At 65.4% G+C, this 56,710-nt stretch carries 53 protein-coding genes (2 of these 53 only partly in view); 26 read left to right on the top strand and 27 right to left on the bottom strand.

Annotated elements, in window-relative coordinates:
- The 6 genes from gshA to rsd form a co-directional block, all read left to right on the top strand.
- Positions 1-63: the 3' portion of a glutamate--cysteine ligase gene (gshA, locus tag ACLD0W_RS06695; RefSeq protein WP_410306700.1), read on the top strand. 1,506 nt of this gene lie to the left of the window's left edge; 63 of the gene's 1,569 nt are visible here — the last part of the coding sequence; its start codon lies beyond the left edge, outside the window; its stop codon occupies positions 61-63.
- 115 nt (positions 64-178) lie between these two features.
- Complete coding sequence (gene rmf / locus ACLD0W_RS06690) at positions 179-382, top strand: ribosome modulation factor (protein WP_410306699.1); 204 nt, start codon at positions 179-181, stop codon at positions 380-382.
- Between the two features lie 36 nt (positions 383-418).
- On the top strand, positions 419-922 hold the full coding sequence (locus ACLD0W_RS06685) for a disulfide bond formation protein B (RefSeq protein ID WP_410306698.1): 504 nt from the start codon (positions 419-421) through the stop codon (positions 920-922).
- A 124-nt stretch (positions 923-1,046) separates the two neighbouring features.
- Positions 1,047-1,403, top strand: a complete 357-nt coding sequence (locus tag ACLD0W_RS06680; protein WP_410306697.1) for a CidA/LrgA family protein — start codon at positions 1,047-1,049, stop codon at positions 1,401-1,403.
- On the top strand, positions 1,396-2,103 hold the full coding sequence (locus ACLD0W_RS06675; protein ID WP_410306696.1) for an LrgB family protein: 708 nt from the start codon (positions 1,396-1,398) through the stop codon (positions 2,101-2,103). The genes ACLD0W_RS06680 and ACLD0W_RS06675 overlap by 8 nt, the downstream gene beginning before the upstream one ends.
- A 214-nt stretch (positions 2,104-2,317) precedes the next feature.
- On the top strand, positions 2,318-2,806 hold the full coding sequence (gene rsd, locus ACLD0W_RS06670; RefSeq protein ID WP_410306695.1) for a sigma D regulator: 489 nt from the start codon (positions 2,318-2,320) through the stop codon (positions 2,804-2,806).
- 61 nt (positions 2,807-2,867) lie between these two features.
- Here the strand turns inward: rsd and ACLD0W_RS06665 are convergent, their stop codons facing one another.
- Entirely contained in the window at positions 2,868-3,635 is a 768-nt protein-coding gene (locus ACLD0W_RS06665) for an FKBP-type peptidyl-prolyl cis-trans isomerase (protein WP_410306694.1), read from the bottom strand.
- A 325-nt stretch (positions 3,636-3,960) separates the two neighbouring features.
- Between ACLD0W_RS06665 and ACLD0W_RS06660 the strand changes: the two genes are divergently transcribed.
- Entirely contained in the window at positions 3,961-4,710 is a 750-nt protein-coding gene (locus ACLD0W_RS06660) for an AAA family ATPase (RefSeq protein ID WP_410306693.1), read from the top strand.
- Here ACLD0W_RS06660 and ACLD0W_RS06655 read toward each other — a convergent pair.
- A complete protein-coding gene (locus ACLD0W_RS06655; RefSeq protein WP_410306692.1) occupies positions 4,682-5,161 on the bottom strand; it encodes a TIGR02444 family protein in 480 nt (159 codons plus the stop codon). The two genes, ACLD0W_RS06660 and ACLD0W_RS06655, sit on opposite strands and share 29 nt — an antisense overlap.
- Before the next feature lie 72 nt (positions 5,162-5,233).
- On the opposite strand from ACLD0W_RS06655, the gene ACLD0W_RS06650 reads away from it, so the two are divergent.
- Positions 5,234-7,135: an ATP-binding cassette domain-containing protein gene (locus ACLD0W_RS06650; RefSeq protein WP_410306691.1), complete on the top strand. Its 1,902-nt coding sequence runs from the start codon at positions 5,234-5,236 to the stop codon at positions 7,133-7,135.
- A 1-nt stretch (position 7,136) separates the two neighbouring features.
- Here ACLD0W_RS06650 and ACLD0W_RS06645 read toward each other — a convergent pair whose 3' ends face one another.
- From ACLD0W_RS06645 to ACLD0W_RS06630, 4 genes are read right to left on the bottom strand one after another with little or no spacing between them, the layout of a single operon-like run.
- Positions 7,137-7,769: a DUF502 domain-containing protein gene (locus tag ACLD0W_RS06645; RefSeq protein WP_410306690.1), complete on the bottom strand. Its 633-nt coding sequence runs from the start codon at positions 7,767-7,769 to the stop codon at positions 7,137-7,139.
- Positions 7,766-8,269 (bottom strand): transcription elongation factor GreB, encoded by a 504-nt coding sequence (gene greB / locus ACLD0W_RS06640; RefSeq protein WP_410306689.1) that lies wholly within the window; start codon positions 8,267-8,269, stop codon positions 7,766-7,768. The genes ACLD0W_RS06645 and greB overlap by 4 nt, the downstream gene beginning before the upstream one ends.
- A gap of 3 nt (positions 8,270-8,272) precedes the next feature.
- Positions 8,273-8,563 (bottom strand): helix-turn-helix domain-containing protein, encoded by a 291-nt coding sequence (locus ACLD0W_RS06635; RefSeq protein ID WP_204427509.1) that lies wholly within the window; start codon positions 8,561-8,563, stop codon positions 8,273-8,275.
- Positions 8,556-9,851 (bottom strand): type II toxin-antitoxin system HipA family toxin, encoded by a 1,296-nt coding sequence (locus tag ACLD0W_RS06630; protein ID WP_410306688.1) that lies wholly within the window; start codon positions 9,849-9,851, stop codon positions 8,556-8,558. The genes ACLD0W_RS06635 and ACLD0W_RS06630 overlap by 8 nt, the downstream gene beginning before the upstream one ends.
- 156 nt (positions 9,852-10,007) lie before the next feature.
- Here ACLD0W_RS06630 and hemB point away from each other — a divergent pair, with 156 nt between their 5' ends.
- Entirely contained in the window at positions 10,008-11,018 is a 1,011-nt protein-coding gene (hemB, locus tag ACLD0W_RS06625; protein WP_410306687.1) for a porphobilinogen synthase, read from the top strand.
- Between the two features lie 48 nt (positions 11,019-11,066).
- On the opposite strand, the gene ACLD0W_RS06620 is transcribed toward hemB, so the two are convergent.
- Positions 11,067-13,172, bottom strand: coding sequence for a TonB-dependent siderophore receptor (locus tag ACLD0W_RS06620; RefSeq protein ID WP_410306686.1), 2,106 nt, complete (start codon positions 13,170-13,172; stop codon positions 11,067-11,069).
- 184 nt (positions 13,173-13,356) lie between these two features.
- Between ACLD0W_RS06620 and ppk1 the strand changes: the two genes are divergently transcribed.
- A complete protein-coding gene (ppk1, locus tag ACLD0W_RS06615; protein WP_410306685.1) occupies positions 13,357-15,444 on the top strand; it encodes a polyphosphate kinase 1 in 2,088 nt (695 codons plus the stop codon).
- Between the two features lie 25 nt (positions 15,445-15,469).
- Here ppk1 and ppx read toward each other — a convergent pair whose 3' ends face one another.
- Complete coding sequence (gene ppx, locus ACLD0W_RS06610) at positions 15,470-16,960, bottom strand: exopolyphosphatase (protein ID WP_410306684.1); 1,491 nt, start codon at positions 16,958-16,960, stop codon at positions 15,470-15,472.
- Between the two features lie 170 nt (positions 16,961-17,130).
- Here ppx and trxA point away from each other — a divergent pair, with 170 nt between their 5' ends.
- Together trxA and rho are read left to right on the top strand one after the other, a co-directional pair.
- Complete coding sequence (gene trxA / locus ACLD0W_RS06605) at positions 17,131-17,457, top strand: thioredoxin TrxA (protein WP_410306683.1); 327 nt, start codon at positions 17,131-17,133, stop codon at positions 17,455-17,457.
- 479 nt (positions 17,458-17,936) lie between these two features.
- Positions 17,937-19,196, top strand: coding sequence for a transcription termination factor Rho (gene rho, locus ACLD0W_RS06600; RefSeq protein WP_138773321.1), 1,260 nt, complete (start codon positions 17,937-17,939; stop codon positions 19,194-19,196).
- Between the two features lie 122 nt (positions 19,197-19,318).
- Here rho and ACLD0W_RS06595 read toward each other — a convergent pair whose 3' ends face one another.
- The 5 genes from ACLD0W_RS06595 to ACLD0W_RS06575 all read right to left on the bottom strand — a co-directional run bounded on the left by ACLD0W_RS06595 (position 19,319) and on the right by ACLD0W_RS06575 (position 23,493).
- Positions 19,319-20,260, bottom strand: coding sequence for a hypothetical protein (locus tag ACLD0W_RS06595; RefSeq protein ID WP_410306682.1), 942 nt, complete (start codon positions 20,258-20,260; stop codon positions 19,319-19,321).
- A gap of 476 nt (positions 20,261-20,736) precedes the next feature.
- Entirely contained in the window at positions 20,737-21,129 is a 393-nt protein-coding gene (locus ACLD0W_RS06590) for a hypothetical protein (RefSeq protein WP_410306681.1), read from the bottom strand.
- A gap of 16 nt (positions 21,130-21,145) precedes the next feature.
- The gene (locus ACLD0W_RS06585) at positions 21,146-21,772 is read right to left on the bottom strand and encodes an FMN-binding negative transcriptional regulator (protein ID WP_410306680.1); all 627 of its coding nucleotides are present in this window, start codon (positions 21,770-21,772) and stop codon (positions 21,146-21,148) included.
- Positions 21,773-22,292: 520 nt separating this feature from the next.
- Complete coding sequence (locus tag ACLD0W_RS06580) at positions 22,293-22,532, bottom strand: hypothetical protein (protein WP_410306679.1); 240 nt, start codon at positions 22,530-22,532, stop codon at positions 22,293-22,295.
- A gap of 406 nt (positions 22,533-22,938) precedes the next feature.
- Positions 22,939-23,493 carry a hypothetical protein gene (locus ACLD0W_RS06575; RefSeq protein WP_410306678.1) on the bottom strand — a complete coding sequence of 185 codons (555 nt, stop codon included), beginning with the start codon at positions 23,491-23,493 and terminating at the stop codon, positions 22,939-22,941.
- A gap of 1,053 nt (positions 23,494-24,546) precedes the next feature.
- Here ACLD0W_RS06575 and ubiD point away from each other — a divergent pair.
- From ubiD to ACLD0W_RS06545, 6 genes are all read left to right on the top strand, one after another.
- Positions 24,547-26,013 carry a 4-hydroxy-3-polyprenylbenzoate decarboxylase gene (gene ubiD / locus ACLD0W_RS06570; RefSeq protein ID WP_410306677.1) on the top strand — a complete coding sequence of 489 codons (1,467 nt, stop codon included), beginning with the start codon at positions 24,547-24,549 and terminating at the stop codon, positions 26,011-26,013.
- 48 nt (positions 26,014-26,061) lie between these two features.
- Positions 26,062-26,967 (top strand): oxidoreductase, encoded by a 906-nt coding sequence (locus ACLD0W_RS06565; RefSeq protein WP_410306676.1) that lies wholly within the window; start codon positions 26,062-26,064, stop codon positions 26,965-26,967.
- Positions 26,968-27,033: 66 nt separating this feature from the next.
- Positions 27,034-27,474 carry a thioredoxin TrxC gene (gene trxC, locus ACLD0W_RS06560; protein WP_410306675.1) on the top strand — a complete coding sequence of 147 codons (441 nt, stop codon included), beginning with the start codon at positions 27,034-27,036 and terminating at the stop codon, positions 27,472-27,474.
- Between the two features lie 112 nt (positions 27,475-27,586).
- The gene (locus ACLD0W_RS06555) at positions 27,587-28,960 is read left to right on the top strand and encodes a D-arabinono-1,4-lactone oxidase (protein WP_410306674.1); all 1,374 of its coding nucleotides are present in this window, start codon (positions 27,587-27,589) and stop codon (positions 28,958-28,960) included.
- The gene (locus ACLD0W_RS06550) at positions 28,957-30,237 is read left to right on the top strand and encodes an alanine racemase (protein ID WP_410306673.1); all 1,281 of its coding nucleotides are present in this window, start codon (positions 28,957-28,959) and stop codon (positions 30,235-30,237) included. The genes ACLD0W_RS06555 and ACLD0W_RS06550 overlap by 4 nt, the downstream gene beginning before the upstream one ends.
- Before the next feature lie 142 nt (positions 30,238-30,379).
- Positions 30,380-30,733 (top strand): NirD/YgiW/YdeI family stress tolerance protein, encoded by a 354-nt coding sequence (locus tag ACLD0W_RS06545; protein WP_410306672.1) that lies wholly within the window; start codon positions 30,380-30,382, stop codon positions 30,731-30,733.
- 68 nt (positions 30,734-30,801) lie between these two features.
- Here the strand turns inward: ACLD0W_RS06545 and creD are convergent, their stop codons facing one another.
- From creD to creB, 3 genes are all read right to left on the bottom strand, one after another.
- Positions 30,802-32,121, bottom strand: a complete 1,320-nt coding sequence (gene creD / locus ACLD0W_RS06540) for a cell envelope integrity protein CreD (protein WP_410306671.1) — start codon at positions 32,119-32,121, stop codon at positions 30,802-30,804.
- 78 nt (positions 32,122-32,199) lie between these two features.
- Positions 32,200-33,615, bottom strand: coding sequence for a two-component system sensor histidine kinase CreC (gene creC / locus ACLD0W_RS06535; RefSeq protein ID WP_410306670.1), 1,416 nt, complete (start codon positions 33,613-33,615; stop codon positions 32,200-32,202).
- Complete coding sequence (gene creB / locus ACLD0W_RS06530; RefSeq protein WP_410306669.1) at positions 33,612-34,280, bottom strand: two-component system response regulator CreB; 669 nt, start codon at positions 34,278-34,280, stop codon at positions 33,612-33,614. The genes creC and creB overlap by 4 nt, the downstream gene beginning before the upstream one ends.
- Positions 34,281-34,426: 146 nt before the next feature.
- Here creB and glcD point away from each other — a divergent pair, with 146 nt between their 5' ends.
- Genes glcD through glcF form a run of 3 tightly spaced genes read left to right on the top strand, consistent with a single transcriptional unit; the run spans position 34,427 to position 38,236 of the window.
- A complete protein-coding gene (gene glcD, locus ACLD0W_RS06525; protein ID WP_410306668.1) occupies positions 34,427-35,920 on the top strand; it encodes a glycolate oxidase subunit GlcD in 1,494 nt (497 codons plus the stop codon).
- Positions 35,920-36,975: a glycolate oxidase subunit GlcE gene (glcE, locus tag ACLD0W_RS06520; protein WP_410306667.1), complete on the top strand. Its 1,056-nt coding sequence runs from the start codon at positions 35,920-35,922 to the stop codon at positions 36,973-36,975. Before glcD ends, glcE begins: the two co-directional genes overlap by 1 nt.
- Positions 36,976-36,988: 13 nt before the next feature.
- Positions 36,989-38,236 carry a glycolate oxidase subunit GlcF gene (gene glcF, locus ACLD0W_RS06515; RefSeq protein WP_410306666.1) on the top strand — a complete coding sequence of 416 codons (1,248 nt, stop codon included), beginning with the start codon at positions 36,989-36,991 and terminating at the stop codon, positions 38,234-38,236.
- A 30-nt stretch (positions 38,237-38,266) separates the two neighbouring features.
- Here the strand turns inward: glcF and ACLD0W_RS06510 are convergent, their stop codons facing one another.
- Positions 38,267-39,751: an amidase gene (locus tag ACLD0W_RS06510; RefSeq protein WP_410306665.1), complete on the bottom strand. Its 1,485-nt coding sequence runs from the start codon at positions 39,749-39,751 to the stop codon at positions 38,267-38,269.
- 96 nt (positions 39,752-39,847) lie between these two features.
- On the opposite strand from ACLD0W_RS06510, the gene ACLD0W_RS06505 reads away from it, so the two are divergent.
- Positions 39,848-40,858, top strand: a complete 1,011-nt coding sequence (locus ACLD0W_RS06505) for a zinc-binding alcohol dehydrogenase family protein (RefSeq protein ID WP_410306664.1) — start codon at positions 39,848-39,850, stop codon at positions 40,856-40,858.
- Between the two features lie 13 nt (positions 40,859-40,871).
- Here ACLD0W_RS06505 and ACLD0W_RS06500 read toward each other — a convergent pair whose 3' ends face one another.
- Complete coding sequence (locus tag ACLD0W_RS06500) at positions 40,872-41,909, bottom strand: metal-dependent hydrolase (RefSeq protein WP_410306663.1); 1,038 nt, start codon at positions 41,907-41,909, stop codon at positions 40,872-40,874.
- Positions 41,910-42,160: 251 nt separating this feature from the next.
- Here ACLD0W_RS06500 and cfa point away from each other — a divergent pair, with 251 nt between their 5' ends.
- From cfa to ACLD0W_RS06480, 4 genes are all read left to right on the top strand, one after another.
- On the top strand, positions 42,161-43,321 hold the full coding sequence (gene cfa, locus ACLD0W_RS06495) for a cyclopropane fatty acyl phospholipid synthase (protein ID WP_410306662.1): 1,161 nt from the start codon (positions 42,161-42,163) through the stop codon (positions 43,319-43,321).
- 113 nt (positions 43,322-43,434) lie between these two features.
- Positions 43,435-44,592, top strand: a complete 1,158-nt coding sequence (locus tag ACLD0W_RS06490; RefSeq protein ID WP_410306661.1) for a sigma-70 family RNA polymerase sigma factor — start codon at positions 43,435-43,437, stop codon at positions 44,590-44,592.
- A gap of 106 nt (positions 44,593-44,698) precedes the next feature.
- On the top strand, positions 44,699-47,005 hold the full coding sequence (locus tag ACLD0W_RS06485) for a TonB-dependent siderophore receptor (RefSeq protein ID WP_410306660.1): 2,307 nt from the start codon (positions 44,699-44,701) through the stop codon (positions 47,003-47,005).
- A 327-nt stretch (positions 47,006-47,332) separates the two neighbouring features.
- On the top strand, positions 47,333-48,514 hold the full coding sequence (locus ACLD0W_RS06480; protein ID WP_410306659.1) for a lipid A deacylase LpxR family protein: 1,182 nt from the start codon (positions 47,333-47,335) through the stop codon (positions 48,512-48,514).
- An 11-nt stretch (positions 48,515-48,525) separates the two neighbouring features.
- On the opposite strand, the gene ACLD0W_RS06475 is transcribed toward ACLD0W_RS06480, so the two are convergent.
- The 9 genes from ACLD0W_RS06475 to ACLD0W_RS06435 all read right to left on the bottom strand — a co-directional run.
- Positions 48,526-48,897: a sirohydrochlorin chelatase gene (locus tag ACLD0W_RS06475; protein WP_410306658.1), complete on the bottom strand. Its 372-nt coding sequence runs from the start codon at positions 48,895-48,897 to the stop codon at positions 48,526-48,528.
- 11 nt (positions 48,898-48,908) lie between these two features.
- Positions 48,909-49,817, bottom strand: a complete 909-nt coding sequence (locus ACLD0W_RS06470; protein ID WP_410306657.1) for a histone deacetylase — start codon at positions 49,815-49,817, stop codon at positions 48,909-48,911.
- A 27-nt stretch (positions 49,818-49,844) separates the two neighbouring features.
- The gene (locus tag ACLD0W_RS06465) at positions 49,845-51,206 is read right to left on the bottom strand and encodes an efflux transporter outer membrane subunit (protein ID WP_410306656.1); all 1,362 of its coding nucleotides are present in this window, start codon (positions 51,204-51,206) and stop codon (positions 49,845-49,847) included.
- A gap of 46 nt (positions 51,207-51,252) precedes the next feature.
- Positions 51,253-53,196 carry a MacB family efflux pump subunit gene (locus ACLD0W_RS06460; RefSeq protein WP_410306655.1) on the bottom strand — a complete coding sequence of 648 codons (1,944 nt, stop codon included), beginning with the start codon at positions 53,194-53,196 and terminating at the stop codon, positions 51,253-51,255.
- Positions 53,196-54,332 (bottom strand): efflux RND transporter periplasmic adaptor subunit, encoded by a 1,137-nt coding sequence (locus ACLD0W_RS06455; protein WP_410306654.1) that lies wholly within the window; start codon positions 54,330-54,332, stop codon positions 53,196-53,198. The genes ACLD0W_RS06460 and ACLD0W_RS06455 overlap by 1 nt, the downstream gene beginning before the upstream one ends.
- An 82-nt stretch (positions 54,333-54,414) precedes the next feature.
- On the bottom strand, positions 54,415-54,636 hold the full coding sequence (locus ACLD0W_RS06450; protein WP_204427540.1) for a DUF3820 family protein: 222 nt from the start codon (positions 54,634-54,636) through the stop codon (positions 54,415-54,417).
- 34 nt (positions 54,637-54,670) lie between these two features.
- On the bottom strand, positions 54,671-55,336 hold the full coding sequence (locus ACLD0W_RS06445) for a cation transporter (RefSeq protein WP_410306653.1): 666 nt from the start codon (positions 55,334-55,336) through the stop codon (positions 54,671-54,673).
- 24 nt (positions 55,337-55,360) lie between these two features.
- Positions 55,361-56,296 carry a cation diffusion facilitator family transporter gene (locus ACLD0W_RS06440; RefSeq protein WP_410306652.1) on the bottom strand — a complete coding sequence of 312 codons (936 nt, stop codon included), beginning with the start codon at positions 56,294-56,296 and terminating at the stop codon, positions 55,361-55,363.
- Positions 56,297-56,370: 74 nt separating this feature from the next.
- A protein-coding gene (locus ACLD0W_RS06435; protein ID WP_410306651.1) for a type II toxin-antitoxin system VapC family toxin crosses the window boundary here: on the bottom strand, positions 56,371-56,710 show its 3' portion. It continues 68 nt past the right edge of the window; only the last 340 of its 408 coding nucleotides appear in the window; its start codon lies beyond the right edge, outside the window; it ends in the stop codon at positions 56,371-56,373.

Raw genomic sequence — 56,710 nt, 5'->3', positions numbered from 1 at the left:
GCCGGCGAGGCCCAGCCGGAAGCGCCGTTCGAGGAGTACCTGCGCGGCTATTTCCAGGACTGACCGGCACCGGACGAAGGGTCGAAAAATGTTAACGAGTGGCCATGGCGGCGCCCCCCGCCGGTGCTACTCTGGCGGAACATCCCGTGCACCCGGCGCTTCCGGGCAAGGAGAGGGAATGTTCGAGCCAACATTCGAACCCACGAAGGACCCGTTCGAAAAGGCCTACAACCGTGGCTGCATGTGGGGCATGGCCGGCGGCGGCGTGGATCAGTGCCCGTACCGGGACGAGGCCCTGGCGGAATGGTGGGTGCAGGGCTGGGAAGCCGGCGCCGCCGCCTGGCGTGATCGCCGGGAACCCGCCACGTCCCGCGGCGTCTGACACAGCGAACGACTAAAAAAACAGGGATACCACCTCATGCAATCGCTGATTCCGGCGCCCCGCGCGCTCAATGGACTGACTTTGCTCGCCTGCGCGGCCGCCTTCGCCGGCGCGCTCTACATGCAGCACGTGGAAGGGCTGGAGCCCTGCCCGCTGTGCATCTTCCAACGTATCGCCCTGATCGTGGTGATGGTGATCCTGCTGATCGCCACCCTGCACGGCCCCAAGGGCGTGGGCGTGCGCGTCTACGCGGCGCTCACCGGCCTGGCCACGCTGGGCGGCGCGGGCATCGCCCTGCGTCATCTGTGGCTGCAGAGCCTGCCCGCCGATGAGGTGCCCGCCTGCGGTCCGACCCTGGACTACATGATCGACGCCTTCCCCCTGCACGAGATGCTCGCCACGGTGCTGTCCGGCTCCGGCGAATGCGCCGAGATCAGCTGGCGGTTTCTGGGCCTGACCATCCCGGGCTGGTCCCTGGTGGTGTTCGGCGGCGTTCTGGTGGTGGCTCTGATACAATTGCTGCGCCCGCGCCGGGGCTGAATCCAAAAGCATAATAATCGCGGCTGAAGCCGCTCCTACCGAGCAGGAAGAGTAGGAGCGGCTTCAGCCGCGATTTGGTTTCGGTCCCGCGCCACCGTGTGTATCCGGTCGCGGAGACCCAACCGTGCTCGATGGTCTGCTGATTCTGTTGCTGTTCCAGTTTCTTGGTGAGGTGGTGATCCACCTCACCGGCCTGCCGTTGCCCGCCCCGGTGGTGGGCATGGTGCTGCTGTTGCTCGCCCTGATGTTCAATCTGCCCGGCGGTGAGCGTATTTCCCAGGCGGCGGGCGCCCTGATCCGCCATATCAGCCTGCTGATCTTTCCGCTGGGGGTCGGCATCGTGCTGCAGTGGAGCCGCTATCAGGATTACGCCCTGGCGCTCACCGTGGCGGTGGTGCTCGGCACCGTGATCGCCCTGGTGCTGGTTACCCTGCTGCTGAAATGGCTGATGCCGGCCCCGCCGGAGCGGCCCCATGACTGAGCTGGTGCATACCCCCCTGTTCGGCCTGATCCTGACCCTGGCGAGCTACCGGATGGCGGTCTGGGTCTACGGCAAGGCCCACAGCCTGCCGGTGCTGCATCCGTTTATCGTCGCTTCCATTCCGGTGATCGTGGTGCTGCCTCTGGTGGGCCTGTCCTATGAAGAGTACCGCCAGCAGACCGAAATTCTCTCCTTCCTGCTGGGCCCGGCCACGGTGGCGCTGGCCTGGCCGCTGTACCGGCAGCTGCGCACGGTGCGCCAGGTGTGGCGGCCGGTGCTGATCACCACCCTGGTGGGCGCCGCCCTGGCGGCGGGCATTTCCATCGGCCTGGCCTGGTGGCTGGGCGCGCCGGAACCGGTGGTGGGCTCCCTGGCGCCCAAATCGATCACCACCCCGATCGCCGTGGAGGTGGTCAAGAGCACCGGCGGTTTCGTCTCCCTGGCCGCCGGCGCGGTGGCCATTACCGGCATTGTCGGCGCCCTGCTGGCCGGGCCGGTGTTCCGCCTGCTGCGGGTGCGTGACGACCGGGTGCGCGGCTTCGCCCTGGGCCTGGTGGCCCATGCCATCGGCACCGCCCGGGCCTTCGAATTCGGCGAGAAAGCCGGCGCCTTCGCCGGTCTGGCCCTGGGCCTCACCGGGCTGGTCACCGCCCTGGCGCTGCCCTGGCTGTGGCCCTGGATTGCCGGTTGGTTGTTTTAACGCCGGTTCTTATGACAAATCCGTCTTTACCGGCAACTGCCTGAGCGCCAAGCGTTTTTGTCGCCGGCGTGTAAAACCTGCCCCTTCCCCCCGTTGCCGCCGGCGCCGCCCCGGGGCTAGCCTCGAAAGCCCCCCCACCCGATGTCCGGCGGAATCCGCCGGGGTGGCTCGAACGCCGGCGCCGCCTGCCGGCAAGGAACAAGGAGCGACCGTCATGGCACCCCCCGCTTTGTCTCCCCTGATGCAATGGCGCCGTATCGAGGCCCTGGTCGGCGCCTGGCTGGAACAGCGCCAGCAACTGATCGTGCTGCTGTGCGCCCTGCAGGGCCTGAAAGGTTTCGACGACGCCCGCCCGCGCCCGGTCCAGAGCCAGGTGCGCGAGTTCTGCCAACTGCTGATGGATTACATCAGCGCCGGCTACTTCGAGGTCTACCGGGAACTGGTGCGTGAAGCGCGCCGGTATCGGGACGCCCCCTCCCCGGAGGTGGCCACCCATATCCTTCGTCAACTGGACCTGTCCACGGAGGAGGCGCTCGCCTTCAACGAGGATTTCGACAGCGACGATCACTGCCTGGTGCAACTGCAACAGTTGCCGGAGCGGCTCACCCGGCTGACGGAAGTGCTGGAGGAACGGTTCGCGCTGGAGGATCAGCTGATCCTGAGCGTGCATCAGGCGCCGCGCCGCCACGCCCTGCGGCATTGAGTCCGCGGAGCAAAAAAAAGGCCACCCGGAGGTGGCCTCTTTTCGGCGTCGTGACGCGCGCTTACTCGGTGTCGCCTTCCTCGGCGTCACCTTGAGCGGCGGCGTTGTTCTCGCCCTTCTTCTTCACATCCAACAGCTCGACTTCGAAGATCAGCACCTGGTTGGGGCCGATGTCGCCGCCGGCGCCCTGTTCGCCGTAGCCCAGCTCCGGCGGCAGGTACAGCTTCCACTTGTCACCGACTTTCATCATCGGCAGCGCTTCCTGCCAGCCCGGGATGATGTGCTTGAGGCCGAATACGGCGGGCTTGTCACGCTCGATGGAGCTGTCGAACACGGTGCCGTCCACCAGGGAGCCCTTGTAGTGCACTTCCACGGTGTCTTCCAGGGTCGGCGATGCCGCGCCTTCCTCACCGGATTCCAGCACTTCGTACTGCAGACCGCTGTCGGTGGTCGTCACACCGTCTTTCTCGGCGTTTTCCTCGAGGAACTTCTTGGACTCCTCCAGGTTGGTCTTGGCCTGCTCTTCCTGTTCCTTCTGACGCGCTTCCATCATGCGGGTCTGGTAGTCACGGATCAGCTGGTCCAGGTCTTCGTCCTCGCCAAGGCGGGATTCCGGATTGTCGCCGAAGCCGTCACGCAGACCGGCGATCATGGCGTCCAGATCCAGGTTGTTCATGGCGCTCATCTGTTCGGCGCTGCGGAAGCCCAGAGCATAGGACGCTTTCTGATCGGCGCTTTCCAGTTTGACGTCATTGCTCTTGTCTTCGTTGTCTCCGCCACAGGCCGCCAGCAGGATACTGCCGGCCAGCACGATTGCGATCTTCTTCATTCTGCCTCCATTGGCTTACGTTTATTTTCCCTGCGCCGGTGGTCCTCTCCGCGCAAGTCCTCCGCGGTGATCCTGGTCGACGCTACCGGTTAACGCATGACCGCGTTTTCCCCCGATTGGTTCCCTCTCCGTCGACTGCGGGCGGACGAAGAGGGTTCATTGTGCCTGTCCCCGGGCCACTGTCAAAACCGGTATTCACGAAATCTCTCCGGATCACGTGCTTTAACGGTCACCGTGCCAAGAGCGATGCCGGCCCGGGGCGCAACGTCTGTACTAATTCTGAGCACCCAAACCGGTTATAGTGCGCTCAGAGGGGAAGCAGACTATGCCCAATAACACCAAGAGCGACCCGACCCTGGCGCCGCCGTCCGCGCGCCGCGTGGTGCGCCAGGACGAGCGGCGGCTGGTGATTCTGATCGCCAACAGCAAAGGGGGCTGCGGCAAGACCACGCTGGCCACCAATCTGACCGCCTACTTCAGCCTCGCCGGCCAGGCGGTCACCCTGCTGGATCTGGACCCGCAGCAGTCCGCCACTCAGTGGGTGCGGTTGCGCCAGGACCCGATGGTCGAGGCGCTGGGCTGGCCGGCGGACGAGCCGGTGTCCCTGGGGCGCTTGCAGGATCAGTTGCAGCGGGCCCGCGACGTGGTGGTGATCGACTCACCGGCAGGCATGGACCGCCATACCCTGGACCATGTGCTGCGGGTGGCGCAGGTGGTGCTGATTCCGGTGCTGCCCAGCCCCATCGACATCCGCGCCACCACCCGCTTCGTGCAGAACGTGATGCTGGCGCCCAGCTATCAGCGCCGCCCGCGCCGGCTGGCGGTGATCGCCAACCGGGCGCGCACTCGCACCCGCATGTACGAGGCGCTGCGGCAGTTTCTGGCCAGCCTGAAGATTCCCTATCTGGTGACGCTGCGCGATACCCAGCAATACGTGCAGGCGATGGCCGACGGCGGCAGCATGCTCGACCCCAGCGGCCCTCGCCACCAGGCCGACCAGCGCCATTGGCGCCTGATCGGCGAATGGCTGGAGGTGCAGCGCCACCTTATCCGCTCGCTGCCCGGCTTTCGCTGAGCGCCGCCAGCTGTTCCAGCAGGGCCTGCAGGCCCTCGCATTGCCCCATCTCCGGCACCACCAGCAACAACCAGCCCAGCGCCGAGCCACTGCCTTCGCCGGGCACGGTACGGGCCAGCCCGGCCAGTTGCTCAAGCAGCAGCCGCTCGCCCTCCAGTTCCGCCTCCTGAATCTGCCGCTTCAGCTCGCTGGCCCCGGCATCGTCGGCCGCCCGCCGGCGCACCGCCCTCAGCGGCCGCAGGTAGCGCTCCTCGAAGCCTTCGGCGTGGGCACTGAGGCGCCGCCCCAGGGCCGCGTCCGGCCGCCGCCCGCCGTCGGCGAGCCACAGCGCCACCAGCAGCGTGGCCACCGGTACGCCGTACTCATCCTGCAGGCGCAGACACACCCGCTCCACGTTCTTGTCGCGCCATAGGCGTAGCGCGAATCGCCACAGGGTGGGCGGGTTGTCCATGCTGGTTCCCCTTCTGTTGGACCGGCGCTTGGCCTACACTGCGCCGGTCTTTGTCCGTCGTAAAACCCGATTATGCTCTCCCTGGAACACATCAATCTGCGCCGTGGCTCCGACCTGTTGCTGGAGGACGCCGGCTTCGTGCTGCACAAAGGCACCCGGGTGGGCCTGGTGGGCAAGAACGGCAGCGGCAAGAGTTCGCTGTTTCGCCTGATTCTGGGAGAACTGGAACCGGACGGCGGCCAGCTGCAACGGCCGTCCGACTGGCGCCTGGCCATGATGGCCCAGGAAGTGCCGGCACTGGAACAGGCGGCGCTGGAGTATGTGCTCGACGGCCACCGCCCCCTGCGCCGCGCGGAAGCCGCCCTGGCGCGGGCCCAGGCCGGCGGTGACGACACCGGCATCGCCGCCGCCCACGCGGAGCTGGACGCCCTGCGCGCCTGGGAACAGCCGGCCCGGGCGGCCACCCTGCTGGCCGGGCTGGGCTTTTCCGAGACCCAGCAGCGGCAGCCGGTGAGCGCCTTCTCCGGCGGCTGGCGCATGCGGCTCAACCTGGCCCAGGTGCTGCTCAGCGACGCCGACCTGATGCTGCTGGACGAACCCACCAACCACCTGGACCTGGACGCCATTCTCTGGCTGCAGCAATGGCTGATTCAGCACCCGGGCGCGCTGATGCTGATCTCCCACGACCGCGCCTTTCTGGACGCCACCGTCAGCGAGATTCTGCACATCGAGCACCGCCGCCTGAAACGCTATACCGGCACCTATTCCGATTTCGAACGGCAGCGGGCCGAGCAGCTTTCCCTGCAGCAGAAGATGCACGAAAAGCAGCAGGTGCAGATCGCCCATCTGCAGAAGTTCATCGACCGCTTCAAGGCCAAGGCCACCAAGGCCAAGCAGGCGCAGAGCCGGGTCAAGGCGCTGGAAAAACTGGAGCGCATCGGCCCCGCCCATGTGGATTCCGAGTTCAGCTTCGGCTTTCTCAAGCCGGAGCGGCTGCCCAACCCGATGATCGATCTGGAAGGCGTCACCTGTGGCTATGCGGGCGCGCCGATCCTGGGCAACGTGACCCTGAGCCTGCGGCCGGAATCGCGCATCGGCCTGCTCGGCCCCAACGGCGCCGGCAAGTCCACGCTGATCCGCACCCTGGTGGGCGAACTGGCGGCCCTGGACGGGCGCCTGAAACGGGACCCGGATCTGGCGGTGGGCTACTTCCACCAGCAGCAGGTGGACCGGCTGGCCGCCGACGACACCCCCTACCAGCTGATCAACCGTGCCCATCCGAAATGGACCGAGCAGCAGGTGCGCAATGAACTGGGCGCCTTCGGCTTCCACGGCGACGCGGTGTTCGATCCGGTGGGCCGGTTTTCCGGCGGCGAGAAGGCGCGCCTGGCGCTGGCGCTGATCGTGCACGAGAAACCGGCGCTGCTGCTGCTCGACGAACCGGCCAACCACCTGGACCTGGAGATGCGCGAGGCGCTGACCCTGGCGTTGCAGGAGTTCGAGGGCGCCGTGGTGCTGGTGTCCCACGACCGCCATCTGCTGGAAACCACCGTGGATGAATTCCAGCTGGTGGCGGAGGGCACGGTGCGCGCCTTCGACGGCGACCTGGACGATTACGCCCGCTGGCTGCAGCAGTCCCGCCGGGAGGCCAACGCGGCGGCGCGCACGGACCCCGCCGGCGGCCGCGACGACGCCCGCCAGCGCCGCCAGGACGCCGCCAAACGGCGCGAGCAGTTGCGACCGCTGAAAAAGGACGTGGAGAAACTGGAGAAGGCGCTGGACCGGGAGAGCGACGCCCTCCGCGAGGTGGAAACCGCCCTGGGCGACGAAACCCTGTACACCGACGCCGGCCGCAAGGACGAACTGCAAAGTCTGCTGGCTCGCCAGGGCGAGATGAAGAATCGCCGGGAAGAGCTGGAGATGGCGCTGTTGGACGCCATGGAAAAACTGGAAGCCGCGGAAGCCGAAGCCTGATTCAGTCGCGATCCGTTACTTCGTCGCGCTTGAGCAACGCCGCGCTGCCGGCGCCGCAGGCCACCACGGTTTTCATCATCTGCTCCACGCCGATGTCCGGGCGCCGCTCCACCAGGCTCTCGTGCACGTGGTAAATGAAACCGGAGGTGGGATTGGGCCCGGTGGGCACGAACACCGACAGCACGCCGTCGTCGTGCCGGGAGGTAATCAGCCCCAGCACCGTCACCGACACCTGGCGCCCGTACAGCCAGACCCGCGCCACCTCACCGCGCATCAGGCTGTCCTGGCTGCCGCCGAACAACTGGGTGATCACTTCCTTGACCGTGCGGTAGCCCGGCACCCGGGCCATGCCCCGCTCTTCCAGCCGCTGCCAGATCCAGCCCCCCAATTTAGTGGCCACCAGGGTGCCGACCAGAAAGCAGAACACCACCAGCACCGCCACCACCGCCCAGTCGGCGGCGAACTTGGGCAGCCCGAAGGCGCGCACCACCAGCCCGGTGAACGGCGCGATCAGGCCGGTCACCGCGTCGTAAATCCATTTGAAGAAGAACGCGATAATGGAAATGGGCAGCAGGATCAGCAGCCCGCCCAACAGGGATTTGCGAATGAAAAACCAGACTCGGTTGTTGCTCATGGGTGTCCATACCAGATGCGGTTGATGTACAGACAGCGCTCGCCGGCGGGCGTTCGCACCCGGGCCTCGTCGTCCACCCGTTTGCCCAGCAAGGCCCGGGCCAGAGGCGCGTCGATGCTGATCAGGCCGGCACCGCCCTCGGCTTCGTCCGGGCCCACCAGCCGGTAGGTTTCCAGCTTGCCGTCGTCGTCCTCCAGCTCCACCCAGGCGCCGAAAAACACCTTACCGGTGTCCTCCGGCGGCCGGTCCACCACGGTCATGCCGTCCAGGCGCTTGCTGAGAAAGCGGATGCGCCGGTCGATCTCACGGAGCTGCTTCTTGCCGTAAATATACTCGGCGTTCTCGGACCGGTCGCCCTGGGCGGCGGCCTCCTGCACCGACTTGGTGATCGGCGGCCGCTCTTCCTTCCAGAGCCGCTGCAGCTCTTCATTGAGCCGCCGGTAGCCCTCCGGCGTGATGTACTTGGAGGCGGGTGTGCCTTTCGGTCGCCAACGGCCCATGCGCTATTCTCCGATCCGCGAGGACACCACCGCCAGCTTGAGCCCGAACGGAGCGAGCAGCTTTTCCACGGTGCCCAGGGTGGGGTTGCCCCGGTCCTGTTCAATGTCTTGAATCACCCGCGCGGACACACCCGTGAGCCGGCTGTATTCGCTCAAGGTGAAGCGCAATCCGCCACGCAGCAGCGCCACCACCCGATGGATCGGCAGCTCCGGATGGTCGTGGATATGACTCAGCACCTCACGACGCCGCTCCACCTGCTCCGCGGGACTCAACTCGGCGTAACGCCTATCCATGCAAGCGCTCCAATTGTTCGGCCAGATTCTTCGTCCCCGGTCGGAGTCTCTCCACCAAGTCCGGGTCCATGCCCAGCGAGGTCATGCGTTTCGGTAACGCCCGCACGCCCGCGCCCATCTCCCCGAGCGCCCGACGCAACGGGTCCATCGGCAGGCCGGTCGCCGCCGCCACCGCCTCCGTCACCCTTTGCCAATCGGGCTGCCCACCGTTATCAGCCCGCCAGCGGCTCTGCCTCGCGATCCCGTCCGGGTGCAGAAACATGGGCGCGAAATCGAACAGCGGCGTCAGGGCGATGCGACCATCGTGATGGCGCGCCAGGGCGGTATTGCGGGCGTGGTTGTCCTTGTTGCCCAGGGCCAGGTTGGCCACATCGCGCTTCAGATACTCGATGATCTCCGTCTGCGGCTCGCTGACCACCTCCGCCAGCGCCCGGCACGCGTCTTCATGCCGCACCGCGATCCCGAAGCCGGCCCGCCCGCACAGCGAAGCCAGACTTTCCTGGGCGATGCGCTGTACACCGCCCCCTTCGAGACGACGGTCGAAGCGAGGAATAAACAGGGTGCGCCCGTGGGTCTCCAAGGCACCGTGGACGCGCAGCCCCAGCCCCCGGGCCAGCGTCATATAATCGGCTTCCGCTCGCAGAATGGCTTGCAGATCGCGGTCCGTGCCACGCTGGAACTTGACCAGCCAGTGCCGGCGCGCGCGCTCGTCCGCCAGGGTATGATCCAAATAAAGCAGGCCGTCGTCGGCCTCGGTCAGCAGAATCTTCGGCCACTCCCCCTGCACGCCGGAGGAACCGGCCACGAACAAACCGTGCGCGGCCAGATGTTCCACGAAATCCTCATGACGACCCGCCACGTCTTCAAAGCGAAACCCACGGGCCGGACCCGCCGGGCGCTCCGCCAGCCATTCCCAGGCTTCCTTGATGCGCAGATTGCCAATCGGATTGCCGCCCCCGGCCCTCAGCAACGGCCAGTCCCCGGCGGCTTCCACGGTGACCGGCAAATCCAACTGACGCAGCAATTCCTGTCGCCCGTACCCCTGCGGCAACACATCCACCAGCCAGGCCGGCCAGGTATCCTGTTCATCGATTTCCAGAGACACGGGGAAACGGACCCCGCAGGCCGCGGCATCACGGCGCCCCAGGTAGTCCAGAGCGTAATCGGGCAGGTAAGTGGTGTAGGTGGGCGCGCGCCAACCCTGGCGCTCCGCGCCCGCCAGGCTGATCACCGCCGCGTCCCGCCAGACGCCGTCCACAAACACCTGAATAGTGCATTTATTGTCCATTTACGCATGATACTTCCATTATCGGCGCGTTCACAGTTATATTTCGGCGGCGTAACGCCAATATACTAGCGGCCCGATCTCTTTTTCCTCGCCGGCGCGGGTTTGGTAAACTTCGTTCCCCGATTTTTGATGCCTTCCTACCGAGAGGTTCGGCCCATGTCTTACCACCGCGCCCCCTGGCCGGCCACGCGCATGCGCCGCATGCGCAAGGACGACTTCTCCCGCCGCCTGATGCGGGAAAACACCCTCACCGTGGACGACCTGATCTATCCGGTGTTCGTGCTCGACGGCGAGCAGCGCACCGAGGCGGTGCCGTCCATGCCCGGCGTGGAGCGCAAGAGCATCGATTTGCTGGTGGAAGAAGCACGCGAGCTGGCCGACCTGGGCGTGCCCGCCATGGCGCTGTTTCCGGTGACCCCGGCGGAGGTGAAAAGCCTGGACGCCGCCGAGGCCTGGAACCCGGAGGGGCTGGCCCAGCGCGCCACCCGCGCGATCAAGGCGGCGGTGCCGCACATGGGCGTGATCACCGACGTGGCCCTGGACCCGTTCACCACCCACGGCCAGGACGGCATCCTCGACGACGACGGCTACGTGCTGAACGAAGCCACCGTCACCGCCCTGGTCAAGCAGGCCCTGTCCCACGCCGACGCCGGCGCCGACATGGTGGCGCCCTCGGACATGATGGACGGCCGCATCGGCGCCATCCGCCAGGCCCTGGAAGAGCAAGGCCACACCCTCACCCGCATCATGGCCTACTCCGCTAAATACGCCTCCGCCTATTACGGCCCGTTCCGCGACGCGGTGGGCTCCGCCGCCAACCTGGGCAAGGCGGACAAGACCACCTATCAGATGGACCCGGCCAACTCCGACGAAGCGCTGCACGAGATCGGCCTGGACCTGGCCGAGGGCGCCGATGTGGTGATGGTGAAACCGGGCATGCCCTACCTGGACGTGGTGCGCCGGGTGAAGGACGAGTTCCGCGTGCCGGTGTACGCCTACCAGGTGAGCGGCGAGTACGCCATGCACATGGCCGCCTTCCAGAACGGCTGGCTGGACCAGGACAAGGTGATGATGGAATCCCTGCTGGCGTTCAAACGCGCCGGCGCCGACGGCATTCTGACCTACTTCGCCAAGGCCGCCGCCCTCAAGCTGGCCGGGCGCGGCTGAACGGTCACCAATACGAAGAAGGCCGGCTTTCGCCGGCCTTTTTTGTTTTCAGAAGCGGTAACCGACTTCGCCGATCACCACGCGGCGCTCGCCATAGCCGCAGTCGTAGCCGGGCCCGCGACACCAGGAAACGAATTCCTTGTCCGCCAGGTTCTTGCCGGTGAGGGTGAAATCCCAGGGGCCGGTGGAATAACCGAGCATGGCGTCGTACAGAGTCACCGACGGCACGTCCGGGCCGGCGCCATTGCCGTAGTCGGAGCCCACGGTGTCGCCCTGGTAGCGCACGCCGGCGCCAACACGCAGGCCATTCTCCCACTGGTACTTGCTCCAGGCTGACGCCACTTCCTCCGCCACATAGGGCAGGCGCTCGCCGGTGGAATCCTCCTTGGCGTCCAGCCGGGTGTAGTTGGCCAGCAGGGACAGGTTTTGCCATTGCTTGATCACGGAGATCTCCCAGCCGTCCACGGTGGCGCCCACCTGCTCCAGGCTGTTCGGCGAGTTGCCGTCGATCACCCGATTGTTTTCCTCGATATCGAACCAGGCCGCTTCCACCGACAGGTCCTTGTTCGGCGACAGGTATTTGACGCCCACTTCCCGCTGTTCACCGGTGCTGGCGTCCAGACTCTGACCACTGCCGTCGGTGCCCAGGTTGGGCACGAACGACTCGGAATAGCTCACGTAGGGCGAAATGCCGGAGTCAAACCGATACATCAGCCCCAGCCGCGCGGTGGTCTCGCTGTCCGAGGACTTGGTGTCGGCCCCGTTCACCGCCAGCACCTTGTTGGTGCTGTCGTCGTAGCGCAGCGCGCCGGATACCACCACCCGATCGATCTCCATATGATCGATCACATAGATACCGTTCTGTTTAATCTCGTTGTCGTTGGCGTCCTGCGGATCGAGCACCGCGTAGTTGACGTTGCCGTACTGCGGGTCATAGACGTTCAGGTCGGTGCCGGCGCCGGTGAAGCTGTTGTCCTCGGTCCACAGCGCGTCCTGACGGTCGACCCCGAACACCACGTTATGACGGGTGGGCCCCAACAGAACGTCACCTTCCAGGCGAACATCAAAGTTGGTGATCTCGGTGCCCTTGTCGCTCATGTAAATGGTGCGCGCGATGGTGCCGTCGGCCAGCGGGTAGGTCGGCGAGATGGTGGCCCAGTGCTCGCGGGTCTCGGTTTCGGTTTCGGTGTAGCGGCCGGTAAAGCCCAGCGACCATTCGCTGTTGAGGCGGTGATCCACGAACAGCGTCACCTCGTCCTTGCGGCGATCGTAACGGTCCCAGCCCGGTTCGCCGACGAAGGTTTCCGAGCCGATGTCACCCAGAGGGCCCGGATCGATGGTGCCCCGGGACGGCAGGAACTGGGCGGACACCGCGCCGTCGTTCTGCTGGCTGTTGAACAGCAGGCTCACCGTGGTGTCGTCGGTGGGCAGCCAGGTGATGGACGGCGCGAAGACGTAACCATTGTCGTCCACATAATCCACCTGGGTGCCGCTGTCCCGCTTCAAAGCCACCAGCCGATACAGCAGCTTGCCGTCCTCGGACAGGGGGCCGGTGATGTCGGCGGCGATCTGCTTGCGGTCGTAGGAACCTGCCTGGGCGTTGAGATAGCCTTCCTTGACCGGCTTCGGCAGTTTGGAAACGCCGTTGATGATGCCACCCAGGTCCGCCTGGCCGTACAACACCGAGGACGGGCCCTTCAGAACTTCGATTTTGGAAAGCCCGAAGGTATTCGGGCGCACGCTGTTGTAGGAGCCGTAGGAGGCGCGCAGGCCGTCGATGTACAGGGTCGGATTGAGGCCACGGATCTTGGCGGAATCGCCGCGGGTGTCGAAGCCAAAACTGCCCGAGTAAACGCCGGAGCTGTATTGCAGCGCGTCCTGGATGTTCTTGACGCCGGTGTCCTGGAAGAACTCTTGATCGATGACGGTGATCGCGAAGGGCTGACGCTCGGCGGCCACCTTCAGCTTGCCGGCGTCGGCGGGTTCGTCGGCGGTGATATAGGTTTCCTTGGGGGCTTCTTCTTCCACTTCCACCGGCGCCACGGTGCCGCTGGGGGACTGGGCCAGCGCGGTCGGTGCCCAGAGGGCGCCACCCAGGGTCAAAAAGGCGCCCACGACGAAACCACGGCCGCCGCCGATTGGCAACAATTGCATAGAATTACTCCGGACTTTAAGGCAAACAAGAATGGTTCGCATTATACGTATCATTCGCAGGCATGGAAGCCCTCCCCGCCGGGCTTCCACTGCGGTACTCTGGCCAAGGCGCCGCCCTGTCATGCCTCTGTCACAGTAATGTCATGGAATGGAGGCTCTTTCGCGTCCGGGCCGGGATCACGCCATGAATCACATCGCCAACCACCACCATGCCATCGACTTGGACAATCACGACTACTACATCAACCGCGAGCTAAGCCTGCTGCAGTTCAACCTGCGGGTGCTGGAACAGGCCATGGACGAGCACCATCCGTTGATGGAGCGGCTCAATTTTCTGCTGATTTTCTCGTCCAACATGGACGAGTTCTTCGAGATCCGCGTGGCCGGGCTGAAGAACCGGCTGGAAACCGGCACCGGGCAACCGGGCCCGGACGGCATGCTGGCCCAGGAGATCCTCGACGAAATCGCCCGCGTCACCCACGAGGCGGTGCAGCGCCAGTACCACATTCTGCAGGACATTCTGCTGCCGGCCCTGGCCGAGGAAGGGGTGCACTTTCTGCGTCGGGAGCACTGGACCCGGCGCCAGGCGGAGTGGGTGAAACGGTATTTCCGCGAGCAGGTCTATCCGGTGCTGACGCCGATCGCCCTGGACCCGGCCCACCCGTTCCCGCGGCTGGTGAACAAGAGCCTCAACTTCATCGTGCCGCTGGACGGCAAGGACGCCTTTGGCCGGTCCACCGGCCTGGCCATCGTGCCGGCGCCGCGCTCGCTGCCGCGTCTGATCCGGCTGCCGGCGCACATCTGCGAGAACGGCAACGACAACTTCATCTTTTTGTCGTCGATGATCCACGCCCACGTCAGCGACCTGTTCCCGGGCATGAGCGCCACCGGCTGCTACCAGTTCCGGGTCACCCGCAACGCCGATCTGGAAGTGGACGAGGACGCCGAGGACCTGGCCAGCGCCCTCAAGGGCGAGCTGCTGTCACGGCGCTACGGCGACGAGGTGCGGCTGGAAGTGGCGGACAACTGCCCCCGCCACCTGGTGGACTACCTGCTGGAGCAGTTCGAGCTCACCGCCCAGGACGCCTATGAAGTAAACGGCCCGGTGAACCTGGCGCGCATGTTCACCAGCGTCAACCGGCCCCGGCTGCACTACGCGCCGTTCACCCCGCGAATACCGTCGGCGCTGAAGAAACACGAAAGCGTGTTCGACGCCATCGACCAGGGCGACATCCTGCTGCACCACCCGTTCGAGAGCTTCAGCCCGGTGGTCAATCTGCTCGCCGAGGCGGCCCGGGACCCCAAGGTGCTGGCCATCAAGCAGACCCTCTACCGCACCGGCACCAACTCCGAGATCCTCGACCATCTGGAAACCGCCGCCCGCAACGGCAAGGAAGTGACCGCGGTGGTGGAGCTGCGCGCGCGCTTCGACGAGGAATCCAATATCGAAGGCGCCCGGCGGCTGCAGGAGGCCGGCGCCATGGTGGTGTACGGCGTGGTGGGCTACAAAACCCACGCCAAGATGCTGCTGGTGGTACGCCGCGACGGGGACGGCATCAAACGCTACGCGCACCTGGGCACCGGCAACTACCACACCAAGACCACGCGCATTTACACCGACTATGGTCTGATGACGGCGGAAAAGGGGCTGTGCCAGGACGTGCACAAGATCTTTCAGGAGCTCACCGGCATGGGCAAGGCGGCGCGCCTCAAGCACCTGAAGCATTCGCCGTTCACCCTGCATCCGAGCCTGATCAGCTGGATCGACTTCGAGACCGAACAGGCCCGGGCCGGCAAGCCGGCGCGCATCATCGCCAAGTTCAACTCGCTCACCGAGGGCCGCATCATGCAGGCCCTGTACCGGGCCAGTCAGGCTGGGGTGGAGATCGATCTGATCGTGCGCGGTATCTGCTGTCTGCGGCCGGGCATCGAGGGCCTGTCGGAGAACATCCGCGTGCGCTCCATCATCGGCCGATTCCTGGAACACACGCGCATCTACCATTTCCATCACGCCGGCGAGGATCTGCTGTACTGCTCCAGCGCCGACTGGATGGACCGCAATCTGTTCAACCGGGTGGAAACCTGCTTCCCGGTGAACGACCCGCTGCTCAAGCAGCGCATCCTCCGCGAGGGCCTGGATTATTATCTGCGCGACAACGCCCAGGCCTGGCGGTTGAACCCGGACGGCACCTACACGCGGCTGCAGCCGGCGGAGGGCGAGGCGCCGTTCCTGGCCCAGCAGGTCCTGCTGGAAGAACTGACCGGCGGCTGACCCGGCCGCTCCTACGGGCGTTTGCCTACAGGAGCGTGAGGGCGTAATCCGCGGCCTGGAAATACTCCTGTTCCTGCTCCAGATCCGCCAGGGTCAGCGGATGCTCCGCCAACCAGCCTTCCGGGAATGAGAGGGTCAGGGCCTGGCCGTCCACCGCCAGGCCCAGGGCCGGCACCGGCCCGTCGTTGCGGGCATGGTGCAACCGGCAGGCCAACCGCAGAATCAGGCACAGCCGCAGCCAGCGCGGCTGCTCGTCCTCGGGGCAATCGTTCAGTGCCGACAGCGGCAGCTTGCGGCGATGGCCGCGCACCAGCAGCGCCACCCCCTGCTGCTCCTGGCGAGAGAAGCCGGGCAGGTCGGAGTTCGACACCAGATAGGCGCCGTGCTTATGGAACTGGCTGTGCGACACCGCCAGCCCCACTTCGTGGAGCAGCGCCCCCCAGCGCAGGGTGTCCAGGGCCGCGTCGTCCTCCAGTTGCCAGACCGGCGCCACCTGCTCATAGAGGCTCCGGGCGGTGGCCCACACCCGTTCCGCCTGGGCCCGTTCCACATGGTGGCGGTTCATCAATGCCTGGATGCTGCGCTCGCGCACGTCCTCATGGCTGAAGCGGCCAAGCAGGTCGTAGAGCAGCCCTTCGCGCAGGGCACCGTTGGAGAACTGCATCCGCTCCAGGCCCAGCTGCTCGAAGATGCCCAGCAGGATCGCCAGGCCGGAGGCGAAGATCGGTTTGCGGTCGTCGCGCAGGCCCTTCAGATCCAGAGCGTCCACGCTGCCGGCCTTGATCGCCTTGCGGCGCGCCTTGTCGAGCCCCTCCAGGGACACGCCCTCGCCACTCCAGCCGTTCTCCTCGCACACCTGGGCGATGGCCTTGACGGTGCCCGACGCGCCCACCGCCTGGGCCCAGCCCAGCCGCCGGTAGTTGGCGTCGATGGAGAGCACTTCCTGGCGGGCGGCGGTGACCGCCTTACGGAACGCCGCCTCGGTGATGCGCCCCTCCGGGAAGAAGCGCTGCCCGTAGCTGACGCAGCCCATGTGCAGGGACTCGGTCTCCACCGCCTCGAACCGTTCGCCGATGATCAGCTCCGTGGAGCCGCCGCCGATGTCCACCACCAGCCGGGCGCCGGCGTCGTCGGCCAGGCTGTGGGCCACCCCCAGGTAGATCAGCCGGGCCTCCTCGCGCCCCGCCACCACCTCGATGTCATGCCCCAGCACGGCCTCGGCCCGGGCGATGAACTGATTGGCGTTACGGGCCATGCGCAGTGTGTTAGTGCCCACTACGCGCACATTGCCCCGGGGGATGCCGGTGATCCGCTGGCCGAAGCGCGCCAGGCAGTCCAGGGCGCGCTGCTGGGCCGCCTCGTCCAGCCGGTTGTCGCGGTCCAGGCCGGCGCCCAGCTGCACCTTCTCCGACAGGCTTTCCAGCACGCGCACCTCACCCTGCGCCTGACGGGCCACCACCATATGAAAGCTGTTCGACCCCAGATCGATGGCGGCCAGATGTTCAGGTTGTCGCAAAACCGTCTCCTCGGCGGTCCCCGGCCCGGCGCCCCCGATAGGCGACCCCTGTCGGCCCCATTGCCCGGCGCGCTTGAAATCCGCGCCCCAGACCCTGATATTAATGGCCCTCTGCACCGCCATGACACCATGGCGTGTTCACAATCCCGCGAGCCTAGCAGGAGAATTCAATGAGCGGCGAGATTATCAACGTGACCGACGCGGATTTCGAGGAGAAAGTCCTGAAAGCCGACGGTCCGGTTCTGGTGGACTACTGGGCGCCCTGGTGTGGCCCCTGCAAGATGGTGGCGCCGATTCTGGAGGATATCTCCGGTGAGTACGCGGATAAGCTGACCATCGCCAAGCTGAACATCGACGACAACCCGGAAACGCCGAGAAAATACGGCGTGCGCGGCATCCCCACCCTTACCGTGTTCAAAAACGGTGACGTGGAAGCCACCAAGGTGGGCGCGCTTTCCAAATCACAGCTCACCGCCTTCCTGGACAGCACGCTCTGACGCGAGCCGGCTCCAGGCGGTGGCTGCCCGGCCCGCGAAGACCGTGAACCCGGTCATCCGCGCGGGCTGGACAGCCTCCCGACCCGGTGGTACATTCCCGAGTCAGCGTATTCGCCCCCTCTGGCAGGGATTCCTGATCCGTCCGTTTTTCCGCCTTGTTTTCCATCGGGTTTGCAAAGCCCGCATTGTTAAGGCAATGTTCGGTCAGGGGTAATCATCGCAGCCGGCACCCGGGAAATCCGGTCCCCGCCGCGCGCTGATTCGCAAGGGTCACATCTTTAATCGTTCCCGTTCATTGCGTCAGGCCATATCCAAACCGGCTCTTTCATGCCGCCTCCGTGGCCGGCCGGTCCGGGCGATTTCAGCCAAAATAAGGGCACGGCGCCGGACAGAGCACCTGCCCCCGAAAATCGGACCATCGAGACACCTCCCCATGGTGTATTCCGTCAATTCATCTCTGGACACCCTGTAAAACTCCAATGAATCTTACCGAACTGAAACAGAAGCCGATCGGCGAACTGCTGGATATTGCCAAGGAACTCGGCCTGGAGAACCTGGCGCGAACCCGCAAACAGGACGTCATCTTCTCCATCCTCAAAAAGGCGGCCAAGAACGGCTCCGACATCTACGGTGACGGGGTTCTGGAGATCCTGCAGGACGGGTTCGGCTTTCTCCGCTCCGCGGAAGGCTCCTACCTGGCCGGTCCGGACGACATCTACGTCTCGCCCAGCCAGATCCGGCGCTTCAACCTGCGCACCGGCGACACCATTTCCGGCAAGATCCGGCCTCCCAAGGATGGCGAACGCTACTTCGCCATGCTCAAGGTCAACGAGATCAACACCGACAAGCCGGAAAACGCCAAGAACAAGATTCTGTTTGAAAACCTGACGCCGCTGTTCCCCACCGAACGCTTCGTCATGGAGATCGGCAACGGCTCCACCGAGGACATCACCTCCCGGGTGATCGACCTGGTGGCGCCCATCGGCAAAGGCCAACGGGGCCTGATCGTCGCCCCGCCGAAAGCCGGTAAAACCATGCTCCTCCAGAACATCGCCCACTCCATCGCCCGCAACAACCCCGAAGCCCACCTGATCGTCCTGCTGATCGACGAACGCCCCGAAGAGGTGACGGAAATGTCACGCACGGTGCGCGGTGAAGTGGTGGCTTCCACCTTCGACGAACCGCCGGCCCGCCACGTGCAAGTGGCCGAAATGGTGATCGAGAAGGCCAAGCGGCTGGTGGAACACAAACAGGACGTGGTGATTCTGCTCGACTCCATCACCCGCCTGGCGCGCGCCTACAACACCGTGCAGCCCAGCTCCGGCAAGGTGCTCACCGGTGGTGTCGACGCCCACGCCCTGGAAAAACCCAAGCGCTTCTTCGGCGCCGCCCGGAACATCGAGGAAGGCGGCAGCCTGACCATCCTCGCCACCGCCCTGGTGGAAACCGGCTCCAAGATGGACGAAGTGATCTACGAGGAGTTCAAGGGCACCGGCAACATGGAACTGCACCTGGACCGCAAGGTCTCCGAGAAACGCGTGTTCCCGGCCATGAACATCAAGCGCTCCGGCACCCGCCGCGAAGAACGGCTGGTCAGCGAAGACGAGCTGCAGAAAATGTGGATCCTGCGCAAGGTACTCCACCCCATGGACGAAATCGGCGCGGTGGAATTCCTCATCGACCGCATGAAGCAGACCAAGACCAACGCCGAGTTCTTCGACTCCATGAAGCGTAAGTAACACCGGCGGGCTTTCCACAAGACCCCGCAACGCAAAACGCCCCGGTCATCGCCGGGGCGTTTTGCGTTTAAGACCGGGCTCAACCACACCACTCAGCCCGGGCCTGAGGCCAAGAGAGGCGACTAGAATGGATCGCTGGTGGAGCGCTCATTCGACTTGATCTGTGCGAACCAGAAATTCGGCACCCAGTATTGCGGCGTCCCCGCATCCGAGACCGGGACAATCGGCGTTCCCGCGTAAGCGTTCAGGATCTTGATTGTGTGATTCATGCAGTTATTGCCGTTAAGCCAATAGCCCGCCTGCTTCACCTTTTCGGCCATTGCCCGGCCATTGTTTTCATTCGGACTGCCAGCGATAAGCGCCTTGTAGAACTGATAGGGCCAATTCGACACATGCGGTGTGTTTCCGGTGCGGAACGACATGAACATCTGCTCTTTTGAACCGGTCTGGATGTAGACGCCGTTGTAGTCACCGGGCTGGACAACCAGTTCACCGAAAATTTCGGTGGCGCCATAACACCATTGCCCATTAGAGAGCTTAAAGCCCCAGCCCGAGTGACCCAGATTCAACGGTTCATTGGCCTTTTGAAAAACCACCACGTTAGCACTGGCCGCCGCACCGCAGCTGGCATCAGGCACGTCCCACTCACCCCACATCTGGCCATTATTGATGCAGCGGTTCGGTCTTGCGAAGTAGTGGCCGTTGATCGTATTGGGCATTGCCCAGCAGGCATCTTCCCAGCTTTTTCCCCAAGGAATATCCCAGAGCACCGCCGAGAATTGCCGCCGTCCGTTGTTTTTGCACATGTCAGCCTTGGCCGGCCCCCAGTGCATTGCCCCTGCCGCGCTCATGTCACCGCCAAGCGCGCCAAGCTTTTCAACGGAAGCCGAAAAACGCTCGGTGATCACCGCCCCGATCTCTTCAACTGCTCCGCAGGTTGTCCACTCAGCGTCTTCACTATCGGGCTTGATATAGGTGGTTGCATCGACCTCCATCTGTGCAAGCTCGGTTGACGTATAGGGTCCTTCCACGCCTTCACCGGTCAAAAGGTGATATTTTTTCATTATTGTTCTCCAGGTTTTTGTGATTTTACGACAAACGCTTCAGAGCCTGCCTTCCTTGGGCCCGATAGTTTGTTTGCTAACTCTATAGGATGCCGCAATTAAATAACCACAAATTTTTTATATGCCTCTCAGCCACCTGACAGGCAAACAAAGCGGTACGCCCTGAGACTAAACTGCATCAGGTCAAAGCGATTGATAAATTGGAAATTCGGCGACTCCAGAAGGGGCATTCGCGTTACCAAAGCACGCAACACCTTAAAATTCGAAAGACGCTTTGACGGCCACTGGGATTGGGTACACCGTCATTCAAACTGCGAGATTCGCAACCACTGAATCATCAAGAAAAAAATATCTTTCTATCAAGCCGGACTTTTGCCTCGGGCCTATAACACCCGCCTTCAGCCGGCCATTTGAAGCCGACGACTGGCTGGAAGTAGCGAACGGCGGTTCGGCTTTACGGCCGCGGCATGCTCCGCTTAGCCAGCATTCTTTTCATCCGGGTCTTCGGGAAGCGCATAGAGGCGCGCCCCTTCGGCGAACGAAATCGTGCGCTGGTCAATGAGCAGAGGGTGCTTGGCGATTTCGTCCTGCATGATCGCCATCGCCTGCTGCGAGGCCAGACCGCCCACCAGCGTGAGAATGCCCGCCCCCGTAAGCAGCGAATGGCCAACAATCTTGAGCTCGGGGATATGTGTCAGACAGACGCCAATGCCGACACCATAGATCACGACCGATATCAGGCGCTTGGCGAAATTGAGCGCGGTCTTATCGACGGATGCCGTCGTCAGCTTGGACGACTCCAGCCGATTGATGATCGTAATGACAAGCCAGTTCACCAGCACCGTAATCACCATGATGGTGGCGATCACCGGTAAAAGCCCCAGGTTAGCTGATGAACCTGGCCATGGCACGACTGTCCGCCCCTTCCCCGGCCTCAAGGGCCGCCTTCACACTGGCCCGGTTCTTTTCCGGTTGATTCTGACTCGCCTTCAACTTGCCCGTTAGCGTCTCTATCTCGATCTCCACACCAACAATCGCCTGAGACAAACGCTCGGTGAACTCCGCTGGCGCGTCATCAACGGACCAGGGGCTGGCCATGCCCGCCTCATGTTTGTCCGTGAGCCGATGGAGATGAAGTCTCAGCCAATCCGGGTCCTCGATAACCCGAGCACAGCCTTCCGCATGAACGGCAAGGTAGTTCCATGTCGGAACCACCCGCCCAGTTTCTGCCTTGGTCTCGTACCAGGAGGGCGAGATATAGGCATCAGGCCCCTGAAAAACCGCAAGAACCCGAGCCCCACCACGCAGACGCTGCCAAACCGGATTGTTACGCGCCAAATGGCACTGGAGGCGGCCAAGAGTGCCCTCTCGCTCAGTGCTCATATGAAAGGGAACATGATTCGCTTCGATGCCATGTTCATCCGCGATCACCAGCAGTCCGAAGCCGTAGTCACGGATATACTGCTGTAGCTTGTCTACGTCGGCTTCCTTGAAATGGCTCGGGACGTACATTCTGTGAAGCTCCCAGGTAGCGGGTTCTGACGGCCAACAGCCGGATAATGCCCACAGCAAACGCGGCCAATGCTACCTCTGGCCGCGTGGCAATGGGTCTGTGACTTTTACCTTCTGCTTAGCTATATACCACTATTCATCACCACGTAGACAATCAATGCCATTGCCAGGTTTAGAATTGCCGAAACTTGTAAGTAATGAAAATGCCGCTTTGACCCGTCAAACCAACTCACCACGGCAAACAAAATTAGCGATACGGGCAGCATAGAAACTACCGCGACCAGGACCAACCTACCGACCTCCCGGCTTAATTCGAGCACCCCAAATAGGTCCGAGGCCAAAAAGGTTGCGAAAACGGATACGGTTGCAATGAAAAAAGTATCGCTAATTTTTTCCATATAAGACTTCATCAGCATTTACATATAGCACCAAACCGAGCGAGCCATTTGAGTGTAGCCAAATTGGGCCACTGCAGCTTTTTGTTCCATTTTCAGAAAGCCCAACAATACTTTTACGCCGCTCATTTGATAAACTTCAAGACCAGACCTACGGCAGAAATAACAATACCTGCGGCGAGAACGAAGAGCCAATAGGCCCCGCCACCTTCTGAGCCGACAATTCTGTAGTATTCACTGCCACCAGACTGTTCGCCAAACCAACTCACCGGCAAAAGATCCGCAATGCCCGGCATTCCTGAAAACTTGGCAATCACCGTGTACCCAGCAATCAGCAGCCCAAATACAATTAGCAGCTTAGACATTCCTCACCTCACACATAACGCGGAAGCACACAGGCGCGAGCTTGAGAGTGCCTCGCTTCCGACGCTGGCGCAGTACCGCACGCGCATGTCTTTCCTTGAAGATCAACAATCATTCAGTTCGTCCGGCGTCAGAAAAGGCACCGTATGGTGCAAACGGCTACTCAGGCAGGCCGGGTGAGACCACAAGTCCTGGGTATTTCCATAACCAAGGTGCAACGTGATACCTACCGGATTGCGTTCAGAAATCGCTTCGGCGCAAAAGCAGCACTGCCGCTTAGGGTGTATGGTTTCAGTCATTGCGCTTTTAATTTCTTTAATTAGCATTCAAGCATCGGAATCGACAATATACCCCCCTCAATGCGGGACCACCGAGACGCAGCCCGGGCAGCCCCACACCAGTGATTCGTTATGACTTACCTCCATACGTTTCAGAATTTTCCTTAATATAATCCACGAGAGAGTTCATCATTGGATACCAATTCGCTTGATCGTTAACGCCCGCCCAAACATAATCCAAAAAAGTTTCACAAACAAAGAGATCTTCCAATGTAATCGGATCAGTCAATATTAATTGCTGGTACTGTTTCGACCCATCCTGACGAGTATCCCAACGGAGCCATAAGAATTTCCTGTATGCTTTAGCCGCCTTATTAACACCAATTCTATCTTTAACAGAAGACACCTGATCAGTAAGATCATTTTTAATGATGATATTTTCCAATTCCTCGAAGGTGATGACCTCATCGAAATACCCAATGTTTTTCACCATATTCACTGTGAAGTCGCCGGTAGGCACTAGCACAAGGTCATTGACGGAATCCAAATCAACTGCTTTGCTGACAGTTACGGTAGCACGCTTTTCCCCAGGGAAATAACCTGTTTCCGGATCCACCCCAACGACTTTAAAAGTAGTGCAACCAGCCAAAAAATAAAATAATACCAAAAGAAGACTCTTATACATTTATGTGTTTCTCCATCTTTATTGAAATCTCTACCGATCCATAATGTCGTAACCAGCGGCGCGTCAGTGCCCTCTGCCTTGCCTTTATTTATCTTGATGGATCATATGCTCAGCATGACCAGCATTAGCGCGGATAACGCCAACCCAACTGTACAAAAGCGTACAAGGACTTCCTTATAATACCCCTTTATTAGTTTTCCCACACATAGCCACCACCTTCTATAACCTTATTTATCTGGCGACAGAGTAACCAGCGATAGGGCTGTGGCATCAACGAATAATATGATGTTATCGCCCTAAGTACGTTCATCGAGACGTTTACGTCAATTCCATTCCCCTCTGCCATCTTCCTAATCTCGTTCTCATCTTCCTCCTGCGCCTTTGCCACCACCAGAATATAAACTTCGCCCTCTATCTCTGCCTGAAGAGAAAGCTGCACAGTGTAGACAACAACGCCCTGCAGGACGCCAAACCCCGAGGATAGCCAGCAACGCGCCCGCCACCCCTACCATTATCCAGCTGAAATATCTTTCGGCAGGATATAAAAAAGAAAGAAAAGCCCTTACATATCTTATTTTTATCTGCTCCTCGGAGTTTGATATTAGAATATCCGCCCAGCTCTTCAGCGCCTTTTCGAGGTCAGTCCTTGCGCTCAACTTCCGCCTCCCTTTTGCTGTAATCTAACAGGCATTAGGATGCCAGCTCGAATAGCCAATGAACGTCCCGGCGTCCTATCCCCGCCTCCATTTTTGATATAAATCGAATAAACCAGATATTTCATATAGTCGCAAACCTTTCACCAGGGGCTCGTCCCCGTTCGCGTGACCGCTGTGTTTGCCGGTATCGAGCATACCGTCCATGCGCGCAGCGGCAGAGGCGACCGGCGGCGCGTCACTTCTGTTGCGATCTTCCGAGGCGCTGATCGTGATTGAAGGGGAGTGCCACCCAGTCGGCCCTACTGCTGACCGCCGGAGGCCGTGTCGCCATGGCATCGTGCCCGGCGGGTGGGCTGTTATACTGCCCCGCACCTTGTAGCCGGCGAGACCGTGTTCCATGAAATACCGCGATTTGCGCGACTTTATCCAGCAGCTGGAAAAGCAGGGCGAGCTGAAACGCATCACCACCGAGGTGGACCCGCATCTGGAGATCACCGAGATTTGCGACCGCACGCTGAAGGCCGGGGGGCCGGCGTTGTTGTTCGAGAACCCGAAGGGCTCGTCGATTCCGGTGTTGGGCAATCTGTTCGGCACGGAGCGGCGGGTGGCGTTGGGAATGGGGCGCGATTCGGTGGCGGAGTTGCGGGAGCTGGGGGAGCTGCTGGCGTTTCTGAAGGAGCCGGAGCCGCCGAAGGGCTTCCGGGATGCTTGGGAGAAGCTGCCGGTGTTCCGCAAGGTGCTGAGCATGAGCCCCAAGGTGAGCGGGTCCGGGCCTTGCCAGGAGCAGGTGATCGAGGGCGACGATGTGGATCTGACCCGTTTGCCGATCCAGACCTGCTGGCCCGGCGACGCCGGGCCGTTGGTGACCTGGCCGCTGGTGATCACCCGGGGGCCGCATAAGGAGCGCCAGAATCTGGGCATTTACCGGCAGCAGTTGATCGGGCGTAACAAGCTGATCATGCGGTGGCTGAGCCATCGCGGTGGCGCGCTGGATTTCCAGGAGTGGCAAGAGGCGCACCCCGGTGAGCCCTTCCCGGTGGCGGTGGCGCTGGGGGCCGATCCGGCCACCATTCTGGGCGCGGTGACGCCGGTGCCGGACACGCTCAGCGAGTACGCCTTCGCCGGCCTGCTGCGGGGCAGCAAGACCGAGCTGGTGAAGTGTCTGGGTTCGGATCTGCAGGTGCCGGCCAGCGCCGAGTTCGTGCTGGAAGGCCACATCCATCCCGGCGAGATGGCCGACGAGGGGCCGTTCGGCGACCACACCGGTTACTACAACGAGGTGGAGCGCTTCCCGGTGTTCACCGTGGAGCGCATCACCCATCGCCGCGATCCGATTTACCACAGCACCTATACCGGCCGGCCGCCGGATGAGCCGGCGGTGCTGGGCGTGGCCATGAACGAAATCTTCGTGCCGATTCTGAAGAAGCAGTTTCCGGAGATCGTGGATTTCTATCTGCCGCCGGAGGGATGCTCCTACCGGATGGCGGTGGTGACCATGAAGAAGCAGTACCCGGGCCACGCCAAGCGCGTGATGATGGGGGTGTGGTCGTTCCTGCGGCAGTTTATGTACACCAAGTTCGTGATTGTGTGCGACGACGATGTGAACGGCCGCGATTGGAAGGACGTGATGTGGGCGATCACCACCCGCATGGACCCGGCCCGGGACACGGTGCTGGTGGAGAACACGCCCATCGACTACCTGGACTTCGCCTCGCCGGTGGCCGGCCTGGGTTCGAAAATGGGGCTGGACGCCACCGCGAAATGGCCCGGTGAAACCAGTCGTGAGTGGGGCCGTCCGATTACCATGGACGACGACACCAAGCGCCGGGTGGACGCCCTTTGGGACCAGCTCGGCATCGACTGACGGGTCGCGGCTTCAGCCGCGAATGCCCGTGCCGACCAGGAGCGCCCGATGAGCTGGAACCCTTCCGATATTCCCGACCAGAGCGGCCGGGTGGCCGTGATCACCGGTGCCAACAGCGGCATCGGCCTGCGCGCCGCCCACCATCTGGCCGCCCGGGGGGCGCGCATCATCATGGCCTGCCGCAACCTGGAAAAGGCGGAGGCCGCCCGCCGCGACCTGCCCGGCCAGACCGAGGTGGTGCATCTGGACCTGGCCAGCCAGGCCAGCGTACGCCAGGCCGCCGAGGACATCGCCGGGCGCTGCGAGCACATCGACCTGCTGATCAACAACGCCGGCATCATGTGGCTGCAGGAGGGCCGCACCGAGGACGGTTTCGAGCGTCAGTTCGGCATCAACCATCTGGGGCATTTCACCTTCACCGGCCTGCTGCTGCCGCGCCTGCGTGAGGTGCCCGGTTCGCGCATCGTCACCGTCAGCAGCATCGCCCACCGGGGCGGGCGCATTCACTTCGACAACATCCATCTGGACGGCGAGTACGGCCGCCAGAAAGCCTATGCCCAGGCCAAGCTGGCCAATCTGATGTTCGCCATCGAGCTGGAACGGCGGCTGCGCGACGCCGGCGCCGAGACCCGCTCGCTGGCCTGCCACCCGGGGGTGGCCAGCACCAACCTGGCGGGCCCGGGCATCGCCGAGGAAAGCCCGCTGGGCATCGGCCGGCTGGCCCGCTGGGCCTGGCCGCTGTTCACCCAGAGCGCGGAGAAGGGCAGCTGGCCGACCCTGTACGCCGCCACCAGCCCGGACGCCCGGGGCGGCCACTACTACGGCCCGGCGCGCCTGATGGAAGCATTCGGCCCGCCCACCGAGGCGCGCCCCCGGCGCTACGCCCAGGACGGCGCCCTGGGGGCGCGGCTGTGGGAACTGTCCGAGACCCTGACCGGGGTGCGCTTTCCCTGAGCCCTGGCTTGAACGGCGGGGCGGGGCCATCATATTCAGCCTCGTCCCCCTTGCCGGAGCCGCGCCATGACCGATGACACCCTGACCCTGGGCTGCGCCCATTGCGGCGCGATCAACCGTATTCCCGCCGCCCGCCGCGCCGATGGCCCCCGTTGTGGCAAGTGCAAACGGCCGCTGTTCGAGGGCACCCCGATCACCCTCACCGCCGCCAATTTCAGCGCCGTGGTGGAACGCTCCCAGATGCCCGTGGTGGTGGATTTCTGGGCCGGTTGGTGCGGGCCGTGCAAGATGATGGCGCCGGTGTTCGCTCAGGCCGCCGCCCGCCTGGAGCCGGATCTGCGCTTCGCCAAGCTGGACACCGAGGCGGAACCGGCCCTGGCCGGGCGCTTCGGCATCCGCAGCATCCCCACCCTGATGGTGTTCCGCGAGGGCCGGGAACTGGCCCGCCAGGCCGGCGCCCTGCCGCAGGCGCAGCTGGAGCAGTGGCTGGCCGCTTATCGGTTGTAACGTCCACCGGTTATAAGTTCCGCCCCCAGGGCCGGCGCCGCCGGCCCTTCAGTCAATTGCCCTCGCCCGCCCCGTTAGTACCATGGTTCCATAAGAACAAACAGGAACCACCATGGCTTTCAATCTTTCCTTGGACCGGCGCGGCTTTCTCAAAGCGCTGGCGGCCACCGCCGGGGCCGGCGCCCTGCCCGCCCTGGCCCGGGCCACCGACGACGGGGCCGGCGGGCAGTGGCAAAACTGGTCCGGTAACCAGAGCGCCCGCCCCCGGAATCTGGCCTACCCGGCCACCGAGGATGCCCTGCGACAACTGCTGGCCGCCACCACCGGCACGGTGCGCGCCTTCGGCGGCAGCCATTCGTTCAGCGGCGTGGTGCCCACCGACGATACCCTGGTGTCCCTGGAAGCGATGGCCGGCCTGCGCGGCCGCGACGGCGACGTGCTGCATTTCGGCGCCGGCACCCGCATCGCCCAGGCCGGGGATCAGGCCTGGGCCGAGGGCCACGGCCTGATCAACGAGCCGGACATCAATCTGCAGTCCCTGGCCGGAGCCATCGCCACCAGCACCCACGGCACCGGCCTGGGGCTGCCCAGCCTGTCCGCCCAGGTGGCCGGGCTCACCCTGCTGGATATGGCCGGCCGGCGCCACCGGCTGACGGCGGCGGACGGCGAGCGGTTCGACGCCGCTCGCTGCTCGGTGGGCGCCCTGGGGCTGGTCACCGAGGTGTCCCTGCGCACCGTGCCGGCCTATCGGCTGGAGGAATACACCTGGACCCTGCCCCTGGACGAGGCCATGGATTTCGTGGAGCGGGAGAAAGACAACTTCCGTAATATCGAATTCTTCGCCTTCCCCCTGGGCGGCACCGCCATCATCAAAACCATGACGCCCACCGAGCGGCAAGACGACAATCTCGCCCAGGACGACAGCAACGACCTGCTGGAAATGGTCTGCGAGCTGGCCATGCGCGCCGGCTGGCTCACCGCCACCCTGCAAAAGCTGGTGACTTTCTTCGTCGAGGAAAACCGCCGCTGGGGGCCGGCCCACAAGATCTACGCCAACCGGCGCACGGTGCGCTTCAACGAGATGGAATACACGGTGCCGGCGGAACGCGGCATCGAGTGCCTGCGCAAGGTCTGCGATACCCTCCGCGAGCAGGACCTGAACGTGTTCTTCCCCATCGAGTTCCGTTATGTGGCCGCCGACGACAGTCTGCTCTCCATGTTCAGCGGTCGGGCCGGCGCCAGCCTGTCGGTGCACCAGTATTACAAGCAGGACCACCGGCCGGTGTTCGCCGCCGTGGAACCGTTACTGCGCGCCTGCCAAGGGCGGCCGCACTGGGGCAAGCTGCATTCCCTGGGCGCCCGGGAATTGCGCGCCCTGTACCCGCGTTTCGACGACTTCCAGGCGATCCGGCGCGAGCTGGACCCCCGGGGCCGTTTGCTCAACGCGCATCTCAAAAGGTTGTTCGTGGACGGAGCCCCGGCATGAAACGACGCACTTTTCTGATCGGTCTCGGCGGCGGCCTGGCGCTGGCCTGGTGGCTCAAACCCGGCGACCGGGGCGCGCCCCACGCGCCCTATTTCCAGACGCTCAACGATCTGTTCCGGGACCAGGGCCCGGGCCGGCCGGTGCTGCTGATCGACCGCCAGCGGCTGGCCGCCAACTGCCGGCGGCTCACCGCCTTATTACCGCCCGGCCGCGACTACCGCATCGTCGCCAAATCCCTGCCCAGCGTGCCGCTGATCCGCGAGGTGATGGCCCTTACCGGCACCCGCCGGGTGATGGTGTTTCATCAGCCCTTTATCACCGCGCTGGCGGCGGCGGAGCCGGGCTGCGATCTGCTGCTCGGCAAGCCCATGCCCGTCAACGCGGCAGCGCGCTTCTATGAGGAGCTGCCGGCCAACGCCGAATTCAATCCGGACCAGCAGTTGCAGTGGCTGATCGACAGCGAGGCGAGGCTGCGAGAATACCTGGCACTGGCGGAGAAGCGACGGCGCCGACTGCTGATCAATATCGAACTGGACGTGGGGCTGCATCGCGGCGGCCTGACCGAACCCACTCAGTTGGATGCCCTGTTAAAGCTGATCGAAACCCACCCGGAGCGGCTCGGGTTCAGCGGTTTCATGGGCTACGACGCCCATGTGGGCAAGCTGCCCGCGGTGGTGGAAAGCCGCCAGGATTCGCTGCGCAAAAGCCAGGCGGTGTATCAGGGGTTTATCGACCGCCTTTATCAATTGCAGCCGAAATACCGGGAGCAACGGCTTACCTTCAACGGCGCCGGCAGCCCCACCGTGGCGCTGCACGGCGACGAAACACCGCTCAACGAACTGGCCGCCGGCTCGGCGCTGGTGAAGCCGCTGGATTTTGATTTGGATACCCTGGCGGACTTCGAGCCCGCCGCCTTTATCGCCGCACCGGTGCTTAAGGCGATGGACGGCCTGCAGCTGCCCGGCCCGCTGCCGCTGGGCGACGCCTGGGCGCTGTGGGACCCGAACCGGGCGCGCACCTATTTTATTTATGGCGGCTACTGGAAAGCCGAGCCGGTATCGCCGGCGGGCATCGAAGCCAACGGCCTGTACGGCGTCAGCACCAACCAGATGATGTACAACGGCGCGGACAGCACCGCCCTGGAAGTGAACGACCAGATTTTTTTCCGCCCCACGCAAAGCGAATTCGTACTGCTGCAGTTCGGCGACCTGGCCGCCGTTTCCGACGGTACCCTCCAGGATTGGTGGCCGCCGCTGCCTCAAGGTGAGGGGGCCTGATCGCGGCTGAAGCCGCTCCTACTCCTTCGATGACGTAGGAGCGGCTTCAGCCGCGATAAAGCTTTTGATCCTCCTTTACAAAACGAGCCCCGATTCCAATGCCATACTCGTGATTCGTTTCGAGCGAACAAGGAGGATTGCCATGAAAAAGCTGATTATCGCCACCGCCCTCGCGGGCGCCTTCACCGTGGCCCATGCCGGTGACGCCATCAAAGCCGACAGCGCCGCCATCAAGCAGGGCATCGAGGAAGGCCAGATGGTCCACGTGACCGGCGAAGTCACCCAGGTGCTGGAAGACGAGCACTACATGCTCAAGGACAGCGCCGGCACCATTGAGATCGAACTGGACAACGATCTCAGCGGCGACCGCCAACTGCAGGTGGGTACCCGCCTGGACGTGGTCGGCGAAGTGGACCACGACGACGGTCGCACCCTGGTGGAAGTGGAAAAAGTGAATTCCATGCAGGGCGCGGACATGGACGGCGACCAGCGCTGATTCATGGCCGAGAATGGCCGGGGCGCCCGCCCCGGCCTGTTCCCTAATGTTTTCCGCTATCAGAGCCCCTACTGCCCGCGCGTCTGGGCGGCATTCCAGTCCACGTGACGGGTAAGCACCATCACCGTCGCCAGCGTAACGAACAGCAACGACGCCCCCATCAACAGCGCATAGTCCTCGGCGTTAAGGATGGCGTAAATCAACGCCAGCACCAGCGCCTGCGCACCAGCGAATCCCCACCCCGCTCTGGCCGAGCGCAACACCGCGCTCAGATAGACACCGATCACACCGACACAGGCCAGGCCACCGATGCCATAGGCCCAGGCGAAATCCAGATGCTCGCCCAGCGCCACCAGCAGCAGATAGAACATGGCCAGCGCCAACCCCACCAGCAGGTATTGCATGGGATGCACCGCCATCCGCCGCATCACCTCGAACAGAAAGAACGCGGCGAAGGTCAGGCCGACGATCAGGTAGCTGTATTTGAGCGCCCGCTCGCTGGACAACAAGCCGGTGACCGGCTGCACCAGGTCCACCCGCAGCGCTTTTTGATGGTCCTGGCACAGGGCGTTGTCGCCGGCGCAGGAGATGGCGCCGGCCGCCGCCAGGCTGTTGGTGTACCAGCGGCCCATGAAGCCGTCGTCGCCCACCTTCCGCTCCGCCGGCAACAGCAGGCCGGTGAACCCCGGGTGCGGCCAGTCACCCCGCAGAGTCATGCTGGTTTCCTTGGCCAGGGGCAGGGCCGCCAGCGAGCGGCTGCCGTTGAGGTTGAGTTCCACGGACACGATGAAGGGGCCCGGCAGATCCTCCGGCAGCTTCGCCACCAGCACATTGCCACCCAGGGATTCGGGAATCTCGCCGGGTTCCAGCAGCGTCAGGGTCTGGTCACCGATGCTCAGGCGCGGCCGCTCCGCCAGGCCGCGCAGATCCTGCACCCGCATTACCAGCAACGCCGCGCGCTGATCACGGAAGGCCGATGAACGGGGCTCACCCCAGCCCGCCGGGAAAGCGGCCTCCACGTTGAGCTGGCTGCGGTACACCGGGGTGCCGTAGATACCGCGATACAGAGTTTCGGTCTGCAGCTCCCCATCGATGGTCAAGGTATCCGGGACCCGGGCGATGCGCTCGTGGCGGGTTTCTATTCGTGAACGGGACTCGCCGGTTTCCTTGTCGGTGTACACCACCTCGTGGCGGCGCACCTGGGGCACCAGAATCACCGGCCCGGACAGGGTCTGTTCGCCGCCGTACTGGTCGCTGATCTGCGCGCTCACCACCATCGCCCGCTGTTGGCGTTCGTTGATCTTCGCCTGGATCATCAACAGCGGCACCACCAGCACCAGCATCAGACCGGTGATGATGAGGATTTTTTTCAATGGGCTCTGGGCCATGGTCGTCTCCCTTTATTCGGAGCGCCCAGCTTGCCCGGTGGGTGTGGGGGGACTGTGGGGATTTCGTGTGCGTGGGCGTTACCGCAGGCAAAGCGTGACGCGCACGCCGTGCTCCAGGTTTTCCACCCGCAGCCAGCCGCCGTGCAGTTCGGCGACTTCGCGGACCATGGCCAGGCCCAGGCCGGAGCTTTTTTCCTCCTCAGGGGCCGGCAGGGAATAGAACCGTTCGGTGACGCGCGCCAACGCATAGTCGGGAATGCGCGGGCCTTGGTTGGTGACGCTCAGGCCGCCGCTTTCCCCGTCACGCCAGCCGGCCACCACCAGGGTGGAGCCCGGGTCGGCGAAGCGCAGCCCGTTGTCGAGCAAATTGAACAGGGCCAGCCGGGTGGTGTCCGGGTCCACGTGCAGCACCGCTTCGCCTTCCAGGGCCACCTTCAAGGTCTTGCCATCGACCAGCACCTGACGGCTGCGGCGCCATTCGTCCAGCAGCGGCGCCAGGGGCTGATCACGGCGGGACGGCAGGCTTTCCAGTTTCTCCAGCCGGGCCAGCGCCAGCATGCGATCCAGCAGGTCGCTGAGCCGCTGACTTTCGTGCACCACATTTTCGGTGAGCCGGTGCAGGGCCGGGTCGCTGACTTCCTCGGCGAGAATCTCCCCGGCGCCGCGAATCGCCGCCAGCGGGCTTTTCATTTCATGGGTGAGCATGGCGGTGTGGTTTTCCAGACGGGAGCGTTCCTCCAACTTGCGGCGCATGGCGGTGACCGCCCGCGCCAGGTCATGGATTTCGTCGCGCACCCGGAAGCGCGGCGGCGCCGGCCGGCCGCCTTCCGCCACCGCCAGGGCATAGGCGCGCAGGCGCCCCACCCGGCGGCTGATCCACCAGGCCAGGCCCACGCCCAACAGCAGACAGACGGCGAGCGCCATCCATCCATAGCGGATCAGCCGCGCCTCCGCCTGGGCCACGAACGGCTGAATCGAGGCGCCGGGTTTGCCCAGGGTGACCACGCCGATCAGGGTGCCGTCGTGACGTATCGGCGCCGCCACGTACAGCACCGAGGAGGTGGGATCGTCCGGGTCGGAGCGGGTGGTGCGGGCGCCGTACTTGCCCTGCAGGGTCAGCAGCACATCGTTCCACTGCGAGAAATCCTCGCCTTCGTTGAGCCCCTGGGAATCGAACCGCACCACGCCCCGGGCGTCGGTGACGTACACGTGGGTGTCGGTGCGGTTCTTGTTCAGCCCCCAGATGGTGGCGGCGGGGGCGCGGTCCGCGTAGCGCTGCAGGGCGGCGCGCAAGTCCGGGGTGATGGTGAGCCGCTGTTCGCGCACGTCCGAGGCGATGATCTCCGCCAGCAGGTTGGCGGCGTCCACCAGGGTTTCCTCCGCGGACTGGCGCACCAACGGTTTGGCCTCGCCCAGCACCAGGTCCATGGTGAACCAGCTCACCAGCCCCATGATCAGGAAAAAGATCAGCAGCAGCTGGCGGCTCAGCTTCATGGCCGTTCCAACACATAGCCCAGGCCACGCCGGGTGGCGATCCAGGCGTCACCGCCCAGGGGCCGCAGCTTGGCGCGCAGGGTCTTGATATGGGTGTCCACGGCGCGCTCGAAGCTGTCCTCCTCGCTGCCGCAGATATCCAGCAGCCGGCCACGGCTGAACACCTGGCCCGGGTGACGCACCAGGGCTTCCAGAATCCGGTATTCGGAAGGCGTCAGGGACAGGGGCCGGTCGCGGAACCAGGCCCGCGCGGCGTCCTCGTCCACGCGCCAGTCCACCACCGGGGCCGCCTCGGAGGGGGCGCCCTGGCGCTTGAGGATGGCGCGCACCCGGGCCACCACTTCGCGGGGGCTGAACGGCTTGGTGACATAGTCGTCGCCGCCCAGCTCCAGGCCCAGGATGCGGTCCAGCTCGTCCTCCCGGGCGGTGAGAAACAGCACCGGCACCTCGCTGTCCCGGCGCACCCGCTTGAGCACCTCAAAGCCGTTGAGGTCCGGCAGGCCCACGTCCAGCACCACCAGCGCCGGCGGGTCCTCACCGAGCACCGCCAGCGCCTGCTCGCCGCGCTCCACGTGGGTGACCCGGAAGTGCTCCCGTTGCAGCGCGAAGCTCAGCGGCTCCGCCACCCTCGGTTCGTCGTCAACGATCAGAATGTGCGCGGTCACGGCGGTCCCCGTTGCGAAAACGCGGTCATCATAGCACCGGCGCCGGGCCTTTCGACCAATGTCGAGCCGCCCTTGCCGCCACCCCGGGGCCGTTGCACACTGACCGCCGGTCTCCGAGATTCCAACAACAGCAGCCCGGCGGAACCATGCATTACGACGAACGGCTAGACGGCCCTCTGCCCGAAGTGGACAAGGCGGCCCTGCTCAACCGCCTGCGGCGCGACCTGCCGGACCTGCACCTGCTGCACCGGCGCGAGGATCTGACGCCCTATGAATGCGATGGCCTGGCCGCCTACCGCACCGTGCCCTTGCTGGTGGCCCTGCCGGACACCCTGGAACAGGTTCAGGGGCTGATGCGTATCGCCAGCGACGAGGGCGTGCCCGTGGTGGCCCGGGGCGCGGGCACCGGCCTTTCCGGCGGTGCCATGCCGCTGGAACAAGGCATTCTGCTGGTGATGGCGCGCTTCAATCGCATTATCGAAATCGACGCCGAGGCCGGTACCGCCCGGGTGCAGCCGGGGGTGCGCAACCTGGCCATTTCCCAGGCCGCCGCCCCCTACGGTCTTTACTACGCGCCGGACCCGTCGTCGCAGATCGCCTGCTCCATCGGCGGCAACGTGGCGGAGAACGCCGGCGGCGTGCACTGCCTCAAGTACGGCCTCACCGTGCACAACCTGCTGAAGCTGGAGATCGTCACCGTGGACGGTGAATGCCTGACCCTGGGCAGCGATGCCCTGGACACGCCGGGCTTTGATTTGATGGCCCTGTTCACCGGCTCGGAGGGCATGCTCGGCATCGTCACCGAGATCACCGTGAAGCTGCTGCCGGCACCGCCCTGCGCCAAAGTGCTGCTAGCCAGTTTCGACAACGTGGAGAAGGCCGGCCAGGCGGTGGCCGACATCATCGCCGCCGGCGTCATCCCCGGCGGCCTGGAAATGATGGACAACCTGGCCCTTTGCGCCGCCGAGAATTTCGCCCACGCCGGCTACCCCCGCGACGCCGCTGCCATTCTGCTGTGCGAGCTGGACGGCGTGGAAAGCGATGTGGACGAGGACTGCCAGCGGGTGCGCGCGGTGATGGAAAACGCCGGCGCCACCGAGATCCGCCAGGCCCGCGACGACGCCGAACGGCAGCGCTTCTGGGCCGGCCGCAAGGCGGCCTTTCCGGCGGTGGGGCGCATCTCGCCGGACTACTACTGCATGGACGGCACCATCCCGAAACGGGAGCTGCCCAAGGTGCTGGCCGGCATCGAGGCGCTGTCCCGGGAATATGACCTGCGCGTGGCCAACGTCTTCCATGCCGGCGACGGCAACATGCACCCACTGATTCTGTTCGACGCCAACGACAGCGACCAACTGCAACGGGCCGAGGCCCTGGGCGGGCGCATCCTGGAGCTGTGCGTGGCGGTGGGCGGCAGCATCACCGGCGAGCACGGCGTGGGCCGCGAGAAGATCAATCAGATGTGCAGCCAGTTCGACGCCGACGAGATCACCTGCTTCCACGCGGTGAAAGCCGCCTTCGACCCACAGCGGCTGCTCAACCCGGGCAAGAACATCCCCACCCTGAACCGTTGCGCGGAGTTCGGCGCCATGCACATTCACCGTGGCGAACTGCCGTTCCCCGAACTGGAGCGGTTCTGATGGGCGATCAGTCCGAAGCCCTGCTGGAGCGGGTGCGCGCCGCCCGCGCCGAGCGCCGCCCGCTGTGCCCGCGCGGTACCGGCGGCAAATCCCACCTGGGCCGGCCGGTGGACGGCGAGGTGCTGGATACGCTGAGCCACCACGGCGTGGTGCACTACGACCCCAGCGAACTGGTGGTCACCGCCCGCGCCGGCACCCGGGTCAGCGAGTTGATCGCCACCCTGGCGGAGCAGGACCAGATGCTGCCGTTCGAGCCGCCCCTGTTCGGCGGCGACGCCAGCGTCGGCGGCATGGTGGCCAGCGGCCTGGCCGGCCCGCGCCGGCCCTGGGCCGGTTCGGTGCGGGACTTCGTGCTGGGTGTGCGGGTAATCACCGGCGAAGGCCAGCACCTGCGCTTCGGTGGCGAGGTGATGAAGAACGTGGCCGGCTACGACCTGTCCCGGCTGATGGCCGGCAGCTTCGGCTGTCTGGGGCTGATCACCGAAGTCTCGTTCAAGGTGCTGCCGCGCCCCCGCGCCAGCCGCTCCCTGCAACTGCGACTCACCGGCGAACAGGCCCGGGAACGGGTGCTGGACTGGCGCCGGCGTGGCCTGCCCCTGTCCGCCGCCTGCCACGGCGGCGGCCTGCTGAGAATACGGCTGGAAGGCAACCAGGGCTCGGTGGACGCGGCGGTTGCGGAGATCGGCGGCGAGCCCCTGGAAGACGGCCTCTACTGGGACAAACTGCGCGACCACCGGCTGCCGTTCTTCGACGGCGCCAAACCCCTGTGGCGGCTGTCCCTGCCGCCGGCGACGCCGGTACTGGAGCTGCCCGGCACTCAGCTCAGCGACTGGGGCGGCGCCCAGCGCTGGCTGAAAAGCGACGCGGACGCTGACACCCTGCGGCAGCTGGCCGCCATTGCCGGCGGTTCCGCCACCCGTTTCAGCGGTGAGGAGCCGGAGGACGCGCCGTTCCACCCGCTGCCAGCGGCCCTGCTGCGCTACCACCAGACGCTGAAAGCCCGCCTGGACCCGGAGCGGATTTTCAATCCGGGCCGGCTCTACGCGGACCTGTAACCGGAGGCCGGCCATGCAAACCCGTCTCAGCGACACCGCCCGCCAACTGCCCCGCGCCGACGAAGCGGAATCGATCCTTCGCAGCTGCGTGCACTGCGGCTTCTGCAACGCCACCTGCCCCACCTACCAGCTCACCGGCGACGAACTGGACGGCCCGCGCGGGCGCATCTATCTGATGAAAGAAATGCTGGAGGGCAATGAGCCCGGCGAAGGCACCCAGCAACATCTGGACGCCTGCCTGAGTTGCCGGGCCTGCGAGACCACCTGCCCCTCCGGCGTGGACTACCACTCCCTGCTGGACATCGCCCGGCCGGAACTGGAACGCCAGGTGCCCCGTTCCACGCGGGACCGGCTGCTGCGCCGGGGCCTGCGTGCCCTGATGCCGCACCCACGGCTGTTCGCCGCCCTGATGGGCCTGGGGCGGCTGGCCCGACCGCTGGCGCCGGCGGCGCTGAAAGAGAAGATCCCCGCCCGGGTGCCGTCAGCGGGCCACTGGCCCGGCGGCGGCCATCGACGCCGGGTGGCGCTGCTGGCCGGCTGCGTGCAACCGGCCCTGTCGCCCAACACCAACGCCGCCACCGCCCGGGTGCTGGACCGCCTGGGCATCGGCGCGGAAGTCTGGTCCGGGGCCGGCTGCTGCGGTGCGGTGGACTATCATTTGGGGGGGCATCTCGACGGCCAGGCCACCGGCCTGGACCGGGCCCGACGCAATATCGACACCTGGATCGCCGCCCTGGACGACGGCGTGGAAGCGATCATCCCCACCGCCAGCGGCTGCGGCGCCTTTATCAAGGAATACGGCAAGGTATTGGAGGGCGACCCGGCCTACGCCGACAAGGCGCGCCGGATCAGCGCGCACACCCGGGACCTGGGCGAATTTCTCGCCGAAGAGGATCTGGACACGCTGGCGGTGCACACCAAAAGCCGGCTGGCCTTTCAATGCCCCTGCACCCTGCAGCACGGCCAGCGCCTGGCCGGCGTCACCGAGGGCGTGCTCACCCGCCTGGGCTTCGACCTCACCCCGGTGCCGGACGGCCACCTGTGCTGCGGCTCCGCCGGCACCTACTCGATCACCCAACCGGCCATGGCCCGGCAACTGCGGGACCGCAAACTCGACGCCCTGGAAAGCGGCCAACCGGATGCCATCGCCACCGCCAACATCGGCTGCCAGATGCATCTGGGCGCCGCCGGGCGCACGCCGGTCAGGCATTGGATCGAGGTTGTGGACCAGGGGTTACCCGAGACGTCTGATCGCGACTGAAGCGGAGTGCCGCCCAGCCGCGATCGGGTTTTAAAGCTCCGGCCTACGATCAAACCAGGGCTTCGCCTTCTCCAACTGACCGGCCAGGGCCAGCAGCCGGCCCTCGTCGCCGTGGGTGCCGACGAACTGCACGCCCATGGGCAGACCGCTGTCGCACCAGTGCATCGGCACCGACATGGCCGGCACGCCGGTGAAGTTGGCGAGCTGGGTAAAGGGCACGTACTTCATGTTCTCCCGGGCCATCTGCTCCACCAGACCGGACTTCATCACCAGCTTGCCGGCGCGCAGTTTGAGAATCACCTTGAGGGCGTTTTGCTGCCAGGCCGGTGTGGCGGAGGCACCGATGGCCGCCGGCTGCAGGGCCAGGGTGGGGGTGAGCCAGAAATCGTAACGGTCGTGGAAGTCCGCCAACTGCCGGGCATAGAGCTGGCCACGCTGGTAGAAGCCCAGGTACTCGTCGGCGCGGGTGGCGTGGCCGAAGGCGGCCATGGCCAGGGTGTCCAGCTCGAAGCCTTCGTCGCCGCAACCGGTGAGTTCCTTGACCCGGGCCACCTCGCCGGCGCACTTGGTGAACCAGATGCCCAGCCAGTCCATGCTCATGGCCATCATGTCCAGGGACGGCGCCGCCTCTTCCACCTGGTGGCCCAGTTCCTGCAGCAGACGGACGGTGTCCTCCACCGCCTTGACCGCGTCCGGGTCCACCGGCGTGCCGATGGGCGAAGTCAAAGAGAAGCCGATTTTCAGCGGCGCCGGGTCGCGCTCCAGTTCACTGAGATAGGAACGGGCCGGCGGCGCCAGGTGGAACAGGGCGCCGTGCTCATCGCCCTGGGTGGCGTCCAGCAGAGCGGCGGAGTCGCGCACCGAGCGGCTCACCACATGGTTCACGGAAATGCCGTGCAGGGCCTCGGTGAATTCCGGCCCCCAGGGCGTGCGCCCACGCCCGGGCTTGAGCCCGAACAGACCGCAGCAGGCGGCGGGAATACGGATGCTGCCGCCACCGTCGTTGGCACCGGCGAACGGCACCACGCCGGCGGCGGTGAGCGCCGCCGAGCCACCGGAGGAACCGCCCGGCGTGTGATCCGTGTTCCAGGGATTGCGGCTGGCGCCAAAGGATTCCGGCTCGGTGATGCCCTTGGAGCCGAACTCCGGCGTATTGGTGCGCCCGAACGGTACCGCGCCGGCGGCCTTCCAGCGGCGCACCAGCTCCGAGTCCCGGGGGGCGCGGTTGTCCATGGCCTTGAGCGCCTTGTTGCCGGAATAGGTCGGCGCCCCGCCGATCTCCTGGAACAGGTCCTTGACCAGCATGGGCACCCCGGCGAAGGGCCCCTGCAGGGGCTCGCCGGCGCGCCGCCGGGCCTCCTCGTAGAGCGGAATGATCAGCCCGTTGAGCTTGGGGTTCACCGCCTCCGCCCGCTGGATCGCCACCTCCAGCAGCTCCCCGGCGGTCACCTCGCCCTTGGCCACCAACTCCGCCAACCCCAAACCGTCGTGGCGCCGGTATTCCTCAAAGTTCATGATGCTATCCTTGTTGTTCTGGTTACCCTGATGGTCTGAAACCATCCCCTTTCAACTTTTGACTTTCAACTTTTAACTCGTGCCCCGGGAGGCTCCATGAAAGCAGTCGGCTTCAATCAACCCCGCGCCATCGAGGACGTGCACGCCCTGGAAGACATCGAACTGGACCAGCCGCAACCCGGTCCCCGGGACCTGCTGGTGGCCGTGGAGGCGGTGTCGGTGAACCCGGTGGACACCAAGGTACGCCAGCGGCCGCTGGCGGACAAAGACTATAAGGTGCTGGGCTTTGACGCCGCCGGCCGGGTCGAGGCGGTGGGTTCCGAGGTACGCGGCTTTCTGCCCGGCGACCGGGTCTGGTACGCCGGCGCCATGCAGCGCCCGGGCTCCAATGCCCAGTATCAGTGCGTGGACGAACGCATCGTCGCCAAGGCGCCGGAAAGCCTGGGCCTGCAGGAAGCGGCGGCGCTGCCGCTGACCACCCTGACCGCCTGGGAGGCGCTGGAAGACCAGCTCGGCCTGACCCCGCAAAACGCCAACGGCAAAACCCTGCTGATCGTCGGCGGCGCCGGCGGCGTGGGCTCCATCGCCGCGCAACTGGCGGCGCGCCACTTCGGCATGACGGTGATCGCCACCGCCGGCCGCGAGCGCTCCGCCGACTGGTGCCGGGCGATGGGCGCCCACCACACCATCGATTACCGCCAGGGCCTGGTGGCGCCGCTCAAGGAACTGGGCATCGAGCAGGTGGACGCCATTCTGCTGGCCCAGGAACCGGACGGTTACTGGAACGACGTCTGTCAGCTGGTGGCGCCGCTGGGCGGCATCGTCTCCATCGTCGATGCCCGCGGGCCGCTGGACACAAATCCGCTGAAACCGAAAAGCGCCCGCTTCGCCTGGGAGTTCATGTTCACCCGCGCCCTGTTCGGCGTGGACATGGAACGCCAGGGCGAGATTCTCGGCCAGGCGGCGAAACTGGTGGACGAAGGCGTGCTGGAAACCACCCTGGCGGAAACCCTGGGGCCGATCAACGCCGCCAACCTGAAGGAAGCCCACCGCCGCATCGAAGGCGGCGGCACCATCGGCAAGCTGGTGCTGGCCGGCTGGGACTGATCACGGAGTCCGCTCAGGGCTGCCCGCAGGCCGCTGGCGATTCCCCCAGCTGCAGGTTGTGCAGGCACAGCACCGGCGCCAGCGCGAAGGTGCGCCGCCAGAGCATCGGCCACACCTGCTCATTGATCATCGGCCGGGGCAGCCGGGTGCTCACCATCGGCGCCCAGCCGTCCGGCGCCCGCTGGGCGATCACGAACTGGAACGGGTGGGCACCGGGCACGCCCAGGCGCACATCGGTGACCACCATCCGGTCACCGTTGCGCCGGTAATCGAGAAAGCCGTCGGTGAACCAGATCAGCCGTTGGCCGTCCGCCAGCCCGGCGGCCGCCTGCTCCAGTTCCGCGCGGCGCGGAAAGCGCTCCACATGGAGCGGCCCGTCGCCGTCGAACACGCCGGTGACGATCTCCAGGCGCGCCGACGGCGCCATCACCGTGGCCCGCCACAGGAAGGTGGAAAACGGCATCGGCTGGACCATCAAGGGCACGTCCTCGATGCCTTGATCCGCCAGCACCCGCTCCACCCGCTGCGTCATCCATTGCTGGGCCACCAGACTCCATAGCAGATAGCCGCTGGACAGCGCCAGCCCCACGGCCAGGGCGCGCCGGGCCGGCGGTCGGATCAGCGCGATCACCACCGCCACCAGCAACGGCAAGGTATAGAGCGGGTCGATAATAAAAATGCTGTTCAAGGCCACCGGCGGCCCCAGTGGCCACCACAGCTGGGTGCCGTAGGTGGTGAAGGCGTCCAGTAACGGGTGGGTGATCAGCACCAGGCCGGTGAACGCCAGGGCGCGCCGGAAACTGATGGTGGTTTTCCAGCGGCTGAGCAGAAACGCCAGCAGCAGCGCCAGCGGTGTCAGGACCAATAACGAATGGCTGAACCCCCGGTGCTCGGAAAAATTGGCCACCGCGTCGCCGTAATCGATCAGCACATCCAGGTCCGGCAGGGTGGCCAGGGCCGCCCCGGCCAGCACCGCGCCACGCCCCCAGCGACTTCCCAGGACCGCGCCTCCGAGCGCGCCGCCCAGCGCCGCCTGCGTCAAAGAATCCATGCCGTGCTCCAAAAAAAGGCAAAACGAAATAGCGTCGTTAAATTCCACCCATAGAAAGCATCCATACCGTCGCCGACGGCACCGCCAACCGTTTGAATAATATTGTAAAAACCGGGCCGTGGATGAAACTTGCGCGGTCATTTACGGGTTTCAGCGCTTGCGTCCGTGATGAGAGCGTCAAAAAATGGTCGTTAATGCCGGCCATGCTGACAGATCCATACCGTCTTCACCTCTCGCTCAGGAGATGCCGTATGCTCGACTCACGCAGCCAGGACGACGCGCACCGTACCGGATCGCGCGCCATTGACGACCTGATCGCCACGGTGTTGTCCAACGCCGATGTGCAGATCAATGGCCGGCGCCCCTGGGACCTCCAGATCCACCACCCCGAAACCCTTTCAAGAATCGCCGCCCAGCGTTCCCTCGGCCTGGGCGAATCCTATATGGACGGTTGGTGGGACTGCGACGCCCTGGATGAGTTCACCTTCCGCATTCTGCGCGCCGGCGCCGACGACCTGGGCAAAAGCAAAACCATGCTGGCGCTGCAGCTGTTCGGCCACGCCCTGCGCAACCGGCAAAGCCTGCGCCGCGCCCGGCAGGTGGCGGAGCGGCATTACGACCTGGGCAACGATCTGTTCGAAAAAATGCTCGACCCGACCATGGCCTACAGCTGTGGTTACTGGAAAGACGCGGACACTCTGCATCAGGCCCAGGAGGCCAAGCTTGATCTGATTTGCCGCAAGCTGGAACTGGAACCGGGAATGACGCTGCTGGATATCGGCTGCGGTTGGGGCAGCCTGCTGGAATACGCCACCCGGCACTACGGCGTGCGCGCCCACGGCGTCACCGTCTCCACCGAGCAGGCGCGGCTGGCCCGGGAGCGCTGCAAGCATCTGCCGGTGGAAGTGATGCTCAAGGATTATCGGGCGGTCACCGGCCAGTACGACCGGGTGGTGTCGGTGGGCATGTTCGAGCACGTGGGGCGGCGCAACTACCGCACCTTCATGGAGACCAGCCGGCGCCTGCTCAAGGATCGCGGCCTGATGCTGCTGCACACCATCGGCAACAACGAAACCAGCAACTGCCACGACGCCTGGATCAACAAATATATTTTTCCCAACGGCGAGTTGCCGTCGATCAGGCAGATCGCCCGCCACGCGGAGCACCGCTTCGTGGTCGAGGACCTGCACAATTTCGGCCCCGACTACGCGCGCACCCTGAAAGCCTGGGACGCCAACTTCCAGGCCCACTGGCCGGAACTGCGCGGTCAATACGACGAGCGTTTCCAGCGTATGTGGCACTACTACCTGAATATGTGCGCCGGCGCCTTCCGCGCCCGCACCATTCAGTTGTGGCAGTGGGTCTTCTCCAAACCCGGCCACCGGGTACAGGCCTACCGCGCCCCCCGCTGAACGCCGCGGCGCCGGCCCTGGCATGGGGCCGGCGGGCGGTGGCATAATGCGCCCAAAGCGGATCACGAATCATTCTCAATCCTATCGCGACCCCAATCGGGGCGGGCGCACCCATGCACGCGGACGACCTGTTTCAACGACATGCCCGGGAACTGAACGGCTATCTTTGCCGGCGCCTGAACTCCCCGGAGCAGGCCGCCGACCTGTGCCATGAGGTCTATTTGCGTCTGCGGCGGCTGGACCCCCAGCCCGCCGAGGCGCTGACCAATCCGCGCGCCTTTCTGTTCCGCATCGCCCGCAACCTGCTGATCGACCACCTGCGCCAGCAGCGCAGCCGCCCGGTCACCGTGCCCCTGGGCGACCCGCATCTGGATCTGGAAAGCAGCGCCCCCACGCCGGAGTCCGCCGCCAGCAGCGCCCAGGCCGTGGACGGCCTGCGAACGGCGCTCACCGACCTGCCCGATCACGTCCGCCAGGCGCTGCTGTGGAACCGCCTGGACGGCGTCAGCCAGCGGGAAATCGGCGAACGCCTGGGCGTGTCCGAGCGCATGGCCGGCAAGTACATCGCCCGGGCCCTGGCCCATTGCCGGGCGCTGGTGGCCGCCCTGGTGGTGATCGTGGTGGTCGCCGCCGCCCTGCCCTGGTCGCTGTGGACCGCGGACGCCCGCACCGGCGCTGGCGAGCGCCGCACCCTGACCCTGGCGGACGGCAGCCGGGTGATCCTGAACGGCCGTAGCGCCATCAACATCGACATCACCGACCAGCGTCGCCGGGTGGAGGTGGTGCGCGGCGAAGCCCTGTTCCAGGTGGCCAAGGACCCCGACCACCCGTTCCTGGTGCGCGCCGGTGACGCCCGGGTGCGGGTCACCGGCACCCGCTTCGAGGTGCGCCGCCGCGACGGCACGGTGCGCCTGACCGTGGCCGAAGGCAGCGTGCGGGCCGGCGATGGCCACCGCCACCGCTCGCTCCGCGCCGGCCAGCAAGTGCACTGGCGCCGGGGCCGCCTCGGTGAAGTGGAAACGGTGGACGCCGCGGCCACGCTGGCCTGGGCCCGGGGCCGGCTGGTGTTCCGGGACCGCCCGCTGGGCGAGCTGCTCGCCGAGTTGCGTCCCTACCATCCGGATCGCCTGGTGCTGCTCAACAACGAGCTGGCCGATCGGCGGGTGAGCGGCACCTTCGCCGCCGATCAGCCGGAGGCGGTGCTGAGCGCCCTTACCCAGACTCTGCCGGTGCGCGCGCTGCGGCTGCCCGGCATGGTGCTGCTGTATTAAAAATTTTTCTTCCCGAGGTTCAGAAACGGGCGCCGGCTTCGTCTTCCTGCATGTCTTTGTCGCGAATGGTTTCTATTTGCACTTTTGGAAGAAGGGTACCCTTTTCATGAAATCAATGACTTACCCCCGCCTGGCGCTGTTCGCCGCCGGGCTGATGCTGGTCGGCGCCGTGCGGGCCACGCCGCTGGACATCCCGGCCCAGCCCCTGGATGCCGCCCTGGCGGAGCTGGCCGAGGCCACCGGCCTGCAGCTGCTGTACGACGCCGACGCCACCCGTGGCAAACAGAGCCCGGCGCTGCGCGGCGACTACGGCGCCCGCCAGGCCCTGGATCGGCTGCTGGCCGGCAGCGGGCTGCGTTACCGGGTCAACGACGACGGCAGCCTTACCCTGGAGCCCGCCCCGGTCACCGAGAGCACCCTGGCGCCGGTGGCGGTGAACGCGGAAGCCGCCACCAAGGTGGACACCCCCACCCTGGAAACGCCCCAGTCGATCTCCGTGGTGCGACGCGCGCAAATCGAGGAACAGGGCTCCGACACCGTGCAGCAAAGCCTGCGCTACACGCCGGGGGTGTTCACCGACCAGATCGGCGCCTCCAAGCGCTACGACTATGTGTCACTGCGCGGCTTCTCCGACGACAGCATCGACAACATCTATCTGGACGGCCTCAAGACCATGGGCGACGGGGGCACCTTCAGTTCCATGCAGGTCGACCCCTATTTCCTGGAGCGGGTGGAAATCGTCAAGGGCCCCACCTCGGTGCTGTATGGCCGTGCCTCGCCGGGCGGCCTGGTCAACCTGACCAGCAAGAAGCCGCTGTTCGAAACCCGTCAGGAACTGCGTTTCGGCGTCGGCGACCATGACTACCGCAGCGCCGGGTTCGACTTCTCCGGGCCGGTCAACGACCGGGTGGCCTACCGGATCGTGGGGCTGACGGAGAAAAGCGACACCCAGTTCGATCACCTGGAGCAGCAACGCCGGGCCATCATGCCCAGCCTGACCCTGGCACTGGGCGAGAACACCCAGCTCGATCTGATGGCCTATTATCAGGACGACCCGGAAGGCGGCAGCCACAGCGGCGTGCCCGCCGAGGGCACGCTCTATACTCGTAACGGCCGCTACATCGACAACGATTTCTTCGAAGGCGAGCCGGGCCATGAACAGTTCGAGCGCACCCAGAAAATGCTCGGCTATCAGCTGCAGCATTTTCTTAACGACACCTGGAGCCTGCGCCAGAACGTCCGCTACATCACCAGTGACGTGAACCTGCAGCAGGTGTACAGCTACGACTGGGTGGGCTCGGGCAATCAGTTGAGCCGCTACTATTCCGGCGCCGACGAACAACTCGACGCCTACACCGTGGACAACCAGGCGCGGGCCGATTTCACCACCGGCAATCTCCGCCACACGCTTTTGATCGGCGTGGACTATCAGCATCGGGACGTGGACGCCGCCTGGAGCAGCGGCGCCTTTCCCGCCATCGACGCCTTCGATCCGGTGTACGGCGCCGCGCCCACCGCCATCGGCGACCCGGTCAGCCATCAACGCAAGCTGATTCAGACCGGGGTCTACCTGCAGGATCAGATCGCCCTGAACCGCTGGCGTTTCTCCCTGGGTGGCCGTCAGGACTGGGTGCGCACCGCCAACGTCAACGAAGACACCGGCGCCCGCTCCAGTCAGGACCGCGAACAGTTCAGCGGCCGCGCCGGCGTGCTCTACCGGTTCGACAACGGCCTGGCCCCCTATGTGAGCTATTCCGAGTCGTTCAACCCGAGCGTCTACACCGACGCCGACGGCGACCCGCTGGAACCCACCGAAGGCACCCAGTACGAAACCGGCTTGAAGTACCAGCCCCGCGACGGTCGCGGCCTCTACACCCTGTCCCTGTTCCATATCGACCAGGAGAACCTGGCGATCCGCGAGCCCCAGTCGGCGGTCTATCTGCCGGTGGGCGAGATCCGTTCCCGGGGCGTGGAGCTGGAGGCCCAGACGCTGCTTACCGATCGCTTGCGGGTGCAGGCCAGCTATACCTATACCGACATCGAGTACAGCGAAGCGGAGCCCGGCATCGACGGCAACCGGGTCAACCAGGCGCCGCGCAACCAGGCCAGCGCCTGGGGCCACTATCGCTTCGACGGCGGCCCGCTGTCCGGCTTCGAAGTGGGCGCCGGCGTGCGTTACACCCAGGGCATCCAGGCGGACCGGGAGAACACCCTGGAAGTCCCCGCTTACACCTTGGTGGACGCGGTGCTCGGCTATGACTTTTCCGCGCTGGGCGTGGACGGCCTGAGCGCGCGCATCAACGCCAATAACCTGCTCGACAAGGAATACGTGGCCTCCTGCTATTCGCTCAACTACTGCTACTTCGGCGCCGAACGCAGTGTCATGGCCACCGTGAGCTACCGGCTCCGCTGACTTTTTTTCAAACTTTACCGGCCTTCATGACAACGCCGTCACGGCCAGCCGCCTTTGCACAAGCTTTTACATAGGCGCTCTCGCGCGGCGCCGGGAAATCGCCAATGCTAAGCATCGAACGGCTTGCCGAGGGCGCCGTTCGGGATGGACCCCGGCCTCGGCCATGGGACGGCTACTAACAAAATCGTTACGCAGAATCAGGCAAGAAAAGCCCAGCTTTGACCTACCGCCGCGCGCGGCCGCCGCCTTAGGGTAGCGCCCGATAACGGCGACCGCCGAAACCGGCGGCCGGGATCCGCTAACGTGATTTCTGTGGAACGGACAACGATGGACACTGACTCCGCCAACGCCGCCACACCGCGGCGTGCTCATCACAAGTACGGTCTGGGACTCACCGCCGCGCTGCTGCTCGGCGCCGGCGCCGCCAGCGCGCAAACCACGCCGGACCTGCCCGGCGACGCCGCCACCTGGTCCGCCGGAGGCGTACAGCTGGCCCAGCTGGATCGCGATGAGCGCACGCCGCGCCGGCCACGCCCGGCACCCCGCCAGGAGCCGGAGCGGGAAAGCTGGTCGTTCGCCTTCGACAACGACGCCCTGGTACCCACCGGGCGCGATCAGGACTACACCTACGGGCTCAGCTTCTCCTACACCGGCCGCGACGCCCGTGATGCCTGGTACTCCATGAATCCGCTGCTGACTGGTCTGGACCGCCTGTTCGGCGTGGACGGTCGCGCACCGGAGAACATCGACGGCCACAGCATCGAATTCGGCCTGTTCGGCTTCACGCCGGAGGCCAAGGAGGAGTCCGCGCCGCTCTACAACGACCGGCCCTATGCCAGCCTGATCTACCTGTCCCAGTCACGCACCCAGATCGACCGGCAAAACAACGTGGCCTGGTACAGCAGCCTGACCGTGGGCGCCCTTGGCCTGGCCATCGTCGGCAACGGGCAAAACGCGGTGCACAAGGTGATCGGCAGCGAGCGGGCCGAGGGCTGGGACCACCAGGTCAGCGACGGCGGCGAACCCACCGCCCGCTACACGGTGGCGCGCCAGAAGTATTTCGACGTCGGCGACAACCTGGAAGTGAAAAGCACGCTGCAGGCCTCCGCCGGCTACATTACCGAGGCGCGCTGGAGCCTGAGCTTTCGCGGTGGCCGCCTGGCCGATCCCTGGTGGCGGTTCAATCCGGAGCTGACCAGCTACGGCGACGGCGCCGCCCGGGACAACGGCGGCGCGGCTCCCACCGAGAGCTATCTGTGGGGCGGCGCGTCGGTGGTGGCACGCGGCTACAACGCCTTTCTGCAGGGCCAGTTCCGCGACAGCGAAGTCACCTACGACTCCGACGAACTGAATCATATGATTCTGGAAGCCTGGCTCGGCTATACCCACGCCTTCGACAACGGTTGGCGGGTCAGCTATGTGCTGCGCGGCCATACCTCCGAAGTGCGCGAAGGCACCGCCGACCGCAATGTGCTGTGGGGCGGCCTGATCCTGGCGAAAACCTTCTGAGGGTGGTCCGCTTAAGGAATCTGGACGGAAATATGCTCGCCCACCAGGGCGGCCAGCCCGGGCGCATTGCCGAAGTAGTCGAGCAGTTCGATGGTCAGATGCGGGTGCCGCTCGCGGACCTCGCGCACCTGCGCCGGAATATCCGTGGAGACATGCTTGCCGTTGTTGAAGAACAGCGGATAGACATAGACCGCGTCCACCGGCTGATGCTCCAGTTGCTGCAGCGCCTCCTGCAACGAGGGGCGCGCCAGTTCCAGAAAGCAGGGCAGCACCGCCGCGTAATCGTGGGAGGCTTCCGCCACCGTTTCCACCAGCGCTTCGAACTCCCGGTTGGCCGCTTCCGCGCGGCTGCCGTGGGCCATGATCAACAACGCTTTTTTCACTGATACCTCCATTAGTCTCTCCACAGGGAAGAGGCCGCTTCGATTACCAGGGCATGACGGCGGGCCAGGGCCGCCCGGTCATCGTCGTAACCACCGCCGATCACGGTGGCCACCGGCACGTCACGATCGCGACAAAGCGACAGCACCCGCCGCTCCCGCTCGGCCAGCCCGGCCAGGCTCACCGACAGCCGGCCCAGCGGATCGCCGGCGTACACGTCCACCCCCGCATCGTACAGCACCAGGTCCGGGCGCACCGTCTCCAGCAGGTGGCTGAGCGTTTCCGTGACCGTGCTCAGGTAGGCGTCGTCTTCCAGCCCGAGCGGCAGCCCCACATCCAGATCGCTGTGCATCTTGCGGGTGGGGAAATTCTTCTCGCAATGAATGGAGCAGGTAAAGGCGCGCGGTTCGTCGGCCAGGATGGCGGCGGTGCCGTCACCCTGGTGCACGTCGCAATCAAAAATCAACAGCCGCTCCACCCGTCCCTGGGCGAGCAGCGCCCGGGCGGTCACCGCCAGGTCATTGAGCACGCAGAAGCCGGAACCGAAATCGTAATGGGCATGATGGGTACCGCCGGCCAGATGGCAGGCGATGCCGTGCCGCAACGCCAGCCGGGCGGTGACCAGGGTGCCCATCGGCGCGATGCAGGTGCGCCGGGCCAGCTCCGGACTCCAGGGCAGCCCCAGTCGTTTGGCTTCCTTTTCCTCAAGCCGGTCGTTGAGAAAACGATCCAGGTAATCCGGGCAGTGGGCCAGCGTCAGCAGCGCCGGCCGTGCCCGGCCCGGCCGGTGCAGGTTGGCGGGCGTGGCGATGCCGGCCTCGGTGAGCCGCTCGTGCAGCAGGCGAAACTTCTCCATCGGGAAACGGTGGCGGCCCGGGAACGGGAAACTGTAGGACGGATGGTAAACCAGCGGTATCGGCATGGGCGCAGTATACCGGAGCCGGCCCGCTCAGGACGTCTCCGGCAGGGCCGCCAGCCCCTGGCCCAGCACCCGGTACAGCGTTACCCGCGCCAGCATCTCGTTGTAGCGCAGCTCCAGGGCGTTCTGGCGGGCGCTGATCAGGCTGGTCTGGGCGTCCAGCACCGAGGTCAGCTCGATCTCGCCTTCCCGGTAGCGCGCTTCGGCGATCTGGAAACTCCGCGTCGCCTGGCGCAGGGCTTCCCGCCGGTGCACGTCCTGCTCATCCAGTGCATTGATGTTACCGAGACTCTGCTCCACCTCGGAAAGCGCGGTGAGCAAGACGCTCTGATAGCCGGCGACCTGCTCCAGCCAGGCGGCCCGGGCCACGGTGTTCTGCCCGCGGGTGGCGCCGCCATCGAACAGCAACTGGCTGAGCGAGGCGGCCAGACTGTACACCGCATCGCCGTCGAACAGATCGCCCAGGGCGGCACTGGCATAGCCGGTACTGCCGGTCAGGGTCAACGAGGGCCACCAGGCGGTGCGCGCCACCGCCACGCCGTAATCGGCGGCCATCACGCCGGCCAGGGCCGCCCCCACGTCGGGGCGCTGGGCCAATACCCGCACCGGCAGGCCGGGCTGCACGCCGGGCAACGTCAGGCCGGCGAGCCCGCCGTCGTCCAGCGCGAACCCCTGGGGGGTGTCGCCCACCAGCACCGCCAGCGCGTAACGGGTCTCCCGAGCCTGCTGGCGCAGGGCCGGCAGCGCCGCCCGTTGATTGGCCACCAGGGTGCGCTGCTGAGCCAGATCCTGGGGAGAGACCGCGCCGTAGCGCACCTTGGCCTCGACCAGTTCCAGCACCTGCTCGGACAGCGTCAGGCTCTCCCTCGCCAGGGTCAGCCGGTCATCCAGGTAACGGCTTTGCAGCCAGGTACCGGCGACACCGGACAGCACCGTAAGGCGCACGCTGTCCCGGTCGAAACGGCTGGCCTCCAGGTTGGCCTCGGCAATCGCCCGGTTGGTGCGCAGGCGCCCCCACAGATCCAGCTCGTAGCTGGCGTTGGCGTTGAGCCGGAAACTGTCGGCGCCATTGCCGCCGCCGACGGTGCCGGAGGTGGAAGCGCCGCCGCCCAGGGACAGGCTCGGAAACAGGGTGGCGCCGGCCTGCTGCAGACGCCCCTCGGCCTGCAGCACCCGGGCCGCCGCCGCCTGCAAGTCAGTGTTGTCGCTTAACGCCCGGGCCACCAGCTGGTTCAGCTCATCACTGCCGAAGCCTTGCCACCAGGCCGGCGTGTCCACCGCCGCGCGGCTGTCGGCCAGTTGGTTCTCCCACTGCTCGGGCACCGCCGGCTCGGGCATCTCCAGCCCGGACCGCAGGGCGCACCCGGACGCCACCAGGACGAACGCCGCCATGACCAGCGCCCGCTTGCCGCTTGCGGCTTGAAGCTTGAGGCCGGGTTTATTCATTACTGAGCGCCTCCACCGGATTCAGGCGGGCGGCTTTCAGCGCCGGCGCGAACCCGAACACCAGCCCGATCACCGCCGCGCACAGAAACGCGGCCACCGCCACCGGCACCGAGAACAGAATCGGCAGGCCAAACAGGGTCAGCAGCAGCCCCACCGCCACGCCCAGCGCCACGCCGATCACCCCGCCCAGGGCCGAGACCACCACCGCCTCGGTGAGAAACTGCTGCAGGATATTGCGCTGACGGGCGCCGGTGGCCATGCGGATGCCGATCTCGTGAATGCGCTCGGTGACGCTCACCAGCATGATGTTCATCACGCCGATGCCGCCCACCAGCAGGGAAATGGCGGCGATGGAACCGAGCAGCATGGTCAGGGTGTTCTGGGTGTCGGACACCATGTCCAGCAGCGAGGCCATATTGAACACCCGCACGTCCTCGGTGCCGTGGCGCTGGGTGAGGCGCTCCACCGCCGCCTGCTCGGTGGCGTCGATGTTCTCCACATCGTCCACCGCCAGGGTGATGGAGCGCAGATAGTTCTGGCCGAACAGGCGCAGGGTGCCGGTGGACAGCGGCACGAACACCACATCGTCCTGGTCGTCACCCCAGTTGGTGGCGCCCTGGGCGCTCATTACGCCGATCACCTGGAAGGGAATGCTGTCCAGCAGAATGAACCGCCCCAGGGCGTCGCCGTCGCCGAACAGTTTCTCGCGCACGGTGCGGCCGATCACCGCCACCGGCGCGTAGCGGTCCTGGTCCACCCGCGAAAAGAAAATGCCAGACTCCGGCCGCCAGTCGCGCAGCAACGGATAGTCCTCGGACACCGCCTTGACGCTGGTGGTCACGTCCTGCCCGTTGGCGCGGGCGGTGGCGCTGCCGGAGATTTCCGGCACCGCGGCGCGCACATTGGGCAAATCACGAAGTGCGTCCGCGTCGGCGGGCACCAGGGTGGCGATGACGCCATCGGCCACCCGCTGCTGGCCCCGGTCCGGGCGGATCACCAGAAGATTGGTGCCCATGTCGCCGATGCGCGCCACCACGTCCTGCTTGGCGCCCTGGCCGATGGCCAGCATCACCACCACCGCGCCCACGCCGATAACGATGCCAAGCAGGGTCAGCAGGGTCCGCAGCCAGTTGGCGCGCAGGGAACGCAGGGCCATGGTCACCGCTTCCCCGACCTCGCCGGCGTCCGGCACGCCGCTTTCCACCGGCGGGCTCAGGGCGGCCGGGCTGTCGGCGGCCACGGTGCGCGGCGGGCGCCGGCGGCTGTCGTCGACGATACGGCCATCGTGCAACGCCACCACCCGGTCGGCGTGGGCGGCCACGTCGGCGTCGTGGGTGATCACGATCACCGTGTGGCCGGCCTCCGCCAGCGCCCGCAGCTGCGCCATCACCGCCTCGCCGCTGACGCTGTCCAGAGCACCGGTGGGCTCGTCGGCGAGAATCACCCGGCCGCCGTTCATCAGTGCCCGGGCGATGGACACCCGCTGCTGCTGACCGCCGGACAACTGCCAGGGGCGATGCTCCAGCCGCTCGCCCAGGCCCAGGTCAGTGAGCAGCCGTTGCGCCCGCTGGCGCCGCTGGTCCCGGGGCAGGCCGGCGTAGATCGCCGGCAACGCCACGTTTTCCCAGGCGCTGGCGGTGCCGATCAGGTGATAGCTCTGGAACACGAAGCCGAACATCTCCCGGCGCAGCCAGGCCAGCGCCTGATGATCCAGCTCGCCCACGTCACGGCCGGCGAAGCGGTAGTGGCCCTCGCTGGGCCGGTCCAGGCAGCCCAGAATGTGCATCAGGGTGGATTTGCCGGAGCCGGAGCTGCCCATGATCGCCAGGAACTCACCGGCCTCGATGCGCAGGTCGATGCCGTGCAGCACCTCCACATCCTGTTCGCCGCCGGGGTAGCGTTTGCGGATGCCGGTCAGCTCGATCAGCGGCGCCATCAGAACAGCCCTCGCCGGCGCGGGGCATCCGCCTCCCGGGCCGCCTGGACCTGACCGATCACCACCGTGTCGCCTTCGCTCAGCCCGTCCAGGATCTGCGTGCGCACCCGATCGCTGACGCCGGTTTTCACGGCCCGGCGCTGCGGCCGGCCCTTGCCGTCCAGTACCCGCACCCAGGTGTCGCCGCCGTCGCCCTTGATCGCCGCCGCCGGCACGCTGAGTGCCTGCTCGGCAGCCTCGACCACGAAGAACACCTGGGCGGTCATGCCGGACATCAGCCGGCCCCGCGGATTGTCGATGTCGAATTCCGCGGTGTAGAGCACCACGTTGTTCACTTCCTCGGGGGTGGGCAGCACCTGCCGCAGGGTGGAGCGATAGCGCACCGCGCTGTTGCCCAGGGTATTGAAGTACACCGGCATGCCGGGGGCGAGACGGTCCACGTCCGCCTCGGACACCTGGGTGGAGACGGTCATGCTGGACAGGTCGGCGATGCGCAGCAGGGTGGGCGTGGTCTGGTTGGCGTTCAGGGTCTGGCCCTGGCGCGCCTCCAGGGTGACCACGGTGCCGTCCCGAGGAGCATAGATGGTGGCGTAGCCCAGGGTGGCCCGGTCGCCGGCCAGGGAGGACTCGTTCTGTTTGATCTGCGCCTGCAGCACCTTGAGCTGGGCGCGGGTGGTGGCCAGGGTGGCGCGGGCGGTTTGCCAGGCGTCATCGCTGGTGGCGTCGACGCCGCGCAACCGCTCCTGGCGCTGAAACTGTAACTGCGCCAGCTCCAGTTCGGCGCGCTGCTGGTCCAGCTGGGCGCGCAGGGCGTCGAGCTGGGCTTCGCCCTCGTCCACCCGGGCCTGCTGCACCGAGGCATCGATCTCCGCCAGCAGCTGGCCTTCCTTCACCGGATCGCCCACGTCCACGTACAGCTTTTCCAGCTGGCCGGACACCTGGGCGCCCACGTCCACGTAGTCGAGGGGTTCAAGGGTGCCCAGCGCGGTGACGCGGTCCTCGATGTCGGTCCGTTCCACTTGCGCGGTGCGCCATTGGTCGGCGCCGGCGGCGGTGGGCCAGCGCCACCAGAGCAGCGCCGCCAGCAGCACACCGGCGAACACAATCAGAAAAAGATGACGTTTGATCCAGCCCATCGAAGACACCGCCCCATTGCAGAATGCGGCCACTGTAGAAGGCAACGGTGCAAACAATGTGCGCGCTTTGCGAAAGAAAGGATTAAGAATCCTCGCGGAACGGCGCCACCAGATGGGTCAGGTTTTCCACGCTCAGGATCATCGCCAGCGCCATCAGCCGGCCCAGCTCGCCGCGGGGAAAACCCCGGTCGGCGAACCACAGCAGATAGGGCTCGGGCAGGTCCACCAGCGGCCGCCCCTGGTATTTACCGAAGGGCATGGTGCGCTGGCACACGGCGATCAGATCTTCGTTTTTGAAACTCATGGCTTATCGGATTCGGACGGGCAATCCGCGCAGCCTAACGCCCACGGCAGTCGCTGCCAACGTTCGGCTTGTCGCAGCAGCCGGCGGGCGGTGCACGCCCGGCGCGTTCCTCCTGCCCGGCCTGACGCAGAATCGCCAGGGCGCTGTGGGTAAACAAGCCGGCGATGGCCAGGGCGACCAGCACATCGGGCCAATGGTTGCCGGTCAGTATCACCAGCGCGCCGGCCAGGATCACCGACAGGTTGGCGATCACATCATTGCGCGTGCACAGCCAGGCGGAGCGGATGTTGGCGTCGCCCTGGCGGTAGCGCAGCAGCAACAGCAAACTGAGCCCGTTGGCGGCCAGGGCCACCAGCCCCACCGTGGAGATCAGGCCGCCGGAAGGGGTGGCACCGCTGACCAGCGCCCGCAGACTGTCCACCAGCACCAGCACACCCAGCAACAGTAATGACCACCCCTTGATGCGCGCCGCCCGCCAACGCCAGGTCATGGACTGGCCCAGGGCCCACAGTGTCAAACCATAGGTCGCGGCATCGCCGAGGAAATCCAGGGCGTCGGCGCGCAGGGCGCGGGAGCCGCTGGTCAGCCCGATCAGCGCCTCGACGAAGAACATGGAAAGATTGATCAACAATACCGCGATCAGTGCACGGCGATAGGCGGGCGGGGCACCGCGCTCCAGTTCCGGCTCACAACAGGCCATCGGTTCTCTCCTTCGCGGCCATCTTCAGGAGGTGGTATGCAGGGTGCAGACGTGGTCGCTGTCGCCGCGCTCCACCTGGAAGGTGCTGTGGCCGATGCGAAAGCGCTGGTGCAGTTGTTCCGCCCGTTCGTCCAGCCAGGCGTCGCCGGGGTGCCCGTCGGGCATCACCAGGTGCACGGTGAGGGCGGTTTCGGTGGTGCTCATGCCCCAGATGTGCAGGTCATGGATGCCGGTGACGCCCGGTTGATCGCGCAGCCAGGCGTCCACTTCGGGCAGGTCGATGCCGGCGGGCACCGCATTGAGCGCCATCTTCAGGGATTCGCGCAACAGGCCCCAGGTACCGATCACGATCACCACGGTGATCACCAGGCTGGTGACCGGGTCCAGCCAGTTCCAGCCGGTGTAGAGGATCACCAGGCCGGCCAGCACCACCCCCACGGAGACCGCCGCGTCGGCGGCCAGATGCAGGAAGGCACCGCGCAGATTCAGGTCTTCCTTACTGCCCTTGACGAACAACCAGGCGGAGGCGGTATTGATCAGCACGCCGATGGCGGCGACCACCATCACCGTCACCGACGCCACCTCCGGCGGGTCCAGCAAACGCCGGAAGGCATCCCAGCCGATGGCACCGCAGGCGATCATCAGAAACATGGCGTTGGCCAGGGCGGCCAGGATCGAGCTGCCCCGCAAGCCGAAGGTAAAGCGGCTGTCCGGCGCCCGGCGCGCCAGCCAGGCGCCGCCCCAGGCCAGCACCAGCCCCAGCACATCGGAAAGGTTGTGGCCGGCGTCGGCCATCAGCGCCGAGGAGTGGGCGATGAACCCATAGATGAACTCCACCGCGGTGAACCCCAGGTTCAGCGCGATGGCCAGCGCGAAGGCGCCGTTCATGGCGGACGCCCCGCCGTGGGCGTGGCCGTGGGCGTGGTGATGGGCGTGGTCGTGGGGATGGTCGTGGGGCATGAAAGGGCCTCCCTGATGCGGATGCCGCCAGTGAAACACCTGTAGTGGCTATAGGTTCAAGAGCGGCTACTGGTTCAAGCCCGGTCGTGGATCATCGGCCCCGGCGTGCCGTCCACGCCCAGCCCCCGTGCCGCTTCGGCCAGCCGCCGGTCACGGGTCCACAGGGTGGTGGCCGGGCTCAGCCGCGTGGCGGCCAGCAGGTGGGCGTCCACGAAGCCGATGCCCCGCCCCATCAGCCGGTGCCGCTCGATCAGAAACAGCACCTCGTCCTGATCCGCCACCGGCACGCCGGGCAGGCCACGCAGCAGGCCCAGCACCTGCTCCCGGCGGCTCAGGTTGCCGCAGGCCAGCTCTCCCGCCACGAACGGATGCATGCGCACCCGGTGATCCTCGAGCAGACGCACCAGCCCCGGG

It is taken from the genome of Alloalcanivorax sp. C16-1 (assembly GCF_046507805.1).
Lineage (GTDB): Bacteria > Pseudomonadota > Gammaproteobacteria > Pseudomonadales > Alcanivoracaceae > Alloalcanivorax.
Note: the sequence above shows the minus strand (reverse complement) of the source record. Positions and strands in the feature narration are given on the sequence as shown.

Coding starts and splice junctions, on each gene's coding strand:
- glcD (WP_410306668.1), top strand. CDS start 34,427: ATGCATTACGACGAACGGCTAGACGGCCCTCTGCCCGAAGTGGACAAG.
- ACLD0W_RS06550 (WP_410306673.1), top strand. CDS start 28,957: ATGAAACGACGCACTTTTCTGATCGGTCTCGGCGGCGGCCTGGCGCTG.
- ACLD0W_RS06685 (WP_410306698.1), top strand. CDS start 419: ATGCAATCGCTGATTCCGGCGCCCCGCGCGCTCAATGGACTGACTTTG.
- ACLD0W_RS06595 (WP_410306682.1), bottom strand. CDS start 20,260: ATGAAAAAATATCACCTTTTGACCGGTGAAGGCGTGGAAGGACCCTAT.
- ACLD0W_RS06565 (WP_410306676.1), top strand. CDS start 26,062: ATGAGCTGGAACCCTTCCGATATTCCCGACCAGAGCGGCCGGGTGGCC.
- ACLD0W_RS06645 (WP_410306690.1), bottom strand. CDS start 7,769: ATGAGCAACAACCGAGTCTGGTTTTTCATTCGCAAATCCCTGTTGGGC.
- ACLD0W_RS06580 (WP_410306679.1), bottom strand. CDS start 22,532: ATGTCTAAGCTGCTAATTGTATTTGGGCTGCTGATTGCTGGGTACACG.
- ACLD0W_RS06460 (WP_410306655.1), bottom strand. CDS start 53,196: ATGGCGCCGCTGATCGAGCTGACCGGCATCCGCAAACGCTACCCCGGC.
- glcF (WP_410306666.1), top strand. CDS start 36,989: ATGCAAACCCGTCTCAGCGACACCGCCCGCCAACTGCCCCGCGCCGAC.
- ACLD0W_RS06555 (WP_410306674.1), top strand. CDS start 27,587: ATGGCTTTCAATCTTTCCTTGGACCGGCGCGGCTTTCTCAAAGCGCTG.
- ACLD0W_RS06635 (WP_204427509.1), bottom strand. CDS start 8,563: ATGGATAGGCGTTACGCCGAGTTGAGTCCCGCGGAGCAGGTGGAGCGG.
- ACLD0W_RS06545 (WP_410306672.1), top strand. CDS start 30,380: ATGAAAAAGCTGATTATCGCCACCGCCCTCGCGGGCGCCTTCACCGTG.
- ACLD0W_RS06585 (WP_410306680.1), bottom strand. CDS start 21,772: ATGTACGTCCCGAGCCATTTCAAGGAAGCCGACGTAGACAAGCTACAG.
- ACLD0W_RS06655 (WP_410306692.1), bottom strand. CDS start 5,161: ATGGACAACCCGCCCACCCTGTGGCGATTCGCGCTACGCCTATGGCGC.
- ACLD0W_RS06510 (WP_410306665.1), bottom strand. CDS start 39,751: ATGAACTTTGAGGAATACCGGCGCCACGACGGTTTGGGGTTGGCGGAG.
- ACLD0W_RS06575 (WP_410306678.1), bottom strand. CDS start 23,493: ATGTATAAGAGTCTTCTTTTGGTATTATTTTATTTTTTGGCTGGTTGC.
- ACLD0W_RS06490 (WP_410306661.1), top strand. CDS start 43,435: ATGCACGCGGACGACCTGTTTCAACGACATGCCCGGGAACTGAACGGC.
- ACLD0W_RS06450 (WP_204427540.1), bottom strand. CDS start 54,636: ATGAGTTTCAAAAACGAAGATCTGATCGCCGTGTGCCAGCGCACCATG.
- trxC (WP_410306675.1), top strand. CDS start 27,034: ATGACCGATGACACCCTGACCCTGGGCTGCGCCCATTGCGGCGCGATC.
- ACLD0W_RS06630 (WP_410306688.1), bottom strand. CDS start 9,851: ATGGACAATAAATGCACTATTCAGGTGTTTGTGGACGGCGTCTGGCGG.
- ACLD0W_RS06650 (WP_410306691.1), top strand. CDS start 5,234: ATGCTCTCCCTGGAACACATCAATCTGCGCCGTGGCTCCGACCTGTTG.
- rmf (WP_410306699.1), top strand. CDS start 179: ATGTTCGAGCCAACATTCGAACCCACGAAGGACCCGTTCGAAAAGGCC.
- hemB (WP_410306687.1), top strand. CDS start 10,008: ATGTCTTACCACCGCGCCCCCTGGCCGGCCACGCGCATGCGCCGCATG.
- ACLD0W_RS06675 (WP_410306696.1), top strand. CDS start 1,396: ATGACTGAGCTGGTGCATACCCCCCTGTTCGGCCTGATCCTGACCCTG.
- ACLD0W_RS06500 (WP_410306663.1), bottom strand. CDS start 41,909: ATGGATTCTTTGACGCAGGCGGCGCTGGGCGGCGCGCTCGGAGGCGCG.
- rsd (WP_410306695.1), top strand. CDS start 2,318: ATGGCACCCCCCGCTTTGTCTCCCCTGATGCAATGGCGCCGTATCGAG.
- ACLD0W_RS06620 (WP_410306686.1), bottom strand. CDS start 13,172: ATGCAATTGTTGCCAATCGGCGGCGGCCGTGGTTTCGTCGTGGGCGCC.
- ACLD0W_RS06505 (WP_410306664.1), top strand. CDS start 39,848: ATGAAAGCAGTCGGCTTCAATCAACCCCGCGCCATCGAGGACGTGCAC.
- ACLD0W_RS06665 (WP_410306694.1), bottom strand. CDS start 3,635: ATGAAGAAGATCGCAATCGTGCTGGCCGGCAGTATCCTGCTGGCGGCC.
- creD (WP_410306671.1), bottom strand. CDS start 32,121: ATGGCCCAGAGCCCATTGAAAAAAATCCTCATCATCACCGGTCTGATG.
- glcE (WP_410306667.1), top strand. CDS start 35,920: ATGGGCGATCAGTCCGAAGCCCTGCTGGAGCGGGTGCGCGCCGCCCGC.
- ppk1 (WP_410306685.1), top strand. CDS start 13,357: ATGAATCACATCGCCAACCACCACCATGCCATCGACTTGGACAATCAC.
- ACLD0W_RS06455 (WP_410306654.1), bottom strand. CDS start 54,332: ATGGGCTGGATCAAACGTCATCTTTTTCTGATTGTGTTCGCCGGTGTG.
- greB (WP_410306689.1), bottom strand. CDS start 8,269: ATGGGCCGTTGGCGACCGAAAGGCACACCCGCCTCCAAGTACATCACG.
- trxA (WP_410306683.1), top strand. CDS start 17,131: ATGAGCGGCGAGATTATCAACGTGACCGACGCGGATTTCGAGGAGAAA.
- creC (WP_410306670.1), bottom strand. CDS start 33,615: ATGAAGCTGAGCCGCCAGCTGCTGCTGATCTTTTTCCTGATCATGGGG.
- ACLD0W_RS06470 (WP_410306657.1), bottom strand. CDS start 49,817: ATGCCGATACCGCTGGTTTACCATCCGTCCTACAGTTTCCCGTTCCCG.
- cfa (WP_410306662.1), top strand. CDS start 42,161: ATGCTCGACTCACGCAGCCAGGACGACGCGCACCGTACCGGATCGCGC.
- ACLD0W_RS06480 (WP_410306659.1), top strand. CDS start 47,333: ATGGACACTGACTCCGCCAACGCCGCCACACCGCGGCGTGCTCATCAC.
- rho (WP_138773321.1), top strand. CDS start 17,937: ATGAATCTTACCGAACTGAAACAGAAGCCGATCGGCGAACTGCTGGAT.
- ACLD0W_RS06465 (WP_410306656.1), bottom strand. CDS start 51,206: ATGGCGGCGTTCGTCCTGGTGGCGTCCGGGTGCGCCCTGCGGTCCGGG.
- ACLD0W_RS06440 (WP_410306652.1), bottom strand. CDS start 56,296: ATGCCCCACGACCATCCCCACGACCACGCCCATCACCACGCCCACGGC.
- ACLD0W_RS06485 (WP_410306660.1), top strand. CDS start 44,699: ATGAAATCAATGACTTACCCCCGCCTGGCGCTGTTCGCCGCCGGGCTG.
- ubiD (WP_410306677.1), top strand. CDS start 24,547: ATGAAATACCGCGATTTGCGCGACTTTATCCAGCAGCTGGAAAAGCAG.
- ACLD0W_RS06660 (WP_410306693.1), top strand. CDS start 3,961: ATGCCCAATAACACCAAGAGCGACCCGACCCTGGCGCCGCCGTCCGCG.
- ACLD0W_RS06445 (WP_410306653.1), bottom strand. CDS start 55,336: ATGGCCTGTTGTGAGCCGGAACTGGAGCGCGGTGCCCCGCCCGCCTAT.